General features: G+C 54.3%; 57 protein-coding genes (1 of these 57 running past the window's edge). 9 read left to right on the plus strand and 48 right to left on the minus strand.

Translation table 11 applies throughout. The features are described from left to right. Window positions 1–80: 80 nt before the first annotated feature. The 3 genes from DWV16_RS11025 to DWV16_RS11035 are packed head-to-tail and all read right to left on the minus strand — an operon-like array spanning window position 81 to window position 2,926. The gene (locus DWV16_RS11025) at window positions 81–1,031 is read right to left on the minus strand and encodes a PfkB family carbohydrate kinase (RefSeq protein WP_118479259.1); all 951 of its coding nucleotides are present in this window, start codon (window positions 1,029–1,031) and stop codon (window positions 81–83) included. An 18-nt stretch (window positions 1,032–1,049) separates the two neighbouring features. Next, the gene (locus DWV16_RS11030) at window positions 1,050–1,964 is read right to left on the minus strand and encodes a 6-phosphogluconolactonase (RefSeq protein WP_118479261.1); all 915 of its coding nucleotides are present in this window, start codon (window positions 1,962–1,964) and stop codon (window positions 1,050–1,052) included. A 41-nt stretch (window positions 1,965–2,005) separates the two neighbouring features. Then, window positions 2,006–2,926, minus strand: coding sequence for a 6-phosphogluconolactonase (locus tag DWV16_RS11035; RefSeq protein ID WP_066454307.1), 921 nt, complete (start codon window positions 2,924–2,926; stop codon window positions 2,006–2,008). 242 nt (window positions 2,927–3,168) lie between these two features. Here DWV16_RS11035 and DWV16_RS11040 point away from each other — a divergent pair, with 242 nt between their 5' ends. The 3 genes from DWV16_RS11040 to DWV16_RS11050 all read left to right on the plus strand — a co-directional run bounded on the left by DWV16_RS11040 (window position 3,169) and on the right by DWV16_RS11050 (window position 5,806). Further along, window positions 3,169–4,065 carry a DMT family transporter gene (locus DWV16_RS11040; RefSeq protein WP_118479263.1) on the plus strand — a complete coding sequence of 299 codons (897 nt, stop codon included), beginning with the start codon at window positions 3,169–3,171 and terminating at the stop codon, window positions 4,063–4,065. Further along, window positions 4,066–4,947 carry an L-ribulose-5-phosphate 3-epimerase gene (locus DWV16_RS11045; protein WP_066454297.1) on the plus strand — a complete coding sequence of 294 codons (882 nt, stop codon included), beginning with the start codon at window positions 4,066–4,068 and terminating at the stop codon, window positions 4,945–4,947. It begins immediately after the preceding gene. A gap of 100 nt (window positions 4,948–5,047) precedes the next feature. After that, entirely contained in the window at window positions 5,048–5,806 is a 759-nt protein-coding gene (locus DWV16_RS11050; RefSeq protein WP_255420065.1) for a DeoR/GlpR family DNA-binding transcription regulator, read from the plus strand. A 184-nt stretch (window positions 5,807–5,990) separates the two neighbouring features. Here DWV16_RS11050 and garR read toward each other — a convergent pair whose 3' ends face one another. From garR to DWV16_RS11085, 7 genes are all read right to left on the minus strand, one after another. Next, window positions 5,991–6,875 carry a 2-hydroxy-3-oxopropionate reductase gene (gene garR / locus DWV16_RS11055; RefSeq protein WP_118479267.1) on the minus strand — a complete coding sequence of 295 codons (885 nt, stop codon included), beginning with the start codon at window positions 6,873–6,875 and terminating at the stop codon, window positions 5,991–5,993. Between the two features lie 77 nt (window positions 6,876–6,952). Then, on the minus strand, window positions 6,953–7,930 hold the full coding sequence (locus DWV16_RS11060; RefSeq protein WP_118479269.1) for an NAD(P)-dependent oxidoreductase: 978 nt from the start codon (window positions 7,928–7,930) through the stop codon (window positions 6,953–6,955). 31 nt (window positions 7,931–7,961) lie between these two features. Continuing rightward, window positions 7,962–8,756, minus strand: a complete 795-nt coding sequence (locus tag DWV16_RS11065; protein ID WP_118479270.1) for an HpcH/HpaI aldolase/citrate lyase family protein — start codon at window positions 8,754–8,756, stop codon at window positions 7,962–7,964. 139 nt (window positions 8,757–8,895) lie between these two features. Then, the gene (locus tag DWV16_RS11070) at window positions 8,896–10,251 is read right to left on the minus strand and encodes a M20/M25/M40 family metallo-hydrolase (protein ID WP_118479272.1); all 1,356 of its coding nucleotides are present in this window, start codon (window positions 10,249–10,251) and stop codon (window positions 8,896–8,898) included. Between the two features lie 72 nt (window positions 10,252–10,323). Then, entirely contained in the window at window positions 10,324–11,385 is a 1,062-nt protein-coding gene (locus DWV16_RS11075) for a DctP family TRAP transporter solute-binding subunit (RefSeq protein WP_118479274.1), read from the minus strand. A 66-nt stretch (window positions 11,386–11,451) separates the two neighbouring features. Next, a complete protein-coding gene (locus DWV16_RS11080) occupies window positions 11,452–12,732 on the minus strand; it encodes a TRAP transporter large permease (protein ID WP_118479276.1) in 1,281 nt (426 codons plus the stop codon). Continuing rightward, a complete protein-coding gene (locus DWV16_RS11085) occupies window positions 12,729–13,220 on the minus strand; it encodes a TRAP transporter small permease (protein ID WP_158572852.1) in 492 nt (163 codons plus the stop codon). The genes DWV16_RS11080 and DWV16_RS11085 overlap by 4 nt, the downstream gene beginning before the upstream one ends. 332 nt (window positions 13,221–13,552) lie before the next feature. On the opposite strand from DWV16_RS11085, the gene DWV16_RS11090 reads away from it, so the two are divergent. Beyond that, on the plus strand, window positions 13,553–14,527 hold the full coding sequence (locus DWV16_RS11090) for a LysR family transcriptional regulator (protein WP_243007321.1): 975 nt from the start codon (window positions 13,553–13,555) through the stop codon (window positions 14,525–14,527). A 109-nt stretch (window positions 14,528–14,636) separates the two neighbouring features. Here DWV16_RS11090 and DWV16_RS11095 read toward each other — a convergent pair whose 3' ends face one another. The 10 genes from DWV16_RS11095 to DWV16_RS11140 form a co-directional block, all read right to left on the minus strand. Continuing rightward, the gene (locus tag DWV16_RS11095) at window positions 14,637–15,416 is read right to left on the minus strand and encodes a 3-ketoacyl-ACP reductase (RefSeq protein WP_242863556.1); all 780 of its coding nucleotides are present in this window, start codon (window positions 15,414–15,416) and stop codon (window positions 14,637–14,639) included. 17 nt (window positions 15,417–15,433) lie between these two features. Beyond that, window positions 15,434–16,756 carry a flavin oxidoreductase/NADH oxidase gene (locus tag DWV16_RS11100; protein ID WP_118479282.1) on the minus strand — a complete coding sequence of 441 codons (1,323 nt, stop codon included), beginning with the start codon at window positions 16,754–16,756 and terminating at the stop codon, window positions 15,434–15,436. Window positions 16,757–16,767: 11 nt separating this feature from the next. Next, complete coding sequence (locus DWV16_RS11105) at window positions 16,768–18,774, minus strand: FAD-binding protein (RefSeq protein WP_118479284.1); 2,007 nt, start codon at window positions 18,772–18,774, stop codon at window positions 16,768–16,770. Window positions 18,775–18,815: 41 nt separating this feature from the next. Further along, entirely contained in the window at window positions 18,816–20,081 is a 1,266-nt protein-coding gene (locus DWV16_RS11110; RefSeq protein WP_066454279.1) for a TRAP transporter large permease, read from the minus strand. 6 nt (window positions 20,082–20,087) lie between these two features. After that, window positions 20,088–20,561 carry a TRAP transporter small permease gene (locus DWV16_RS11115; protein WP_118479286.1) on the minus strand — a complete coding sequence of 158 codons (474 nt, stop codon included), beginning with the start codon at window positions 20,559–20,561 and terminating at the stop codon, window positions 20,088–20,090. 100 nt (window positions 20,562–20,661) lie between these two features. Further along, window positions 20,662–21,732, minus strand: coding sequence for a TRAP transporter substrate-binding protein (locus DWV16_RS11120; protein WP_066454275.1), 1,071 nt, complete (start codon window positions 21,730–21,732; stop codon window positions 20,662–20,664). A gap of 62 nt (window positions 21,733–21,794) precedes the next feature. Next, complete coding sequence (locus tag DWV16_RS11125; RefSeq protein WP_118479288.1) at window positions 21,795–22,694, minus strand: shikimate dehydrogenase; 900 nt, start codon at window positions 22,692–22,694, stop codon at window positions 21,795–21,797. 254 nt (window positions 22,695–22,948) lie between these two features. Next, window positions 22,949–23,998, minus strand: a complete 1,050-nt coding sequence (locus DWV16_RS11130; protein ID WP_066454263.1) for a LacI family DNA-binding transcriptional regulator — start codon at window positions 23,996–23,998, stop codon at window positions 22,949–22,951. 142 nt (window positions 23,999–24,140) lie between these two features. After that, window positions 24,141–24,518: a dimethylsulfonioproprionate lyase family protein gene (locus DWV16_RS11135; RefSeq protein WP_066454261.1), complete on the minus strand. Its 378-nt coding sequence runs from the start codon at window positions 24,516–24,518 to the stop codon at window positions 24,141–24,143. A gap of 47 nt (window positions 24,519–24,565) precedes the next feature. Beyond that, window positions 24,566–25,321, minus strand: a complete 756-nt coding sequence (locus tag DWV16_RS11140) for an SDR family oxidoreductase (protein ID WP_066454258.1) — start codon at window positions 25,319–25,321, stop codon at window positions 24,566–24,568. 216 nt (window positions 25,322–25,537) lie between these two features. Here DWV16_RS11140 and DWV16_RS11145 point away from each other — a divergent pair, with 216 nt between their 5' ends. Together DWV16_RS11145 and DWV16_RS11150 are read left to right on the plus strand one after the other, a co-directional pair. Further along, the gene (locus DWV16_RS11145; protein WP_118479290.1) at window positions 25,538–26,110 is read left to right on the plus strand and encodes a YcxB family protein; all 573 of its coding nucleotides are present in this window, start codon (window positions 25,538–25,540) and stop codon (window positions 26,108–26,110) included. Window positions 26,111–26,145: 35 nt separating this feature from the next. Further along, window positions 26,146–27,510 carry an MATE family efflux transporter gene (locus DWV16_RS11150; protein ID WP_118479292.1) on the plus strand — a complete coding sequence of 455 codons (1,365 nt, stop codon included), beginning with the start codon at window positions 26,146–26,148 and terminating at the stop codon, window positions 27,508–27,510. A 61-nt stretch (window positions 27,511–27,571) separates the two neighbouring features. On the opposite strand, the gene DWV16_RS11155 is transcribed toward DWV16_RS11150, so the two are convergent. The 12 genes from DWV16_RS11155 to DWV16_RS11210 form a co-directional block, all read right to left on the minus strand. After that, the gene (locus DWV16_RS11155; protein ID WP_066454249.1) at window positions 27,572–28,489 is read right to left on the minus strand and encodes a dihydrodipicolinate synthase family protein; all 918 of its coding nucleotides are present in this window, start codon (window positions 28,487–28,489) and stop codon (window positions 27,572–27,574) included. A gap of 16 nt (window positions 28,490–28,505) precedes the next feature. Next, a complete protein-coding gene (locus DWV16_RS11160) occupies window positions 28,506–29,789 on the minus strand; it encodes a TRAP transporter large permease (RefSeq protein ID WP_066454246.1) in 1,284 nt (427 codons plus the stop codon). Beyond that, window positions 29,786–30,301 carry a TRAP transporter small permease gene (locus DWV16_RS11165; protein WP_158572853.1) on the minus strand — a complete coding sequence of 172 codons (516 nt, stop codon included), beginning with the start codon at window positions 30,299–30,301 and terminating at the stop codon, window positions 29,786–29,788. Before DWV16_RS11165 ends, DWV16_RS11160 begins: the two co-directional genes overlap by 4 nt. Window positions 30,302–30,376: 75 nt before the next feature. Then, entirely contained in the window at window positions 30,377–31,477 is a 1,101-nt protein-coding gene (locus tag DWV16_RS11170; protein WP_079988050.1) for a DctP family TRAP transporter solute-binding subunit, read from the minus strand. Window positions 31,478–31,495: 18 nt separating this feature from the next. Continuing rightward, window positions 31,496–32,725, minus strand: coding sequence for an enhanced intracellular survival protein Eis (eis, locus tag DWV16_RS11175; protein WP_066454235.1), 1,230 nt, complete (start codon window positions 32,723–32,725; stop codon window positions 31,496–31,498). 12 nt (window positions 32,726–32,737) lie between these two features. After that, the gene (locus DWV16_RS11180) at window positions 32,738–33,394 is read right to left on the minus strand and encodes a ribulose-phosphate 3-epimerase (protein ID WP_158572854.1); all 657 of its coding nucleotides are present in this window, start codon (window positions 33,392–33,394) and stop codon (window positions 32,738–32,740) included. Then, window positions 33,391–34,932, minus strand: coding sequence for a xylulokinase (xylB, locus tag DWV16_RS11185; RefSeq protein ID WP_118479298.1), 1,542 nt, complete (start codon window positions 34,930–34,932; stop codon window positions 33,391–33,393). Before xylB ends, DWV16_RS11180 begins: the two co-directional genes overlap by 4 nt. Window positions 34,933–34,935: 3 nt before the next feature. Beyond that, window positions 34,936–36,180, minus strand: a complete 1,245-nt coding sequence (locus DWV16_RS11190) for a Gfo/Idh/MocA family protein (protein WP_118479300.1) — start codon at window positions 36,178–36,180, stop codon at window positions 34,936–34,938. 11 nt (window positions 36,181–36,191) lie between these two features. Further along, entirely contained in the window at window positions 36,192–37,007 is an 816-nt protein-coding gene (locus DWV16_RS11195; protein ID WP_118479302.1) for a BtpA/SgcQ family protein, read from the minus strand. 30 nt (window positions 37,008–37,037) lie between these two features. Next, window positions 37,038–38,123, minus strand: a complete 1,086-nt coding sequence (locus DWV16_RS11200) for a M42 family metallopeptidase (protein ID WP_118479304.1) — start codon at window positions 38,121–38,123, stop codon at window positions 37,038–37,040. An 18-nt stretch (window positions 38,124–38,141) separates the two neighbouring features. Further along, window positions 38,142–39,173, minus strand: coding sequence for a zinc-dependent alcohol dehydrogenase family protein (locus DWV16_RS11205; RefSeq protein ID WP_118479306.1), 1,032 nt, complete (start codon window positions 39,171–39,173; stop codon window positions 38,142–38,144). 80 nt (window positions 39,174–39,253) lie between these two features. Further along, window positions 39,254–40,258, minus strand: coding sequence for a LacI family DNA-binding transcriptional regulator (locus DWV16_RS11210; RefSeq protein WP_066454215.1), 1,005 nt, complete (start codon window positions 40,256–40,258; stop codon window positions 39,254–39,256). Between the two features lie 511 nt (window positions 40,259–40,769). Here DWV16_RS11210 and DWV16_RS11215 point away from each other — a divergent pair. Continuing rightward, window positions 40,770–41,645, plus strand: a complete 876-nt coding sequence (locus DWV16_RS11215) for a sugar phosphate isomerase/epimerase (protein ID WP_147349456.1) — start codon at window positions 40,770–40,772, stop codon at window positions 41,643–41,645. 69 nt (window positions 41,646–41,714) lie between these two features. On the opposite strand, the gene DWV16_RS11220 is transcribed toward DWV16_RS11215, so the two are convergent. From DWV16_RS11220 to DWV16_RS11245, 6 genes are read right to left on the minus strand one after another with little or no spacing between them, the layout of a single operon-like run. Next, window positions 41,715–42,446 carry an aspartate/glutamate racemase family protein gene (locus DWV16_RS11220; RefSeq protein ID WP_118479312.1) on the minus strand — a complete coding sequence of 244 codons (732 nt, stop codon included), beginning with the start codon at window positions 42,444–42,446 and terminating at the stop codon, window positions 41,715–41,717. Between the two features lie 47 nt (window positions 42,447–42,493). Then, a complete protein-coding gene (gene proC / locus DWV16_RS11225) occupies window positions 42,494–43,294 on the minus strand; it encodes a pyrroline-5-carboxylate reductase (RefSeq protein ID WP_118479314.1) in 801 nt (266 codons plus the stop codon). Window positions 43,295–43,333: 39 nt separating this feature from the next. Next, a complete protein-coding gene (locus DWV16_RS11230) occupies window positions 43,334–44,488 on the minus strand; it encodes a hypothetical protein (protein ID WP_118479316.1) in 1,155 nt (384 codons plus the stop codon). A gap of 38 nt (window positions 44,489–44,526) precedes the next feature. Continuing rightward, window positions 44,527–46,032: an FGGY-family carbohydrate kinase gene (locus DWV16_RS11235; protein WP_118479318.1), complete on the minus strand. Its 1,506-nt coding sequence runs from the start codon at window positions 46,030–46,032 to the stop codon at window positions 44,527–44,529. Window positions 46,033–46,047: 15 nt separating this feature from the next. Continuing rightward, window positions 46,048–46,866 carry a class I fructose-bisphosphate aldolase gene (locus DWV16_RS11240; protein WP_066454201.1) on the minus strand — a complete coding sequence of 273 codons (819 nt, stop codon included), beginning with the start codon at window positions 46,864–46,866 and terminating at the stop codon, window positions 46,048–46,050. 33 nt (window positions 46,867–46,899) lie between these two features. Then, window positions 46,900–47,790 (minus strand): sugar phosphate isomerase/epimerase, encoded by an 891-nt coding sequence (locus DWV16_RS11245; RefSeq protein ID WP_066454198.1) that lies wholly within the window; start codon window positions 47,788–47,790, stop codon window positions 46,900–46,902. A gap of 214 nt (window positions 47,791–48,004) precedes the next feature. Here DWV16_RS11245 and DWV16_RS11250 point away from each other — a divergent pair, with 214 nt between their 5' ends. Both DWV16_RS11250 and DWV16_RS11255 read left to right on the plus strand, forming a co-directional pair. Further along, window positions 48,005–48,775, plus strand: a complete 771-nt coding sequence (locus DWV16_RS11250) for a DeoR/GlpR family DNA-binding transcription regulator (RefSeq protein ID WP_118479322.1) — start codon at window positions 48,005–48,007, stop codon at window positions 48,773–48,775. Between the two features lie 135 nt (window positions 48,776–48,910). Next, entirely contained in the window at window positions 48,911–49,786 is an 876-nt protein-coding gene (locus tag DWV16_RS11255; protein WP_118479324.1) for a sugar phosphate isomerase/epimerase, read from the plus strand. Window positions 49,787–49,939: 153 nt separating this feature from the next. Here the strand turns inward: DWV16_RS11255 and DWV16_RS11265 are convergent, their stop codons facing one another. From DWV16_RS11265 to DWV16_RS11315, 10 genes are all read right to left on the minus strand, one after another. Continuing rightward, complete coding sequence (locus DWV16_RS11265; protein WP_002605633.1) at window positions 49,940–51,550, minus strand: recombinase family protein; 1,611 nt, start codon at window positions 51,548–51,550, stop codon at window positions 49,940–49,942. Between the two features lie 100 nt (window positions 51,551–51,650). Further along, entirely contained in the window at window positions 51,651–51,833 is a 183-nt protein-coding gene (locus DWV16_RS11270) for a transposon-encoded TnpW family protein (RefSeq protein ID WP_002605634.1), read from the minus strand. Then, a complete protein-coding gene (locus DWV16_RS11275; RefSeq protein WP_002605635.1) occupies window positions 51,830–52,687 on the minus strand; it encodes an ATP-binding protein in 858 nt (285 codons plus the stop codon). Before DWV16_RS11275 ends, DWV16_RS11270 begins: the two co-directional genes overlap by 4 nt. Then, window positions 52,684–53,442 carry a phage replisome organizer N-terminal domain-containing protein gene (locus DWV16_RS11280; RefSeq protein WP_002605636.1) on the minus strand — a complete coding sequence of 253 codons (759 nt, stop codon included), beginning with the start codon at window positions 53,440–53,442 and terminating at the stop codon, window positions 52,684–52,686. Before DWV16_RS11280 ends, DWV16_RS11275 begins: the two co-directional genes overlap by 4 nt. Further along, on the minus strand, window positions 53,432–53,623 hold the full coding sequence (locus DWV16_RS11285; RefSeq protein WP_006058351.1) for a hypothetical protein: 192 nt from the start codon (window positions 53,621–53,623) through the stop codon (window positions 53,432–53,434). The genes DWV16_RS11280 and DWV16_RS11285 overlap by 11 nt, the downstream gene beginning before the upstream one ends. A gap of 186 nt (window positions 53,624–53,809) precedes the next feature. After that, window positions 53,810–55,432 (minus strand): relaxase/mobilization nuclease domain-containing protein, encoded by a 1,623-nt coding sequence (locus tag DWV16_RS11295; RefSeq protein WP_002602093.1) that lies wholly within the window; start codon window positions 55,430–55,432, stop codon window positions 53,810–53,812. Continuing rightward, entirely contained in the window at window positions 55,404–55,802 is a 399-nt protein-coding gene (locus DWV16_RS11300) for a plasmid mobilization relaxosome protein MobC (RefSeq protein ID WP_002602094.1), read from the minus strand. The genes DWV16_RS11295 and DWV16_RS11300 overlap by 29 nt, the downstream gene beginning before the upstream one ends. A 533-nt stretch (window positions 55,803–56,335) precedes the next feature. Then, on the minus strand, window positions 56,336–56,539 hold the full coding sequence (locus DWV16_RS11305; RefSeq protein ID WP_002602095.1) for a helix-turn-helix domain-containing protein: 204 nt from the start codon (window positions 56,537–56,539) through the stop codon (window positions 56,336–56,338). After that, complete coding sequence (locus DWV16_RS11310; protein ID WP_002602096.1) at window positions 56,529–56,975, minus strand: RNA polymerase sigma factor; 447 nt, start codon at window positions 56,973–56,975, stop codon at window positions 56,529–56,531. The genes DWV16_RS11305 and DWV16_RS11310 overlap by 11 nt, the downstream gene beginning before the upstream one ends. A 204-nt stretch (window positions 56,976–57,179) precedes the next feature. Next, a protein-coding gene (locus tag DWV16_RS11315; RefSeq protein WP_002602097.1) for a class I SAM-dependent methyltransferase crosses the window boundary here: on the minus strand, window positions 57,180–57,671 show its 3' portion. 276 nt of this gene lie beyond the right edge of the window; 492 of the gene's 768 nt are visible here — the last part of the coding sequence; the start codon falls outside the window, past its right edge; it ends in the stop codon at window positions 57,180–57,182.

Raw genomic sequence — 57,671 nt, forward strand, 5'->3', positions numbered from 1 at the left:
CAACATTTTCTTTCGTCAAGCCCGCTTTGGAGCTTGACTTTTTATTTGCAGGCTTTATTTTTAACCGTAAGGTTAAGGGACTAGTCAAGGCTTTCGCCGCGCTGTTTGTAGAACGCTTCGAGTTCCGCCACGGTAGAGTAGCCCTTCAGCGTACCATCCACCAGGACAACCCGTGCCGCGTATTTGTTCGCCCATCTGCAGGCGTCCTCAAGATTTTTACCCCAATAAAGATTTGTAACCATTGCAGAGAGGAATCCATCGCCGGCGCCGCTGGTGTCGATGATGGGCGAAACGGGGATCTGTTCGCCGCAGAAGAAGTGATCCTCCGCCAGGCCGGCATAGCCGTTGCCGCCGAGGGTGATGATAATATTGGGGGACTTGTACTTCTTTTGCAGGTCAAGGCAGGCCTGTTTTGCGTCGAGAGGCCCCTCTTCAGGCATTCCCAGAAGTTTCTTGGCTTCAATATCGTTTACCACGAAGTAGTCGACGTAAGGCAGTTCCCCCATGGTAAGCCGGGGCAGAGGGCTGGGGTTGAGGACGACCTTCATCCCCAGTTCCTTTGCCTTTTTTGCCGCAGGCAGAACAAGTTCTTCCTTGATTTCAAAACCGGTTATAAAGAATGCGGCGGGAGAAAGTTTCTCCAAGGCGCTGTCAACCTCTTCCCTGGTCAGCCATTTGCTGCTGCTCTCGCCGGTGACAATGAGGTTGCGCCCGGTTTCGCGCTCGTTGATCCCCAGCCCCTGACCGGTCTTTGCCTCGGGGGACTGGATCAGGCATTCGCAGTTGACGCCGCTTTCGCGCAGCCAGTTGGCGTCGCGGTCGCCCGCTTCGTCACAACCGAGCTTGCCGATGATAGCGGTCGGGATGCCCAGCCGCTGGATGGCAACCGCAACGTTGCCGCCTTTCGCCAGGTCTTCGCCCACTTCGAACCCGTATCCCATGACCGACTCGCCCACCGAGGGAAGGTGGTCGACCCAGATGTTGATCCCGCCGCCAATATTGTTCAGAACGATTGCGCCGTTTTTATTCATGCTCTTTCCTCCAAAGATTTATCTCTGGTTTTCGACGGACAGAGGGACTTCGTCCAAGCTCAGCGGATGCGTTGCGGTAAACTGATCGGTAAGCACCACGACTTCCGGGATGTACTTGGGCAGCAGCGTGCAGGGATACTCGAGCGTTGCGTCGCTGAACATCAGGACCCTGAGAACCGTCTGTTTCCACTCGCCGGTTGGGATCATGCAGACCGCGCGCTTTGCGGTGAGCATCGATTTCATACCGATGGTGACCGCCTGATGCGGGATCATGTCGTAGCAGCCGCCGAAAACGCGCTGGCTGGCCTCAACAATTTTTTCATTGCTGATGTGGACGACCTTGGTCTTCATGTTGATGTACATTTCCTCGGTTACACGCTGATAAGGGTTCGATGGGGATTCGCAGAACGCGACCAGGCCCTTGTAGCCGATACCCGCCCACAGCGTGTCAACACCGCCCAGCTCTTCGATCTTGTTATCCACATAATCGAGATCCTGGAGCATGGGCCAGATGCGCTGTTCTTCCGGCACATTGAGCTCGGGATCGATCTTGCCGTAGAAACGGACCTTCATCCGTCCCTGCGGGCTGTTGTAGTTATTGCCTTCCGGATAGACCCGGGAGTTCCAGTCAATGCCGTAGTCCATGTGGAATATGTAGAGGTTTTTGAGGCTGATCCTTTCTTTATTGACTCTGTCGATAAAGGTTTTGAACTGGTCTTCCGGCCCGGAACCGAGGATCCACTTGGTGATCTTGCCTTCCGCATTGTTTTTAGCAACTTCGTCGGCCATCATGTTGCCGGCCATTTCCATGGTCGCCCTGCGGTTTTCAAAGATTTTCAGATCCACCTTGCTGTCGGGGTGGTTTACCAGCTCTTCCTGCGGGATAGAGCACCATTTAAGCATATCTTCATGAGAAATTTTATAAACTTCCATGGCTGATTCTCCTTTAATATTAGTGTGAAAGCGAAGCCGATTCAGTGCTTCTCAGTGTTCTCCGCGGAGAGGACGATTTCGCCCTTGGACATGGGGTGCGTCGCGGTGAAGCGGTCGGCCAGAATGATGACCTCGGGAACATGCTTCGGGAACAGGGTTACGGGATACTCTAAGGTGGGCTCGCTGAACATCAGGACCCTGAGAACTGTCTGTTTCCACTCGCCGGTGCAGATCATCGCGACGCAGCGCTTCGCGGAGAGCATCGACTTAAATCCAATGGTGACCGCCTGGAACGGAGCCCGGTCATAACAGCCGCCGAAGCTGCGCTGGCTGGTTGCGATAGTGGTGTCGTAGTTGAGCTCAACGATCCTGGTTTTCATGTTTTCATAGTCCTCCAGCGTGATGCGCTGGTAGGAATCGTGCGGGGATTCGCAGAACGCCACCAGTCCTTTGTAACCAACGCCCGCCCAGACGGTGTCAACGCCGCCGATGGCTTCGATCATCCGATCCATCTCGTCCAGATCCTCGATGCGGGGCCAGATCCTTTGGCTCTCGGGAACATTCAGTTCAGGATCAATTTTATTGTAGAAACGATAGAGCATCCTGCCGTGCGCGCTTTCGTAGTAATTACCCAGCGGGTAAACCCGGGAGTTATAGTCAAGGACGTAGTCCATGTGGAAAATCGTGAGGTTCTTGAGGCTGATTCTTTCCTTGTTGACCCGGTCAATAAAGGTATCAAACTGATCCGCAGGGCCGGATGGCAGGACCCAGCTGGTGGGTTTGCCGGCTGCGTTATTTTTGATGACTTCGTCGGCCATCATGTTGCCGGCCAGGCGCATGGCCTCCTGTCTTGTATCCTTAATCGTAAGCTTGACTTTGCTATCCGGATGATTTTCAAGCTGATCGACCGGGATGGAACACCATTTGAAAAGCTCCTCTTTCTCAATGACGTACTCTTTCATTTTTATCTTTTCCTTTCGTTTTATTTCTTTTATAAAACAATTAGATTTGTGATTGCCCTTATTTTACCTCTGTTATTCATAAAAAGTCAACTTAATATTTTCTTTTTCTCTCTTTTTTATAAAGCAAATTATTTATTCTTGTGCGTTATCTCCAATTGTTGTTTTCTTTTGTTGACATTTAGTTTCCTGTCTGCTATCGTATTTATTACATTGCTTTCGTTGCGTCGTTCGGGAGGTGCTTTATGAACAAACAGTTCTCCGCGGATCTATTATTGCTGCTCTACGCGGTCATTATGGGGGTTACCAGTGTTGTTCTGAAAATTGCCACCCAGGAACTTGCCGTCTTCAATTTTATCGCCCTGCGCTTTCTGCTGGCTTTCCTTGTGTCCTTTATCATTTTTCGAAAAAGGTGCGGGGGCATCTTTTCAAAAGATGCCAGAAAGCACGTCCTCATCGTGGGTGTTGTCACCTACCTCGCCCATGTGACCTGCACGGGCGGCATCTCGATGACCCCGGTCAGTGTCGCGGGCTTTCTGACAAGCTTGCAGACCATCGCGATCCCCATCATCGCCTTTCTTTTCATGCACCGCCGCTTTGAACGCAAGACGCTTCTCTGCATCACCGGCGCCTTTATCAGCATCTGCCTGATCACCATCGGCAATCATATGGAATATGGCACCGGCATGTGGATCTGTTTGGCAAGTTCCGCCCTGGCGGGACTTCAGATCCTGCTCGTCGAAAGATATCTTGCAATGGGGGATGATCCCGTCGCATTGACCGTCGGCCCCCTCGCCGTCATGGCCCTGTGCGGTATCCTAACCGCTCTGCCCATTTCCGGTATCCGCCTGCCAAGCACTGCCTCCGGCTGGCTTTGCATCGTGTGGACGGGCATTATAAGCACTGCCTTTGCGACCTACATCCAGGCCTATGCACAGCGCTATACCAGCGCTGTGCATACCGGCATCATTTTTGCCAGCATTCCCGTCTTTACCCTGATCGGCGGGAAGCTCGTGTTTCATGAGTACTTTTCCTCCCGCGCCTGGATCGGGACCGCACTGCTGCTCTTTTGTATTGTCGTCATGGAATGCAACGCCGGCAGGCAGGCCGACGCGCGGATGCAGGTGGAAAAACGCGTATGAATGGAGGGATTTTCTGTGCTGGGCGGACATCTTTTGGGGCTTTATGAAAAGGCGATGCCGGACAGGATCGCGCTCTGGGAAAAATTTTCCTTGGCAAAGGAATTGGGATTTGATTATGTTGAAATATCGGTCGATGAAACGGATGAACGAATCGCAAGGCTTTATATGACCGATAAAGAACAGGACACGCTTTTGGACAGGATAACCTCCGCCGGTCTGCGCCCGCAGTCCCTATGCCTCAGTGCCCATCGGCGCTTTCCTTTCGGCAGCGCCGATGAAACGGTCCGTCAAAGGGCTTATGATATCATGGAACGCGCCATCCGCTTCGCTCACAGGCTAGGCATCCGCGTCATTCAGCTGGCGGGCTACGATGTGTATTATGAGCCTTCCACCCCGGAAAGCCTGGCAGCTTTTCTCCAGGGGCTCAGAGATGCCTGTGCCATGGCCGCAAGGTATCAGGTCATGCTCGCCATGGAGATCATGGACACCAAGCTCATGAGCAGTATCGGCCGCTATATGGAGTACAAAAAGCAACTCCCCTCCCCTTGGTTTACGGTTTATCCCGATGTGGGCAACCTCTCGGCGTGGCAGGAAAACGATGTGTTTTATGAGCTCAGTCTCGGGAAACACGAAATGGTCGCCATACACATCAAAGAAACGCAAAAAGAAAGTGAAAAAGGACCCGGCTGCTTCAAGCGCGTTCCCTTTGGCACAGGCTGTGTAAATTTTCAGGGAATTTTCGCTTATCTGGAAGGTTTGGGGTACAGTGGACCCTATACCATGGAGATGTGGCACAGGGAGGGCGGCGATGCAAAAATGCAGATAAAAGAAGCCAAAGCTTTCATTGAAAGGCAGTTTTACGGCGCTGTGCGGAATCCATGAGATCCCAAAGCAACCTTTTTGTTTTTTACTTGCTTTTTTTACCAAAGTGAATATAATGAAATAATATGAAAGAAATCGTATTTAGGGGGCAAATTCTTTGTTGCAGCATGACAGACTTATAAAAATACAAGCGTACCTTAAAGAAAATCAGGCCGCTTCTACCAAGAGTCTGGCTGAATATTTGGGGGTCAGCATTGTTACCATCCGAAAGGATCTTGACATGATGGAGGATGCAGGTATTGTTACCCGCACGCATGGCGGCGCCATCCTGGTTGACGCTTCGGCAAACTCCAAGCCTTCTCAGCCTCCGCTGTTGATTCCCGACAGGATTGATATCGTCACTGATCTTGCAAAAGATTACGTCTGCCCCGGCGATTTCATCTATTTGGGCTCTGGCCGCACCTGCATCTCCTTTGCGGAAAAAATCAAGGAAGTAAAAGGCATTTCCGTAATCACCAACAATGTCTCCGCACTGAGCATCCTCAAGCCTCATGTGGAGAACATCGTGCTTCTCGGCGGGGAAATTGTCATGACCCCGGACGGCCTCTTTTCAGCCTATGACGCCAATTTCAGCAAGCTGGTCAGCGGCTTGTTTGTCAATAAGGCTTTTTCCGGCGGCGTTGGCATTGACAGCGAGATCGGTTTGACCGTTAACAATATGCTAAGCGCCCACGTCACCCGCACCATCCCGCAGCTGTCTGAAGAATGGTATGTCATGATGGACTCGAGCAAATTCGGCATCCGCGCTTTTTATCAGGCTGCGGAACTGGACAAGATCTCCCACCTGGTTACGGACGTCACCAATGAGACCGAGCTTCAAAAATTCAGGGATAAAGGCCTGCACATCATCAGCCCCTGACGATCTCGCGGTCGAGTCACTAGATGTATTGGATGGGTGGATATCCACTACAATTACAAGAGCGAAGCCTCTGCCGAGGTTTCGTTCTTTTTGTTTGTTCCAAAAACAAGTCCCAATCGCGATGATCATAAAAAACGGGACGTCAGGCTGGATCTCCTGGCGTCCCATTTTTTAGTTTTCTCGGTTACATTCCAATTTTCTCACCGGAAACCTTGGCATAATATCTGGAGAGCGCGCTGTGATCCTCCTGTCCGTAGCCGTCCGCGCGCAGGGTTTGCAGCATCTCCATGACCTGAGCCGTCAATGGCAGCGGTGAACCCACGCCATGACCGGTTTCCAACGCATTATTCAGATCCTTGATGTGTAGATCGACCTTGAAGCCCGGTCTATAGTTGCCTTCAATCATCATCGGGACCTTGGCGTTCATCACTGTGGAACCAGCAAGACCGCCCCTGATTGCCTCAAATACCAGCTGTGGATCAACTCCAGCTTTTTTCGCCAGAGTGAACGCTTCGGCGCAGGCTGCGATATTGCAGGCAACCACCACCTGGTTAGCCAGCTTGGTGGTGTTGCCCGCGCCAATGCCGCCGCAATAAACCACCGAAGCGCCCATCGTGAGCAGAAGTTCCTTCACCGACTCAAATACCGTCCGGTCGCCGCCAACCATAATCGAAAGCGTCCCGTCAATCGCTTTCGGCTCGCCACCGGAAACTGGCGCGTCGAGCATTTTGACCTCTTTTTCCGCACACGCTTTGGCGATTTCCTGCGAAGCGAGCGGCGCGATCGACGACATATCAATCAGAATCGTCCCTCTCTTGGCGCTTTCGAGCACGCCGTTTTTTCCGCAAACAGCTGCTTTAACGTGTGGGGAGTTCGGCAGCATAGTGATAATGATTCTGCAGCATTCAGCGACCATCTTCGATGAAACGGCAACCTTTGCGCCAGCGGTCGTTACATTCTCCAGATTCGCTGTAACTACATCATATGCGAATACCTCGTACCCGGCTTTCAGCAAGTTTTTTACCATAGGCTTTCCCATGATTCCCAGCCCAATAAAACCAATTTTCAATCTGATCACTCCTGTTCATGAAAAAGGGGGTGCCCGCATTCCTTTCCGGCATGCGGGCGAATTCTTAATGTACAGGGTTATTTTTGCAGTACTTCTCGATTCACGACATTGTATGGAATCCCCCCACGCAAGACCCCGGCAATCCCATTTAGGCACTCCAGCCCCATCTGGACGCGGACTTCATAGGCCATTGAGCCAATATGCGGCGTCATCACGAGATTTTCCAGCTGCGCCAGTTCCGGGATGGGATACGGCTCGTTCTCATAAACATCGATTCCAGCTCCCGCGATAACATGGCTCTTTAAAGCTGCGATCAGTGCCTGTTCATCAACCAGCTTACCGCGCGCGGCATTGATGAAATAGGCATCCGGCTTCATCAGCGCGAAGGTTTTCTCATTCATCATGTGATGGAACTGATTCGAATACGGGCAATGCAGTGTCACCACATCGGACGTTTTCAGAAGATCTTCCAGCGAAACAAATTTGGCTTCATATTCCGCTTCGATCTGCGCGGATGCGCGCACCACATCGAAGTATTGAATGTTCATGCCGAACGTTTTCATTTTTTGAGCGACGCATTTGCCGATCCTACCAAAACCGATCACACCGAGAGTTTTTCCATTCGGGGAAACCGTTCCCTTCGGAAAGAAGGAATCAGTCGTCCAGGTGAGAGTCTTGCGCAGCTCTCTATCAAGGCGGGTGATATTCCGCATCGCGCTGAGCATCAGTCCGATGGCAATTTCGCTGGTCGCATGGGTCAGCGAAGTTGGAGTGTTGACCACCGCATAGCCCTGTTCGGTACAATAAGCCCAGTCAATGCTGTCATAACCCACGCTGATTGTACCCGCCGCTTGGAAAGCCGGTCCGGCTTTTTCAAGCAGCGGGCGGCGCGCGTCGCAATTGACCACTACCAGCGCAGAAGCATCCACGATCTGTTCTTCCAGTTCCCTCGTGGAAAAGGCCGCTTTATCCGCAGGCATTACGATTTCGAATTCCTTTTGGAGCGGGCTTACACATTCATCCGGTATCCTATGGGTAAGCAGGATCTTTTTCATGATTTGACCTCCCTTTCAGTCAGCTTTCAGGTTATCGCCCGAGCAGGTTACGAACGGACTTTCCATCGGTATTGAAGAAGCGAATATGGGTTCCCACCTCGTCGCCCAGACAGAAATGCCGGATACCCAGGTCATAATAATACTGTGCTTCGGCGGCGGTATTGATCTCACAGCGCGGTTGCACTCCATGCTTAAAGGCCGCCTCGATCATCCGGCGTTCAGCAGCCTTCGCATCCTCGCGGTTTTCGCCCGGGTCCCAGCCCATGCTCAGGCAGTAGTCGAACGGCCCGAACTGCACCATATCCACACCCGGCACTGAAAGAATCTCATCAATCTGTTCCAGCGACTGTTTTTTCTCGATCATGACCAGGATGACCGTTTCATTGAGCATCTTGCGATAATCCGCCATTCCGAGTCCGCCGGTCCCATCCATATCGAAACGTCCGCCGGGATGTCCGAAGCATCCGCCACCCGGCTCACTTGGACGGATGAAGTGGATCGATTCCCGCACCTGCTCCGCCGATGTATGGTCGCACAGCAGAATACCATCATAACCTGCCGCCAACGCCTTCTGCATGGTATAGGAACGGTTTTGATAGTCGAGCTTGATGATGGAACCTGCGCTATGCCTTTCGGCGGCCAAGACCATATTTTCCAAGTCGCGCACAATGAACGGGCCGCATTCAGCCAGAAATTCGATATAGTCGAAGACGCCGCTGGAGGCAGCAAGCTCGGTGATATACGGCCAGGTGCTGTTGATGCGTGTTGCCAAGGTAGGCTTATTCGTTTTTAAGAGTTCCCTCAATTTGTTTTCTTTGCGCTGCATATGGATATCTCCTTTCCTTTTGCCTGTTTTTATTTTCAAATAGATATATTATTTTTATTATAATTATTAAAAATATATATCTATTTTCTTATATATTAAGAAATGAAAATCCTCGCCATACCGTTTACATAGCGATTTTTTATCTTTCCGCCAGCTTTCCAATGAGCGCTGCAGAGGCGGCAATCCCTTTCCAGAAACTGTCCAGAAGAATGTTTTCGTCCGATGAGTGATTGTTCTGATCGGCATTCGCATATGGGATTCCAATCGTCGGCACGCCAAGAGTTGTGAGAAAAACGTCATTCGGTCCGGCACCTCCGACTCCCGGAAAAATGATTGGCTCGACACCGAATCCGTCCAGCACTGCCTGCCGGGCAGCCTTTACATACGCGCTGTCCAAGGACATGCGCGCAGGAATGAAGGCACCCCCAATCATTTGCAGCGAGGCATCCGCAAAACCTTTCTCATCCAGATGTCGCCGCAACTTTGAGAAGATATCCGCCGGCTCCTGCTTCGGTACGAGTGAAACATCCAGTCGTGCCGTCACCGACCGGGGAATGATGTTGCGAAATCCCGGGCCGGTATAGCCACCCTGTATCCCACAAAGGTTTACCGCCGGTTCAAAGATCAGCCGTTCATAATAATCGCTCCCGTCCCCCTTTCCAAGAAACCGGGCGATCCCATAACTTTCTTTCAACGCAGCTGAGTTCACCGGAATCTTACGGGCGGCTGCACGCTGTTCAGCTGACGGCGGACGAACAGCGTCATAAAAGCCCTTAATTGCAATTCTTCCTCCGGGCATATGCACCGAAGCAAGTAAATCCACCATCCGCCAAGCTGGATTTGGCAAACAAGGGGCGCGCATCGCATGCGTCTCCTGTTTGCAGCCTTGCAGTGTGATTTCAGCATAAAAGCTGCCTTTGACCCCCAGAATCAGGATTGGCAGGCCGCTGTCATGATACCCGCCGTCCGAATAATAACAAACGTCGCAGCGAAGCAGTTCGCAGTTTTCCGCTACAAAGCTTCGCAAACTCGGGCTGCCGATCTCCTCCTCGCCTTCAAAGAGGTACTTTACATTGACCGGCAGATTTCCTTTTACAGCAGCATATGCTTCCCGGCCTTTGATATGGGCGAAGAGTTGCGCTTTGTTGTCCGCTGCGCCCCGGCCGTAAATTCTGCCATCCCGGATTTCCGGAGAAAAAGGATTACTGGCCCACTTTTCGAGATCTGAGGCGGACTGGACGTCATAGTGTCCATAGATGAGCATGGTCGGCAGCCGTTCGTCCGTGATACATTCGGCGTAAACCACTGGAAATCCACTGGTCGGTAGAATCTGCACCCGCTTTGCGCCGCTTCGCCGCAGGATCCCACAGAGGTGTTGGGCGGCCTGTCTCATATTTTCCCCACTGCAACTCACCCCCGCGCAGCGGATAAAGTCGAACAGTTCCGCAAGGTAAGCCTCTTTTCGCCGCTCAATAAAGGAAAAAATTTCTTTCATCTCTGTCTCCTTATCGTATGTCCGGCACACCGCTTGGGACGGCGTGCCGGATTGCCGTTTTATGATGCCGGATTACGAGATTCCCCAAGCTGAGCAGATTTCCGAACCGAATTTCTCAATGAACTTCTGTCGGACGGGGGTGACCACATCTACGAATGCCTGTCGCTGCTCGTCGGTCAATTCCGAGATCGTCACGCCCGCATCGATGAATTTCTGCTTCTGTTCCACTTCGAGCGATTCCTGATATTCCCGTCCATATTGCGCCGCCTCCGCTGCTTTTTCCATCAGGAGCTTCTGGGTGGGCTCGCTAAATTCATCCCACGCGGCCTGATTCGCCATAAAAGCAAACAGATCATAGCTCCATCCACACTCAGTGATATACTTTTGCACATCGGAAAGGCTATTGGAGTCAAAGTTAAAATAGGCGTTCTCCTGTCCGTCAATCGTCCCCTGCTGGAGCGCGGTGAACACCTCGCTCCAGTTCATTGCAACCGGATCAGAACCAAATGCCTTGAAGGTTTCCATCGGGACTTCACCGTTTGGAATACGGATTTTCATGCCTCTGAGATCCTCCGGGGCCCTAATTTCCTTCTTGTTGTTTGTGATATGCCGCAGACCGTTGTGCAGACCTGCCATCCATACCACGCCTTTCTCCGCGAGTAATTTGGCGTAAGCTTCTCCACCGGTACCGTTCAGCACCTTGTTGACCTCTTCATATCCGTTATAGGAGAACGGGATCCAGTGGGTCAAAAAGCGCACGTCGACATTGCTGATGACCGATCCGGAGAAAACCGCCATCTCGTAGCTGCCGCCAGAAACAAGCAACTCCATGCCCTTAGCCTGGTCGCCACCTGAAAGTTGACAGTTTGAATAGACCTTTGCGGTAATCTTCCCGCCGCTTGCTTCCTCCACAAGCTCCGCGAACCGGTTTGCTGCCAAGGTTGCGATATCCAGATCCGCTGAAGAAGTGCTGATTTTGAGGTTCAGTTTCTCATATTGGTCGTCTTCCGTAGGAGCCGCCGCCCCACCGGATGCCGCCGGTGCAGTGTTGGAAGTCCCCGGGCTGGATGCACATCCGGCGAGCGCCCCCATGCAAAGTGCAGTCGCCAACAGGATGGAACACAGTTTTTTCATCGTGATAGTCCTCCTTTATCTATATTTTGGATATGTAGATGCCAGTTTCCCGGCCGTTTAAGGGGATCAATTTGAAAGGAAGCCCGGTAGGAACAGGGATATCTGCGGGATGTAGGTGATGATCAGCAGCGCACAGAACGAGGCGATCAAAAACGGGATCGCTGCTTTGGAAACCCGTTCGATCGGTTCGCCGCTGATGCCGCAGGAGACATACAGGCAGACCCCCACCGGCGGCGTGACCATGCCGATCGCAAGGTTCATAACCATCAGCACCCCGAGCGCGATCGGGTCATATCCCAGGCTGAGCGCCACCGGATAAAAAATCGGCGCGAAGATATAGAAAGAGGAGTTCCCGTCGATGAAGCATCCGGATATGAGCAGGATGATATTGACAATGATCAGGAAAATGATCAGGTTGCCGCCCGAAATCTGGATGATGAATTCGCTGGCGGCCGCCGCGATCCCTTCGATCGTGATCACCCAAGCGAATAAACCGGCGGTCGCGGTGATGAACATGACCACCGCCGTCTGGCTGACTGAATCCAGGAAAATTTGATACAAATCCTTTAGTTTGACCGAACGGTAGATGAAAATGCCCACCAGCAGCCCATAAACCGCTGAAACCGCGGCAGCCTCAGTCGGCGTAAAGATGCCGCCGTAGATGCCGCCGAGGATGATCACCGGCATGAGCAACCCCCAGAAAGCATCTTTAAAAGCCAGCCAGCGTTCATGTCGGCTCGCTTTTGGTAGCTGAACCAGGTCGGAATGCCGACTGGAGTAAAACGAGGCAAGAATCAAGAAGAAACCCATGATCAGTCCCGGGATGATACCCGCCATAAAGAGTTTTCCGATAGAAACGCCCGTGATGGATCCATAGACCACGAAGGTGATGGACGGCGGGATGATTACGCCGATCGAACCGGCCGTGGACATCAGTGCTGACGAGGACGCCGGATCGTAGCCTGCACGAATCATAGCCGGAATGATGATCATACCGAGTGCGGCGACAGTCGCAGGTCCAGAACCGGAAATCGCTGCAAAGAAGCAGGCAACGATGACGCATACAATCCCGAGTCCACCCTTTTTATGGCCTACAAAGGACTGCGCAAACCGGATCAATTTTGTGGAAATGCCGGACTTGTCCATGATGTTGCCCGCGAGGATAAAAAATGGAATCGCCAAGAGGATAAATTTGCTGCAGGAGGCATAAATAGTCGCCGGCATCATATCGAAACCCAGATCAAGCTGCAGCAATGCTGCAAGCGCTCCGGCCCCAAGGCAGACTGCAATTGGTACGCCCATGATGAGCAGCAAGGCAAATGGGATCAAAAGGCATGCTACTGTCATGCAGTTTCACCATCCTTTTTTTGGCCATCTTCCAATTTGAGCGAAAGATAAGCCGCCTGTGCAAATCGGATCACCAGGACCGCCGCTCCGATTGGGATGAAACTCCCATAGATCCACTGCGGCCACTGCATTGCAATTGTGAGCTGTTTAAGCTGATATTCGGTGATCACCATAAAAATCCCCTGATATCCCAATATCGCACAAAATACAGCGCAGACTAAATTGCCAGCGCACAGGACACACCGGCGCACTTTATTTGGCACCATCCCAATGAAAAGTCCTAAACCTAAATGTGCACCGCGTTTGGCAGCGATTGCGGAACCCAACATACTTAAAAGTACAAACATAGCTGTCGTAAATTCTTCTGTGAAGGAGAGCGATGCAGAAAAAACATACCGTGCGATTACATTGGAAAAGGTAATCAGAAGCATCAGGCCCATCAGCACAACCGAAATGTGCTCATCAAAATTTAAATTATATTTTTTCATGGAATGTCCTCCCATCCTCATTTTGATTCAAATGGTTTTGCGGACCGCTGATTTTCTGTATCATTAGAACTGCATCTCAGAAAAAACACCTCCAATTCCTCCATCTTGCCGTTTGAAACATCCCAACCTTTCATATCATTGCGATCCACTCATCCATCATAATGGATTTTCTTGGAATGCGGAACTTTATTTTGGACATATTCAATAATTTTATCTCTTAATTTACTTTCTTTATATTGATTATATCATTCTTTTGAATTATAATCTAATATATATATTAATATAACTATTATAATAAGGTGATTATAATTAGGAGGATCAATTTGAACAGCATGGATTATGTACTTGCGGTCTACAATGAAAAGAGCTTTTCAAAGGCAGCGAAAAAACTTTTCATTTCCCAGCCCGCACTGAGCGCCACAATCCGCAAGGTGGAAGACGAAATTGGTTATCCGTTGTTCGACCGCAGCATCCTTCCAATCAGGCCAACACCGGTCGGGCGTAAATACATCCAAATGATCAATGAGATCAACGCCGTAAAAAATAATTTCTATTTCTATCTCGAAAACATGGAAAACCTAGCAACCGGTATCCTTGTGATCGGTGCCACCCATTTTTTCTCCGCATGCTTTCTGCCGAAATTTATTACCGCTTTTATGCGGGATTTTCCCGGTGTTGCGGTCGAGTTGGTGGAATCGAATTCCACCGAGCTCGAGCAGAAACTTTTGAACGGGGATATCGATCTGCAGATCGACAGCCGCTCCTTCAATGCCGATCTGTTTTCCAGCATCCCGGTGCGCAAGGAAAACATCATTCTTGCTTCACCAAAGAACCATCCGATCAATCAGCTCCTCGAACCATTCCAGCTCACTTATGAGGACATTTCCTATGACAGGCATATGGACCCGGAGTTTCCATCCGTCGACCTGCACCTGTTTCAAAGCGAGCCTCTGCTTCTTTTCAAACCGGGCAACGACCTGAACAACCGTGCTACCGCTATCTGCCGGGAATACGATTTCCAACCAGTGGTAAAGATGTATTTGAATCAGCTTCCGACGATCCATTCTCTTACCAGTGAAGGGCTCGGCTTTTCATTTGTGACTGACACCTTGGTAAAATTCAACAGTGCCTTCCACAATGTCGTTTATTATAAGTTGGAAAGCAAACACGCTATCCGTGATATCAACGCAGCCTATAAAAGGAACCGGTTCCATATCCGTGCCATCGACCAGTTTATCACACAGCTGCGTTCCCAGATTCCGGAATGCTCTGAGGAGAAAAAGTCGCTTAAGGTAGCGCAGGGATAGCCGGCCCATAATATCTAATTGTTTTTTATTTCTGTATATAAAAATCCGCCCGTCCATTTAAAAATGGACGGGCGGATTTTTTGCTTTTAGAGGATGCCTGCCGGACAACTCACAGACGGCGAATGGAGAAACCTCCGTCCGCATTCAGCACCTGGCCGGTGGCAAAGTCCAACCGGCCGCTGCAGGCGGCGACAACACAGTTGGCGACATCCTTCGGCTGGCCGAAGCGCCGGATCGGCGTAACGCCTTCCGAGATAAGTTTTTCGTATTTTTCAGCCACTTTCGCGGTCATGTCGGTCATGATAATCCCCGGGCGGACCTCAAAGACCGGAATACCGTAATCGGCCAGACGGTCTGCAAACAGCTGGGTGGTCATCGAGATTGCTGCTTTGGAGATACAGTATTCGGCACGGTTGGTCGAGGAAGTATAGGCGGAAATCGAAGAAATATTGATGATACGCGGGGAATATTCCGCGATGTCTCCCGCTTCCTTGAAGGCAATCATCTTGTTGGCCGCAAGCTGGCACATAAAGAAGGTTGAACGGGCGTTGGTATTCACCACATAGTCGTAGCTTTCCTCGGTGGTTTCCAGCAAATCCAACCGGCTCTTGGGCGCGACACCCGCACAGTTCACCAGGATATCGAGTCGGCCGAACTTTTGACAGACCGCACCGAGCAGGGCCTCGCGGGAGGGCGCGTCTGAAATATCGCATTGCATATATTCACAGCTGTCCTGCAGGCCCAGCGCTTTCATCTCTTCCAGCGCATCCTGCGCGTCGGCGGAAAACGCGGACATGACCACATAACAGCCGGCCAGGCCCAGCTCTTTCGCAATGCCGAGGCCGATCCCCCTGCGGGCGCCGGTGACAACAGCAACTTTTTTCATCATTTTGACATTATCCCCTTTTATGTATTCATACTGCGCAAGATGTCCAGATAGGGGTGCGGCATACGCACCACACATCCGGTCAGCTTGCCGGCGCGGATCAGAACCCCGCATTTGCCGCAGGTCACACAGACCTTTTTGGGATCGATCGTCCCGGTCGCCGCAATTTCATTGGGGAACTCCGGATCGGCAAAGGACAGCCGTCCAAACAGCACTTCATCGCAGCAGCCGTCCAGAATCGCTCCCGCTGCCAAGTTCGGTGAATAAGCACGCAGATAGCTGGGCGCCGACGCCGAAACCATCAGATCCGGCAACGCTTCTTTCACCGCTTTGCATCCCTCGTACATCCGCGCGATACCCTCAAACGGATGCTCCGGCGGCGGATAGTTGCCCAGATCATACGGGCGGGTGACGTGGGTGTCCTCATAAGGGTTTCCCATCGTGATATTGGCAAATTGCAGACCGCATTCCTCATGCAGGATTTTCATCAGCCGGACGCCTTCCGTATAGTCCGGCGCAAGTCCGCCTTCCGGCCGTACGCCAAACCCATAGGGATAAGCGTAACCGTCATAGATGCCAACCCGCGCCACCACCTGGAAATCGTCGGTCTCCGCCTGCTTTGCGTTTTTAAACGCGTTGATAAAGAGACGGAACCGGTTTTCAAAACTGCCGCCATACGGGCCCGGCCGGGTATAGGCTGACGCGAGTTCCGCGAGCAGGTAGCCGTGGCAGCTCTTGATGTCGGCCGCGTCGAACCCTGCTTCCCGGCAGAGTACCGCCGCCTGACCGAATTTCTCCTCCAGGCCCTTCAGGTAATCATCGCTCGCGATGCAGCTGTCGTCCGCGGGACGGCGCTGTTCATAAATCGGGTGCCGGTAAGCGATGATCGGCTTGGGCACGCCGTCCGGTTTGGCATAACGTCCACTGTGATTGGCCTGCATGATCAGATAGGGGGCAAAGCCGTTTGCCCGCATACCCGCCTCCTTGACCTGCGCGGTCAGCCGCTGGAAAGCCGGCAGCGTCTCCCGACTGAGCAAAAGCTGATGCGGGCTGGACCGGCCCTCTGGCACAATCGCGACCGCTTCCAGCCAGATGACGCCCGCGCCGCCTTTCGCAAGGCGGATATAACGTTCAAAAGTCTTTTCGGAAGGCGAACCGTCCGGATTGGAATCCGCTCCTTCCATTGGCGCGATGCCCAGACGGTTACGGATCTCCACCTTGCCGAAGTTAAACGGCGTATTCAGAACCGCGGTGTCCGCGCTCAGCGGAAAAGAAACTCCCACCCGCTGCTGTTCCGCCCTGATTTCATCCAGTGAATGATAGTGAAATTTTGTATGCTCCATGGTATTCCTCTCTATCCCTTTGCACCGACCACACGGTCGTTCAGATAATCGTTGTAGGTGACCTCAAACCAACAGTTGTCCTCCGGAAGCGGCCTGCGGGGGATATTCTCCACCACGACCCGGCCGTCCGGCTCCAGCGTCACTTCCTGGACGGATCCGGCATGGCGGCCATCATCCAGAACCGACGCAACGCCATTCGCGCGGCAGTCGTCATAGCTGATATCGCCGCGGTCGACCAGATAGGAACCGCGGCTTCCGCCGCCGTCCGAAATGTATGCCTTCATGCCGCTGAGGTAGACAATCTGCGTGACCAGGATATCCCGGTTGATCAACGCGTCAACCACGCGGCCGGTGCTGTCCGCAAGCGTCTGGCGGGTGAAGTCCCTGAGATAGCCCCTGCACCGTTCGATCTGTTGTTCGATTTCCTGGCTGCGGCGCAGGAACGCCGCGCAGACATCCATCTCACGCTGGTATTTCTCCCGAACCTGTTTGGGCGGCAATTTTTCCTCTCCGGGCTTGGCCAGTTCGTCGCAGAAAGACAAAATACGGGAAACCTCCACTTCAGCAGCAGCTTGCAGCGCCTCTGGGGAAAGCGGCGACTCGGCCGCCCGCGCAGCGATATACTGCGCGGCGCGCAGCGAACCCACCTGCCCCGCGTTGAGCGCGCTGCCGCCCGGCCGGTAAACGCCGAAGTTGCCGCAGGCCTCCCCCACCGGGAACAGATGCTTCACATTCGACTGCCACCACATATCCGCCTGCAGGCCGCCGTTATTGTGCTGCGCACAGACGGCGATCTCCAAAAGGTCCCTTGTGAGGTCGATCCCATGATCGGCATAGAGCTGATAGGCCGGCCGGTTCATCGCCAGCAGACGTTCAATCGGTGTGCCGAACAGCACGCCCGATTTTTCCAGGTATTGATAAGCTTCCTGAGAAAGCAGCGAGAAGTCGAACGTCCCGTCTTTTCCCGCGCAGGAGGGGTTCTTTGTAAAGTCGAGGAACACTCTGCGCCCCTTGCGGTTGATTTCGTGATAAACAGCGATGTCCACAAGGGACGAGCCGCCCTTTTGTACCTTGCGCGGGTCAAACGGCCACTGGTATCCCTTGAGGAACACCGCGTTCAGCATCGCCTGCGGGTCCTCGAAATAGTCCAGCAGAAACTCCCGCGCGTCCGACCCATCGGGCGCGGTTGAGAGGTAGCGCGGGATGACCTGCTGGTAGGTGCCCGAAAGATTCCACCTAAAATCGGTGGACGCGATGCCGTACTGCCATTCGCCCACATTGCTGCCCTTCGCCCCGCACAAAAACGCCGCGCCGTGGGCGCAGGTCTGGCTCTGTGGGAAAACGCTGCGGTAGTAAAGCCCGCTCGGGCCGCCGGTCGCGTAGACAACGTTGGTACAGCCGAACAGGGTGAGCCCTTCCTTGGCGGACGGGCTGCGTTTATTGATGGCAAGCGCGCCGACAACGCTGGTTTCGCCGTTTTCTTCCCGGGTCAGCAGGCTGACAATCCGCAAAGCGTCAAAAACCGCAATCCCCTTCTGCCGGACCGAGCGTTCGAGATGCTCGGTCATGTACCGGGAAGTCAGCGGCCCGCAGGAGGTCGCGCGCTGGGAGGGGTCATGGTCGGTCTTATAACCCACATACTGGCCGTAACGGTCATGTGGGAACGGCACTCCCAAATTGACCAGTTTGTAAAAGCATCTGGCCGAAAGGGCGGCTTCCACCAGAGCGGTGTCGCCATGGACCGACTGTCCCCCATACAGCACCTTTGCCATATCATAAACCGAATCCGGAGTCCCGGAGGCCAGGGAAAGCTTGTAGTAGGTCTGTTTATCCGAACCCGTATTGCGCGAGGTGCCCATATTGACCCCTTCGGTCACGATCGCAACGTCTTTCTGGCCGAAATCGTAAAGACTGTCGGCGGCGTTGAAAGCCGCTGCCCCCGAACCGATTACAATGGTATTGTAAAAATGGACGGGGATTTCCACGCCCGATATGGCGATTTTCGTATTCTCTTGCATGGGGGGAACGCTCTCCTCTCTGATTTCTGGGCCGCCCAACTTTACATATTGACCAGCAGCATGCTCAGCGGCGGGAAGAAGGTAATTACCAGCAGCGCCACAATCATAACCGCCCACAACGGCAGCATCGGCCTGATCATATCTGTCAGCGAAGTCTCCGAAATGCGGGAGGAAACAAACAGGGTGATGCCGACCGGAGGCGTGCTCATACCGATTGCCAGGTTGACGGTGACGATAATGCCGAAGTGCACCGGGTCAACGCCGAACTGGGTCACCAGCGGGAGCAGGATCGGGACAGCGAGGATAATTGCAGGCGTGGAATCGAGGAATGTGCCGAGGATCAGGAAGATGACGTTGATCGCAAGCAGCATCACAATTTTGCTCGAAATAACCGAGCTCATCGACGCGGCAACTTTCGCGGCAACATTCTGGCTGGTCATCAGCCATGCGAGGATGTTGGTGGTCGCAACGCAGAACATGATACCCGAAGAGGTCATCGCGCTCTTGACGAAAATGTCAGTGAGATCGGACAGGTGCAGTTCCCGGTAGATGAAAAAGCCGACGATCAGTGCATAGACCACTGACACACAGGCCGCTTCGGTCGCGGTGAAATAGCCCGAGAAGATGCCTCCGATGATGATGAAGATCATGAAGAGCGCCCATACCGCGTCCCTGAGCGCGATAAAAAATTCCTTGACCGTTGCGCGCCGCCCAGCCGGATAGCCTTTCTTATGCGCAATGACATAGACGCAGGCCATCATGGCGATGCCGAGGAAGCAGCCGGGCAGGTAGCCGGCCAGGAACATCGAACCGACCGAAACATTGGCGGTGGTCGCATAGATGACCATGACGACGCTTGGCGGGATGATGATGCCGAGCGGGCCGGAAACCGCGGTGATCGCACCGGAGAATTCCTTGTCGTAGCCCTGTTCGCGCATCGAAGGGATGCAGATGCCTCCGATCGCCGCGCTCGCGGCCGAACCGGAACCGGAGATCGCGCCAAAAAGCATGCAGCTGAGGATGTCCACCATGCCCAACCCGCCGCGGATATGGCCGACGATGCTGTTTGCAAAGGTGATCAGCTTTCTTGAGATGCCGCCCTTTTCCATCAGGTTGCCCGCCAGGATGAAGAACGGGATTGCCAAAAGCGAAAAGGTATCGAGCATGGTATACATGCGCTGCGGCACAACCGTCAGCGGGACGTTGCCCACAAAAAGCAATCCCCAGGTCGCCGCCAGGCCGATCGCATACGCAATCGGGATTCCGAGAACCAACATGATGATCAAAATAATAAATACCATTGCCATATTGCGTCAGGCCTCCTTTCTTGCTTTGGCGTCTTTCCAGATCGATTCGATCAGGTGCAGGATCACCAGCACGCCGTTGATTGGGAAAATCGTGTAGATATAGCTCATTTGGATCCCCAGCGCGGGCGAGATACGGTTGGTATTGGACATCATCAGTTTCACACCGAAATAGATCAGAATGACGCTGAAAAGGGCCACCAGCGCAAAACCCAGATATTTGAGAATCTTCTGCACAACCGGGGAGCATTTGGTCACAAAGAAATCCACACAGAAGTGTCCGTTGTCGGCGGAAACCAGGATCGCGCCGATAAAGGTACACCAGATGAAAAGGAATTTGCACAATTCCTCCGACCAGCCCAATGGGTTATGTAAAAATACACGGAAGGTAACCTGCAGAAAAGCGACCGCGGTGAAAGCCACCATCGAGATAACCGCCAGGGCCGTTTCCACTTTCCGCAAGCCGGAAAAGAAAGTTTTCATACTTGCCTCCAAAGCGTGTTATTGTATTTGCGCCCAGTGGAGTTCCCACTGGGCGCATGTTTGACCATACAACAAACAGGAAAGCCGGAATCTTCTGAACTTATGCCAGAGCCTGGATCTTATCGATGTTCTCCTGGCCGACAACGTCACGGAAGTTGTCCCAAACTTTCTGCGCGGCAGCGATCCACTCGGCCTTGTCGACCTCGGTGACAGTCACGCCGGCGTCTTTCAGCGCGGTCATGGCGTCCTCTTCCTGGGAGAACCACAGTTCGCGCTCGTACTGCATCATATCCTTACCAGCCTGGATGATCGCATCCTGGTATTCCTGCGGCAGGGATTCGAGGTAGCTTTTGCTCATGACAACGATATCCGGAGTCATGATGTGCTCGGTCATGGTCAGGTACGGAGCCGCCTCAAAGTGTTTCTGCTGATAGTAGAAGATCGGAGCGTTCTCAGCGCCGTCAACAACGCCGGTCTGCAGAGCGGTGTACAGCTCGCCAACGCTCATCGGGGTGCCCGCGCAGCCAAACGAATCGCACAGGCCCATGAAGATCGGGGACTCCGGAACGCGGATCTTCCAGCCCTTGATGTCGCTCAGGGCGTTGATCGGTTTGTTGGTGTAGAAGCTGCGGGAGCCGGCATAGAAGTAAGCGATGCCGATCATATCCTGGGTGCCCAGAACGTCTTTCGCATAGTACTCGCCGATTTCGCCGTCGATGACTTTGAAGAACTGATCCGTGTTCTGGAACATGTAAGGCAGGTCGAAGATCTGGATCTCAGGGCAGTAAACCGACAGGCCGGTGGTCATCGATTTTGCGATCTGGACGGTGCCAAGGCTCAGTCCTTCCACCAGGTCGGACTGGTTGCCCAGCGAGGAGTTGACATACACTTCCACCTTGACCTTGCCGCCCGTCAGTTCCGCGACACGGTCTGCAAACCAGTAGTAGGACTGGGAATGCGGGTGGTCTTCAGCCAGAACATCGCCCAGCTTCAGGACATATTCAGCTTCACCGGAATCTGCGGGAGCAGCGGAGGAATCCGCCGGAGCAGTGGAAGCCGCGGGTGTGGACGCTGCAGGGGCCGCGGAGGACGCGGGAGCGGAAGAACCGCCGCAAGCTGCAAACGAGAGGACCATTGCAAGCGCCAGAGTAAGAGCAAGTAGTTTTTTCATATCTTTTCTCCTTTTCTTTTGCTGTTTTTTATTTTTATGAGGGAATCCTCATAAATGACAAATCAATGTGCGGATTCCTGGATGAAACGCAGCCCATCCTGCCGCATCTGCTCAGGCTCCACGTCCATACCGGTCCAAATCTTGAACGAACAGACGCCCTGATGCGAAAGCAGATCCAGCCCGTCCACAATCGGATGCCCGAGCTGCTCGGCTTTTTCCAGAAATTTGGTCTTGAGCGGGGTATAGATCGCGTCGAAAAAAATCGCGTCCGGGTCCGCATATTCGTACGGGAACTGCAAATACAGATCGCCGTCGCAGTTAAGGCCGTTCGGCGTGGCGTTCGCCACCACGTCGGCGCCGGCAAGCGCCTCTTTCCACCCGGCCGGGTCCCAGTCCATAAGACGCACCGTGCTGTGCGGCGCTTTCTTCTGCAGGCGCCCGGCAAAAGCCCGGAAGCTGTCCACATAGGCGGTTTCTTCCATGCGGTTGACCGCAATGATCTCCTTTACCCCCTGCAGCGCCGCCTGTGCGGCAGCCGCTTTGGCAAAGCCGCCCATCCCAAGGATAAATACCCGGTTGATTGGCCGGTTTTTGACATTGCGGGAAGCAACCGCCGTCCAGAATCCGCGGCTGTCGGTGTTGTAGCCGATCAGCCTGCCATTCTCATTCTGCACACAGTTGATCGCGCCGGTGATTTCGGCCTCGTCCTTGACCTCATCCATATGGGAAAAGACCATTTCCTTGAGCGGCATTGTGAAAACATATCCCTTCAGGTCCATGAACCGGAGCGAACGCATCATTTCATCGACGTGTTCGGGATCGCAGCGGACCGCCAGGAAAACCTTATCCATCCCGAAACGCCGGAAGGCGTTATTGTGGATGACCGGGGACATCGAATGGGAAATGGGGTCTCCGAGGATTGCATAAAGGTCGGTTTTGGCATTGACAATGAATGGTTCCATGGATATATCACCTCCTATGAAAACGTTTTCAAGTGCGGCAAAAAAATATTGTTTTTCCCGTATACGCCTTTCACACACCAAGGCGCCTCAAGAAAACGTTTTCATGACTCGCAAAAAATAATGATCTTTTGTTTTCAGGCATTTTGAAGAATGTATGTTGTCATCCGGTCCCAAAACAGTTCCTTCTTTGCCGGCCCCAAACCGGCCACACTACTCCTTCACCTATTAAAAGATCGTCCGGCACATACCACGCGCTAAAACGCGCATGGTATGTGCAATTCCTTATTCTCTTCTCTGCCGTCCGCAGCGCGAACCGACTGCCGCTCCACCACCCGTACGGGAAAAACCTGCTGCGGCTGATCGGGCGGCTCACGCTTTTCAATGATCGCGATCAGCTGCCTGGTCGCGGCACGCGCCATCTCATAGAGTTTCTGTTCCACCGTGGTCAGGTAATAATTCTCCGCAAACGGGACATTATCGAATCCGATGACCGAAACATCCCGCGGGATGGAACAGCCCAACCGGTTCAGGGTGATCATCACGTCGAATGCGAGCGGGTCGCTCGATGCGAAGATCGCTTCCGGAATCCGGTTATATTTTTTGTAGTAGGACAGGATGCATTCGGAACCGTTCTCCCGCCCGTCCTTAACGCCTTCCAGACAGATGGACGGATTGAATGGGACCCCATATTCCGCAAGGGCCTTTTTGTAACCCGCAAGCCGCTGCCCATACAGCGCCAGGTTTTGACGCCCGCACACGACGGCAATCTCACGAAATCCCCGATCCAACAGATATTTGGCGGCGAGATATCCCCCCTCCAAATTGTCCGAAACAACCGAATCCCGTGGATCTCCGGTTTCACGCATCAGGCAGACCACCGGGACGCCTTCCCGGCGAAGCTTATAGATCTCGGCGCTTTCGCCGCCGGCCAGCGCTGTGGAAAAAAGGAATCCGTCCACAAAGTCCCCTTTGAGCTTTTCAACGTACCCCTTTTCCTTCGCTTGCTCCTCCTGCGTATTGCAGAACAGCACGAAATAACCGTATTTCTGCGCTTCATTTTCCACAGTGATCGCAAGGGATGGGTAAATCATATTGACCAGATTTGGGATGACAAAAGCGATCGTATTGGTACGGCCGCTTTTCAAAGCTTTCGCAATTGCGCTCGCCTTGTACCCGGTCACCTGTACGGCATCCATCACGCGTTGTCTGGTTTCTTCCTCCACCGGGGCGGTATTGTTCATCACGCGCGAAACCGTGCTGATCGATACATTTGCCAGACGCGCAACATCTCGAATCGTCGACATAGGATGCCCTTCTGCATTTCAAAATTTTAGGAAAACGTTTTCATCGACATAATAATAACAAAATGTTTTCCTGTTTTCAATAGTCAAATTCCCCAAAATATCGTCAAAAATTTCAGCGGAATCGAAAAATTCAAGTCCAATTTTACTTTAATTCGCCGGACTGTTCCTGCGCCCAATGGTCAACCACCACGCTCGGCGCATAGACGAACATCATGTGCAGATCCTCCTCACCGGTGTTGGCGAGGGCATGAGAAAGCATCGGCGGGATGAAGGTATAGTCGCCCGCTTTGACCTTGCGCACTTCCCCATCAACAGTCAGTTCCCCTTCGCCTTTCAGGATAGTGTAAGACTCCACCGTTTCGTGCTCATGCGCCGGAACCGTGCCGCCCGGATATACCACGACATACCCCTGGCAGAACTTGTCTCCTTTGATCGCGCCATTCTGCCCGATCATCACACGCGTCCTGCGGCCCGCCGGCATTTCCATTCCCTCAATTTCAAATATGTTGCAGAGTTCCATATCCGTACCTCTCTTTTTCTAAAATTTTTATCATCCCAAAGGACGGGTCACCGCGCGGAATAGCCGCCGTCCACCGGGATCATCACACCTGTGATATAATCGGAAGCCGCGCTTGCCAGAAAGACCGCGACCCCTTCAAAATCCTCCGGGCGCCCCCAGCGCCCGATCGGCAGGCGTTCATCCATTGGGGCGCGCCGCACAGGGTCGCTCCAGATCGCGCGGGTGAGTTCGGTTTCAACATAACCGGGTGCGATCGCATTGACACAAATGCCCTTGCCGGACAGTTCGTTTGAAAGCGCGCGGGTGAGTCCCAGGATCGCATGTTTCGAACAGGTATAGCCGCTCACTTCAACGCCGCCGAAACTGGTAAACAGCGAGGCGGTGTTGATAATCTTGCCTCTGCATCCGCGCGCAATGAAATGCCGCGCGGCTTTCTGTGCCAGATCGTACGGCGCCTTTAAATTGACCGCCAGCACCTTGTCGAGCACCTCCTGAGGATAGGTCAGGATGCTTTCCCGGTGCTGCATGCCGGCATTGTTGCAGAGGATATCGATCTTCCCGGCCGCCGCGACAGCGGATTCCCAAGCCTTGCCTACCCCCTCCTGCGTCGATAGATCGGCCTCGACACAGTGACATGCCCGCCCGAGCGCATGGATTTTTTCGGCGGTTTCGGAGAGATCCGCCCGGTCGACCGCGACAATATCCGCGCCCGCCTTAGCGAGCCCGGATGCGAGTCCGGCTCCAATGCCGCCCGCACAGCCGGTGACCAGTGCAATTTTTCCTTCCAATGAGAATAAGTCCATCAGCTTTGCTCCTTTCGTCGATGATGAAAACGTTTTCAGAAAGCAGCAAAAAATGTACGGCGTCTTCTGCGCCGCTTTTCATTTGATGTGATTCATTTTAACCGCTCCGAGCGCGGTTGTAAAGATCAAAAATACACAAAATTTCGCGCGCTCTTTACACACGGACAAAAATTTTCTATACTATATGGGAAATCCATTTTGACGGGAGAGGTCGTTTTGGCGGAATCTTACCATGCCGAAATCCAATATAACGAACAGGCGATCCGCACGCTTGCCAACATCCAGTACCGCGTGTTCGGCGCCAAAGTCCGCACCGCCGTCATCGCGGCGTGTTGTGTTTTTCTCGCCCTTGGCGTGCTTGGAAACCTGAGCACCTCCTGGCGCATCTTTTTTTTGATGCTCGGCTGCATCCCCATCCCCAGCATCAACCTACCTGCTAAGATGGTCGCTGAACGGGTGATCCGGCAGTTTGGCGGAAATTTTCCATTGATGTCCTACGATTTCGGGGAGGCTGGAATTCATGTCGGAACCGGGCAGGGCCGGCAGGACCTGCTCTACAGCGACGTCTACCGGCTGATGGAGGACAGCGATTACCTGTTTGTGCTGATGCGGGACAAGTCCGCTTACCTTTTGGAACAAAGCGGCGATTTTGAGCAAATCAAATCCCGGCTGACACAGCGGACCGGACTCGGATGGGTTGTCAAACGAAAGGCCACCCAGGTTTCGCTGCGCACCCTGTCCCGGGACTACCAGGCCACCCGCCGCCATTCCAAATATGACCGGCATTGACAGTGTTCCGCCATCTGGGAGGTTTTGAGGCCGCAATGAAAAAAGATTATCTGATTACGGAAAGTCCAATGAAAGCGCTGCTGGTTTTCTCGATCCCGATGATCATCGGGAACCTGTTTCAGCAGTTTTACACGATGGCCGATTCAATTGTCGTCGGCCAGTTTGTCAGCGAGGAGGCGCTCGCCGCGGTCGGCGCGTCATACGCGCTTACAAACGTCTTTATCTCTGTGGCAATCGGCGGAGGTGTGGGAGCCTCGGTGATCGCCAGCCAGTATTTTGGGGCCCGCCGCTATACCCAGATGAAACGTGCGATCTTCACTTCCCTGCTCTCTTTTTTCGCGCTCAGCATGCTGCTGGGCGCGTTCGGACTTTTTGCGGGGCACGCGCTGATGCGGCTGCTCAACACCCCGGAAAACATCATCGGCCTGGCGGTCACCTATCTGAACATCTACTTTTTGGGGCTGCCGTTTTTGTTCCTTTACAATGTCGTTTCCGCCACCTTCAACGCGCTTGGGCGCTCCCGTATCCCGCTCTATCTGCTGATCTTTTCCTCCCTTTTTAACATCGTGCTGGATATTTACATGGTGCGCAGCCTCCGGCTTGGCGTGGCGGGCGTTGCCTGGGCGACCCTCATCGCGCAGGGGATCTCCGCCGTGCTCGCCTTCGCGCTCCTGCTGCGGGAGCTCTCCCGCTATCCCACCGAGGGCACCGGACTTTTCGACGGCGCCGCTTTCTGCGATATGGCAAAGGTTGCGCTGCCGTCAATCCTGCAGCAATCCACCGTTTCGATCGGCATGCTGCTGGTGCAGTCGGTGGTGAATTCCTTCGGCTCCGAGGTACTTGCGGGCTTCACCGCCGCTATGCGCGTGGAAAGCATCTGCGTGGTGCCGATGGCCGCCATGGGCAATGCGATCTCCTCCTTCACCGCGCAGAACATTGGCGCATCGGAATATGGCCGGGTGCGCCGGGGGTATCATGCGGGCTATGGGATTGTCTTTTCCTTCGCGCTCATAATCTGCATCGTGCTCGAACTTTTCAACCGGCCCATCATCGCCGCTTTCCTCGGCGCGGACGGAACCCTGCCCGCTTTGCAGACCGGTACCGGCTATCTGCGGTTCATGGGATGGTTTTTCGTGATGATCGGGCTCAAGATGATCACCGACGGGCTTTTGCGCGGCGCTGGGGATATGCGGATGTTCACCGTTGCAAACCTGGTCAACCTCTCGATCCGTGTTTTTATTGCAGTGGCGTTTGCACCGCGTTTCGGGATCGCAATGGTGTGGGTTGCGGTGCCGGTTGGCTGGAGCGCCAACTATGTCCTCTCGTTTTTGCAGTACCGCACTGGCAAGTGGGAACGTTCGCGTTTTGTAAAAGGCGCGGAAAACCTGCCGGAAGAATAGCCTTTGTTTACGGACTCTATAAACGCCCTGTGGAAAACTTCCACGGGGCGTTTTTTCACGCTTACAGGATCTCGGATTTGACCCGTTCGGTGAGTCGCAAAAGCTGATCGAATTCCATCTGCAGGTTGGGGGTGAATTCGGCGGCGCTGCGCGCGCGGGAATGAAGCCCCATGGAAACACCGAGTGCATTCAGGTAGTATTTCGCACAGACCGGATAGACCCGAGACTCCATCACCGAAAAGACGCCCAGGATATCCTGCAGGCGCTGCGCCTTCTCCGGCTGCTTCTGAAAGTTCTTGCAGAGCCATCCGTAAAGTTCGGGATGGAAGTTGGCCATCACCCCGGAATAACCTGCGCAACCCATGCGCAGGCTTTCCAGCAGTGTCGCGGAAACTGCGTTATAAATTTTAAGGCCGGTCCCTTCCGTCGCCTTAAGTTTTTTCCGGATCAGTTCCAAATCGCAGCAGGTGTCCTTCAAAAAGGCGAACCGGCCGGTCTCTGCAAGCTCCCTGAGCGTTTCGGGCCGCATCACCCGCTTGTATGGGTACGGGCATTCATAGATGCCGAATTGCGTACCCGGCAGGGCGTCGATCACCGTATGGATGTTCTGGAGCAGCGTCTCCTCGCCCTCCGTCTCACTGGCAAACCGGTTGGAGATGAAAACATAGGCGTCGATCCCAGCGGCGATGAATGCTTCTGCTTCCCGAATTTGGGTGGGCAGATCGGGAGCTGTATGCCCTGACGCCACCACCGAAATGTGTTTGGGCGTATTCTTCACGATAAATTTTAAAAGCTCCAGCCGTTCCCCAAACGACAGAAAAAAGATCTCACTCGACTGGCAAACAGCGAAGATCCCTTCTACCTCCTGTCTGTCGTACCATTCGATCAGGCGTAGCACCGCGCCGTAATCGATCCTGTTATCCTCTGTGAAAGGCGTCACCATCGTCGGATAGACGCCGTCCGGTATCTGCATTTTCATAAGAACACACCTCTCCCTATCCCATCAGGCTGGGCACAAACAGCACCAACTGCGGGACGAATGTCAACAGCATCAGCACAACCAACAGAACCCCAACCATTGGCAGCACCTCGCGCACCACCGCGCTGAGGGACGTTTTGGCAATGTTCGCGGTGACAAACAGCAAAAATCCAAACGGAGGCGTGGAGAGGCCGATCATCATGTTCAGGCAGATGAGCACGCCGAAATGTACCATATCGATCCCCAACACCCGCACAATCGGAATCACCATCGGCAGGAATACATACTGGAGCACCGCTGTATCCAGGAACATCCCAAGCACCAGAAACAGCGCGTTGATGATGAGCAGCAGAACAATCTTGTTGTCGGTGATGCCCAGCATGAAATCCGAAACCATGTCCGGAATTTTCTCTTTGGCCACAATATAGGAGAACACCGCCGCCGCGGCTGTGAGAATCGTGATCGAGCCGGTGGAGAAAGCCGTGTCTTTCACCGTCTGCTGAAATTCCTTCCAGCCCAGAATCCGGTAAACAAAAACCGAAATGATGAGCGCATAAAGCGCGGCGATCGCACCCGCTTCGGTCGGGGTCATGACCCCGGTATAGATGCCCGCCAGCAGAATAACCGGCGTCAGGAGCGCCGGCAGCGCCCGCAGGGTGAAACGCCAAAATTCCCGCGGGGAGAACTTGATGCCTTCCGGGTATTTTCTTTTTTGGGAAACATAAGCAATATAGAGGGACAGGGCCACCGCAATCAGGATCGCGGGGACCACGCCGCCCAGGAAAAGCGCGCCCACTGAGGTGCCGGAAAGCATTGCATAGATGACGAACGGGATACTCGGCGGGAAGATTGGGCCAATGGTCGCGGTAGCCGCCGTGATGGCGCAGCTGAACGGCAGGTCATAGCCGTCCTTTTCCATCGCTTTGATCTCCATGAGCCCCATGCCGGCCGCATCCGCGATCGCGGAACCGGTCATGCCGGAAAAAATCAGCGAGATCAGCACGTTTACATATGCCAGCGCACCTCGTTTTTTGCCGACCGCCGCTTTTGAGAAGTCGAACATGGCGTCAGTAACCTTGCCGGAATTCATGACGTTGGCGGTGAAGATGAAAAGCGGGATGGCCATGAGCACATAGCCGGTGTACATGGTTCCCATGACCTGCCCAACTACAATTCCGAGATCGGCGCTTGTATACAGTAGATAAAACGCGCCCGCCGCAACCATACCGTAAGTGACGGGAATATTGAGCGCGAAGGTCAGAACCATCATAATGATCGGGATCCAGGTGGAAAAGCTCATGCGGCATCCTCCTTCTTCGGCAGCCTGTACAGGCCGAACAGCGTGCGGATGGCCAGCACGATGTCCCGAATGATATAGATGATACTAAAAAGCAGAAAAATCAGAAACGGTGCATATGCCACGCCAAACGAAAGTTTGAGCACCGGCGTGGTCTTAATATCCATGAAAGAGATATATTCCACCGCATACGGGATCAGCAGAAAAAATGCCACGATTATAATCAGGTTGCCCGCCAGGGACATCAGCGCCTGGCCCTTGCTGCCCAGGCGGTCATAGATCAGATTGAAGGAGACATGATCCCGGGTTTTGCTGCTGTAGCAGGCGCCGAAAACAGCTGTCCACATGAACCCGATGACGGTAAACTCATAGGTCCACTCAAACTGGTAATTGAACAGGTAACGGCAGATGATCTGGATGCAAAAGGACACAAACATGATCAGGAAGGTCACACACGGAAGATAGATCCCTATCACTTTCTCGATCACTTCCCAGATGCGGCGAAGTATTTTCAATCGGATTCCTCCTCTGTCGGCAGGGCCGGGTTTTGCGCGGGCCGGGGACATCCCCGGCCCGCCGTCTTACAGGATTTATTCGCCCATCGCTTTGATCTGCTCGAACAGGTCCATATCCCAGTCCTTCACCATCTCCGAATCGTTCAGATAAAAGTCGTTGACCTGTTTTTTGAATGCCTCCACATCGGGGGTCATCACTTCGACGCCCAGCTCCTTATATTTTTCCAGAAGGACTTCTTCGTCCTGCAGCGCCAGCTCGTCGTTTGCGTCCAGACCCTTTTTAAACGCATCCAGCACGTTCTTCTGCAGCTCCGGCGTGAGGCTCTGCCAGATTTCTTCATTGATGCACGGCCAGACCGCGCCGATCATATGGTTGGTCAGCGAGATCGACTTGATGACCTCGTAAAACTTGCCCTCTTCCAAGCCGGAGATCGGGTTTTCGAGGCCGTCGACCGTGCCGGACTGGAGCGCGGTGTAAAGCTCGGAAAAGGCAATCGGGACCGGGTTGCTGCCCAGCGCCTTACCAAGAAAGAGCCAGGATTCCGAGTTCGGCATACGCAGTTTGACCCCTTTGAGGTCGTCCGGGCTCATGATCGCGCGGCCATCGCGCATGCCGACCACGCGCGCGCCGATGTAATAGGCGTACAGTGGGCGCACGCCGACTTCTTTCGCGGTCTGTTCAAAGAGCTGCTGCCCAATTTCGCCGTTTAGCACTTTATCCATATGGTCCTTGTCCTTGAACATGTAGCCAGCGGCAATCATATTCATTGAAGGCATATAGGTAGCCAGCCAGGTCGCGTCGGTATAGCACATCGAAGCATTGCCTTTGATGGTTGCGGGCAGCTCGTCATCCTGGCTGAAAAGTGATCCGGAATCGTGGACTTCGAGCTCGATCTGACCGTTCGAAAGCTTTTCAAGCTCCGGTTTGATCACATCGTAAAGCACCTTGGTGTAGGAAACATCCGGCAGCGAGGCGGTGGTGAACACCAGCGTGATCTTTTCCGCGGGCGCGGCCTGTTCAGACTGCGCCTGGCTCTGAGACGGCGCGGCCGCGGCGGGTGCCGCAGAGGACGCCGGGGCGGACGAGGAGCCGCAGCCGGCCATCAGGCCGGCAAGCAGGGCCAACGCGGCAAGGGATGCGGTCAGTTTAATGCGGATGTTGTTCTTTTTCATCATGTTCTCTCCCTCTTTCCTTTAAAAATAAGTGATTGTTTTGGGTCTTCTTGGATACGCAAACAGTTTACTTACTTCCATAATCTGATCCGCCCGATCGATCTCCGCAAGCCCCAGCGCGTGAAGCTCCGCAAAGTCCGCCGCGCCGGTGACCATTGCCGTGAACACGTCCCCCGGCATCCGGAGCATCGCGTCCCAGGGGCCTTCCTCCGAAATGCGGGCGGTCCCGTCCTCCACTTTCAGCCCCAACTCCTCGGAGCCGTCCGGTCCCAAAAGCGTAAGCCACAGGCGCAGGTTCGCCCCGTTAAAGTTGACCGCTCCAATCTGCGCAAACAGATTTTTGGCGTCGAGAACCTTATACATTGAGTCGGCCGCCGCCACATACATCTCATGCGTTTCGTTCTGGAATGCACCGTTGAGCCCGTTCGCCGGGTCCAGCAGGGACAGGTACAGATTTTCTTCCGGTGTGTTCAGAATAACCCGCGTGATCTGGTCGGACTGCGCGTGAAAAAAGGAACAGAGTTCCAAAAACGCTTCCCGGCTGTTCCAAACCCATTCGGAAACCACCATGTTGTCCATATGGACACAGTTTGGGTCCACCTTCTCATAGCGGTAGGCGGCATAACCTTCCACCACGCCGTCCCGTTCATAAGCGGCGATAAGAGTATCCTCCAGCAGCGCGTCGATGTCAACGCTCCGCTTCATGAGCATCCCGTTCGTATTGGCAAAATACGCCGCGAAACAGTCGGTCAGCTTTTTCCGGTCATCCTGCCCCAGCATCCGCACATGTTTGGGCGGGCCGGCGTACGGGAACATGTCCGGCAGGATCCGGTACTGATACATCCGGGTGGCGCAACAGAAACCACGCTTGTGATAAAACCGGATGCTGTAGGGATAGAGCACCAGCACCGGGATCTGCCGTTCCCGGAAATACCGCTCGCAGAAAGCGAGCATTTCGCCGGCCACCCCCTGGCGTTTATGGAAAATGTCCACGGCAATGAAACCGACCCCGCCAACCTGGATCTGGCAGCCGCGCAGATTCATCCGAAAGTCGTAGAGCTCCAGAAAGCCCACCATTTCTTCCGCTTCAAAGCAGCCGTAAAATTCGCCCGATGTCCGCTCGGAAAGCGCCCGGCGCAGGTATTTTTCCCGTTTTGCCTTTTTATCCCCATAGGGCGGATAGGAAAGGTTCGCAATCCGCCAAATCTCCGGCAGATCTTTCATTTCGAGCTTTCGGATGTTTCTGCTCATAGGACTCCTCCTTCATTTCTTGTTCTGATACAAAACCATTGCGGCAAGTTCCCGTGCTCTCTCTCCGGGATTTTCCGCCGAGAATACCGCCCTGCCCAGCACTGCAGCGGACGCACCCGCCCGGGCGGCCTGCACGATTGTCTCCGGGCCAACGCCGCCGTCCACCCAGATGGGAAGCGCTGTCAGACGGGAAAGAGCCCGGATCTTTTCAAGCGTCCGTGCCCGAAAAATCTGCCCTTCCCCATCCGGCTCCGCCGTCATGACAAGTAGGTAATCGGCCCCGGACAAAAATGGCATCACCGCTTCGGCGCCAGAGGAAAAACCCAGCGCCAGGCCCGCGCGCATGCCTAGTTTATGGATGGCGCTCAGCGTCTGAAGCGGATAGGGCAACGCCTCCAGATGAACCGCCACATTTTTGACGCCGCAGCCCGCGAGCTCCTCAAGATATGCTCCCGGATCGGCCACCATCAGGTGCGCGTCCAGTTCTTTCTCCGTATAGGACGCAATCTGCCGGACCGTCTTCATCCCAAAGGTGATGTTCGGCACAAAGTTCCCATCCTCGATATCGAGATGCAGGTACGGCCAGTCCCCCAATCGCTGGATTTCCCCGGCAATCCGCATTTGGTCCGCCGATGCGATCGATGGCAGGATCCGGAAATCCCCGTTCATGTCCATCGCCCCACCTTGCCCGCCTGGCTGGAAAACAGGTCCTGCAGCGCGGGATAAAGCGCCCGGTAAGTTTCATAGTAGTCGGCGTAGAGCGGCACGTTTCTGCGTTCCGGTTCCACCATTCGGACCACCCGAACAATCTTGTCGGCAGCCTGCGGTACGCTGTCAAATAAACCCGCGCCCACCCCCGCCAGGATTGCCGCGCCGACCGCCGGCGCTTCCGCCACATTCGTTACGGCAATGTGCGCATCGAAAATGTCCGCCTGCAGCTGCAGCCACAGCGGGCTCGCCGCGCCGCCGCCCGCCGCGCGCACCTCATCAACCGGGACATGATATTCCCGCAGGATTTCCACCGTGTCGCGCAGGCTGTAGGCCACGCCTTCCAGCACCGACCGGCAGATTTCCGAAATTCCATGCCGGGCGGAAAGCCCGAAAAACACCCCGCGCGCCGCCGGGTCCGGATGGGGCGTGCGCTCGCCGCTTAAGTACGGCAGGAACAGAAGCCCTTCGCTTCCCGGACGGGCCTGCACGGCCAATTCGTCCATCACACGGTAGGCTGGCTGTCCGCTTGTATTCAAAGTTACATGTTTTTTGTCAAAAAAACAATCCCGCAACCATTTGTAAGCGCCGCCCGCGGCCAGCGTACATCCGTAGACGCACCACGCATCCGGCACGCTGTGGCAGTAGGAAAGCGCCGCCCGCGGCTTCTGGTCGGTGATACAGCAACTGCTGTAGGAAAAGACACATCCGGAGGTGCCGATCGTGGAGGAGAGCACCCCTTCCCGCACAACACCGAGCCCGACCGCCCCGCACATCTGATCTCCGCCGCCCGCAACCACCGGGATACCCGGCAAAAGCCCCAATCTTTCCGCCGCGTCCGCCCGCAGGCTCCCAATCACGGCCGTGGATTCAGAAGCCGTTTTGGGAACAAAGCTGCGCGGGAGCGAAAGCTGATCGAAAAGCTCCCAGTCCCAGGCGCGGCGCGCGGTATCGAAAAGCATGGAACCGGTCGCATCGGTCACATCGATGTCATGGACGCCTGTCAACTTAAATTTGAGGTAATCCTTCGGGAAAAGCACCTTGTCGATCTTCGCATAAGTTGCCGGACGGTGTTTACGCAGCCAGAGCAGTTTTGGGGCCCAGTAACTGACCAGCGGATAGTTGGCCGTCCGGCGCAGCAACTCCTCCCTGCCAATTATCGTTTCCACCCACGCAAGCTCCTCCTGCGCGCGCTGGTCCATCCAGATGATGCAGTCCTCGATAACCGCTCCGGCCCGGTCAAGCAGCACGCTGCCGAGCATCTGCCCGGAGATACCGATCCCAACCACCTCCGGCCTGCCAGTCACCGACGCGGCTGCCTGCCGCACGGCGGCGCAGCAGGCTTCCCACCATTCGCCCGGGTTTTGTTCTGCAAAACCCGGGCGCGGCGTGGAAAGACACAGCTCACAGGAACCGCTGCCCGCGATCTGCCCTTCCGGCGTCAGCAGGACCGTTTTGATCCCGCTGGTGCCAAGGTCAATACCCAATAACAGTTTCATCGTTCACCGCCTCAGTTTCGCCAGATCCACCACTGTCCCCTCCCTGCGGGATGTTTCCGCCGCAAAGGCAATCAGGTGGCTTTCAATCGCGTTTTCCATACAGGTGAGTCCACCCGCGCCGTCCCGCGCAATCTGCTCCACAAAATATTCCATAATCCCATGATCGCCGCCGCCATATTTGTAACGGGATGGCTTCAGCAAAAGCTTTTCTTTGCGTCCGGTCAAAAGATCGAAAAGCTCGATCTCGTTTTTGTCCATGTCGGCCCGAATTTCACCTCTGCTTCCAGTGATCTTCAGGGTTCGGCCGTTCGCGCTGGCAAATGGCTGCAGGATGAACGAGGCGGTCACGTTGTTTTCAAACTCCATGATCACCGTCTGATTGTCCGCCACCGTATTGTCACAGCGGTAGACGCATCGTCCGTACGGACCGTTTTCCAGCTCCTTCATCCGCGCCTCGTAAGACATGTCGGTACAGATGGTGGAGGTGGGCCAGCCAGTGTCCTCGGTCAGATAGTAGTCCGGCGCGTAGTATGGACAGCCCGTGCTGTGCGGGCAGCCGTCCAGGCAGCGCTTTGGAGCGCCTTCCGGGGCGTTTTCTTCGTTGAAATGGGTGAGCCCGCCGAAAGATGCCACCTTGCTGCATTTCGCACCCGCGAACCAGCTGATCAGATCAAGGTCATGACAGCAGTGCGCCAGGATGATCGGGCAGGAAACCTGCTCGTTGCGGAAGATGCCGCGCGTGAAGGCGTGCACCTGATCCACCAATGGAATATTTTCCAGATGCACGATGCTGTTCACCCGGCCAATCCGCCCCTCATCGATCACCTGACGGATGGTCGAGAAAAATTCGGTGTACCGCAGCACAAAGCAGAGGATGAACATTCTGCCGTAACCGCGTGCCGCCTGTTCGAGCGCCACACATTCCGAAAGGGTCGTGGACATCGGCTTTTCCAGCATGATATGATAACCCTGTTCCATCGCCTTGATGGCCGGTTCGTAATGCAGCTTGTCGCTCGTGCAGATGAGCAGCGCGTCCGCGAGCTTTGGCCGCGCGAGCAGCTCCCATAGGTCTTTAAAGCGCCGCTCTTGCGGGATGCCGAACCGCTCCCCGAACTGACGGCGTTTTTCGTCGTCCATCTCGGCCACCGCCGTGAATTCCAGCTTCCACGGGTTCTCTTCGGCATAGGGCGCGTAGCAGTGGAAGCCCCGGTCCCCCGCGCCGATCAGCGCGGCCTGAACCTTTTTCATAACATTGCCCCCTAACCGCGTCTGCTCCTGATTTCGCGCACCTTATCCATGAACGGTTTCACCCGTTCCGGATCCACGAGGTTGTCAAATTTCCCATCCACTTTAAAGGTGGTGCCGACCACCGCGCCGTCCGCGATGGAAAGCTGACGTTCGATGTTTTCGAGACGGCATCCGGTGTTGCAGAAAACCGCAGTATCCGGAACCGCGTTCTTCACCCGTGAAAGGATCTGGCTGTCGGTCTCTTCACCCGCCGTGAGACCGGAAACGCAGAGCGCGTCAGGGCGGTTGTTGAAAACAGTCGAGCGGGCGACCTCGGTGATCTCACGCTCCTGGAGGTATTTGGCCGCCTCCGGCACAATATTGAACAGCAGCTTGAGGTTCGGGTTGCCAAGCTCCATCTTGTGACGCACCGTTTCGCCCACATGGGTGTTCCACAGGCCATAGTCGCTCGCGTAGACGCCTGTCATGATCTCGCGGATGAAGCTTGCGCCGGTGGCCGTCGCAAGATCGATCGAAGCGATCGGATCCCACAGGACGTTCACCCCGTAAGGGACTCTGATCTCGCTTTTGAGCTCGCCGATGATCCGCGCCATGCAGGCAACCGTTTCGGTCTTTACTTTCAGAAGGTACGGCAGGCTGAATTCGTTCGAAAACATCACCGCGTCCACGCCGCCGTCCTGCAGGTTCAAAAGATCCTGCCGCGCAAGCTCCACCACCCGTTCCATACCGCCCGCGGCATCGAAATACGGGTCGCCGGGCATCGCCCGGATATGGCACATCGCAATAATCGGTTTGTCGGTACCGAAGGTTTCTTTGATCCACTGCATCATTCTGATATCCTTTCTTTCTCTTCGTCGTTAATAACGCGGGAGCCGGAAGGTTTCATCCATCCCGCCAAGCATTTCCCGGATGAGCCGCGCAAGTTGTTCTATATCTTCGGGGTTGCAGGCCTCGACCGGCGTATGGGTATACCGTGCCGGGAAACCCAGATCGAGCGCGGCAATCCCCTCGTTTTCGAGCTGCACATAGGCGGAGTCGGTCAGAATCCCGGCTGAAGCAAACCGCTGCAGCGGAATATCCGCTTCTTTCGCCGCTCGAATTGCAAGGTCAGCCAATCCCCGGTGCGCGATCGTTCCGTTGAGGGTTCCCCGCCCATGAAAATTATAAAGTGATACCACCGGACCTCCGCCAAGCTTCACCGGGAAGCGGCCGGAAAGATCCGGCGTGTCCCCGGCCAGCGCCACGTCGAGCGCAATTGCAATATCGGGCTTCAGAACCCGCGCCGCCAGCATAGCCCCGCGCAGGTTGAATTCCTCCTGTACCGTGCCAACCAGGAAAACCTCCTGTTCCGGCCGCTGTTTGCCGAGCAGCTCGGCCAACCGCAAAAGTGCCGCGCAGCCGCCCCGGTTATCGGCCGATGTGCCAAAACAGACTCCTCCCAGCTCACTGAAGGACGGTTCATAAATGCCCGGGTTTCCGACGCCAAGCCCCATTGCAAAAACTTCTTGCGCGCTTGCGGCTCCGACATCCGCATAAAGCGACCCAATTGGATCGGCATGGTACTTTTCCTCCGCCGGGGTGACATGGTGGGATTTGCTGCCCATCACGCCCGGCACCCAACGCCCGTCATCGGTAAAAAAACGCAGGCGCAGCGCCGGAAGCACTTTTTCCGGCACGCCGCCGAGCCGTTCCAGCCGCAGGTAGCCGTCCTCCGTGATCTGCCGGATGATAAAACCGATCTGATCCATATGCGCATAGACCATGACCGACGGCAGATCCGTCCTTTTTCCCGTGAACCGCGCAATCACATTCCCGGCGCGGTCAAAAAAAACGGTGTCTGCATAAGGAGAAAATCTCTCAGCCATCCTCTGCGCTACGGCATTTTCATAGCCCGACGGGGCCGGCAGCAGCATCAGCTCTCGCAAACTGTCCATGATCTTCATTTCCGCCTCCGCTTTTCCCTATTCCGGATGTACCATGATGATCGATTTCATAAAGCCCTGCGGCTGTGTTTCGATCAGATGGATCGCCTTTTCGTAATCCTCAAGTTTAAGCAGATGCGTCACCAGATGGTCAACCCTGAGCTTCCCGCTTGAAAGCATGTGCAGCGCACGTTCGTAGGTGTAGGGGTTGATCCACGACCCGACGAGGGTCAATTCCTTTTTCAGGATCTGGAACGGCTCGATCTGTGCCTTCACGCCTTCCGCAGGGAACCCAAACTGCACGATCCTGCCCCCCTGCGCGACCATATCCATCGCCATTTCGAGCACTGACGGGTGTCCGACCGCTTCAATCACAACGTCCGCGCCCTTCCCGCCGGTGAGCGCTTTAACCGCTTCAATCGGGTCCGCTTTGCTTCCATCCACCACGTCGGTGGCGCCGTAGGCTTTGGAAACTTCCAGTTTCCAGGCGATGCGGTCCACGTGGATGAGCTTTGCCGCGCCGGTGTTGCGTGCCATCTGCAAAAGCAGCTGCCCCATTGTGCCAGCGCCAATGATCACGACATTGTCACCCTGCCGGATGCCTGCCTGCTCGATACCGTGCAGCGCACAGGAAATTGGTTCGACAAAAGCGGCAATCTCCGGCGGAAGGTTTTCCGGGACCAGGTAGAGCCCCTTCTCTTTGGCCTTCGCATATTCCGCCAGACCGCCGTCGGTGTAGACACCGTAACCCGCCATCGTTTCACAGAAAGTGGAATGCGCGGTTCGGCAGGCGCCGCAGGCGCCGCAGCTTTCATTCGGGTCCGCCACAACCCGGTCACCCGCTTTAATTCTTGTGACCTTGTCTCCGACTTTGACCGCCCTGCCGGTAAATTCATGTCCCGGCGTCACCGGCAGGCATCCGCTGTATTCCCCCTTGAACATCTTCAAATCGGTGGCACAAATGCCGCATGCCTGCACCTGGATCAGCACCTCGTCCGGTCCAATTTCCGGCATTGGTTTGTCTGCCACGGCCACGCTCCTGCGCGGCGCTTCCAATACGATCGCCTTCAAGGCCTTCACTCCTTTTTTGATCTATGATAAACCGGTTGATCAACGAAAAAAATTTTGCGCCCACAAGGACGCGAAAGATTTTATTCAAAATAGGGAGGAATAAATTTATGGATCTCCTCTTTGGAAACACCATTGATCTGATCGATCAGAACATCCACTGCCGCGCGCGCCAGCGCCTGGACATCCTGCTTGAGGATGATCAACGGTTCTTCCACCACACGGGTCGTCTGGATGTCGTTCATGGAATTATAGGGCAGCCGAAATTCGTCGAACGTCGCAATCGAGAGGTCGCGCGGCACCTTCATGCCGTATTTCCGGCAGAGTTTGAGGATTTCCGGAATCTGCCAGGATGAAATCATTACCAGCGCCGTCGGCCGGTCCTCCTGCAACGCGCGTTCCAGTGAGCGTTCGCCTTCCTCCGCCGCATATAGAAGCTGCTGCGTCAGACCGTTTTCTTCCATCGCCCGCGCATACCCCATGTAACGGTTTTTCTGGACGGTCGTTTTGGTTGCAAAATCGTATCCGACAAAGCTGATCCGCTTATGCCCCTTCTGGATGAGTTCCTGCGTCAGGATGTAAGCACCCTGCCGATTTTCAGTGGCCACCACGCTGATGCCGGTGTCCGGAATATAACGGTCCACAAACACAATTGGAAAGCCGTCGTGATGGATCTGTTCATAGAGTTCCCTGTTGGAGGTTCCGTCGCTTGAAGACGCCAGAATCCCATCGATGAGACCCGACTGGTACAGTTTGAGATAATTTGCTTCCCGCGCTGTATTTTCCGCGATGTTACACAGGATGATGTTATACCCCTGCCGAAAGGCCTCCTGTTCAATATAAAAGACCAGATCCGTATAAAAGTCGTAATTGGTGTTGGTGACAATGCAGGCGATCAGATTCATCTTCTTGGAGCTCAATGCCGAAGCCACCCGGTTTGGGACGTAGTTGTATTCTTTGATCTTATCAAGAACCTTCTTACGGACCTCGTCGCTGACCCGTACGTCCCTGTTGTTAATGATTTTGGAAATCAGGGACTTTGAAAGCTGCAGCTCATCTGCAATGTCCTGTAGTGTCACCTTCGGCACATGTATACCTCCCGCAGAGTGATCAATCGGTTTATCACCTGTTACATTTATGTTATCATTTTCTTTTTTTACATGCAATAGCATTCTTACCCAAAAATAGGAACGTTTTTTCAGCAATGTTTTTTATACCGCCTGTTCTCAAGGGATCTGCCACGGCATTTTTATAAGATAAATAATAGGAATAACTTTTTCATTTGTCAATAGCGACAATGGTAACGGTGATAGACAATATTTGTTGCCTGCTTAATTAATTTCTGCATTGTGCTGCTTATAAAAATGTAATTTCCTGAATTTGTCTATTTCGACGATGCGAGATCGGGCAGGCTAATATCAATGCGTTTCTACAGCAGGAACTGATTTTGCAAAAGATCCGAGGCACCTTTTTTAAAAACAATATAAATAAAAAATAATAAAGAAAAAAACAGAATTTCCCTTGACAAACCAATATTTATCCCTTACGATTTATTCAGGAAGTTTTTTGCGCATCAAAACCGGAAGGGACGGGACATTTATGAAATTCGGTATCTATTCGCAGTATTTTCAGCGCGGCTGGGACGGCAGCTTTGAAACTTATGAGAAGGTTATCCCCAAAATCGCAGGGCTGGGTTTCGACCTGTTGGAGATTCTCACCACCGACCTCATGGGAATGGACAAATCCCAGCAGGACCGGCTTTTGAAGCTAGGCCGGGACCACGGCGTATGTCTGACCGCCGGAGGCGGCATGGGCCAAGCTTACGACATCTCCTCGGACGACGCTTCGGTGCGGGAAAATGGCGTACGGCGCTTTTTGAGCTTCCTCCCGACCCTGCACCGAATGGGGATTCAAAAGATCTGTGGGCTCCTTTACAGTTATTGGATGTACGATTATTCCAGGCCGGTTCAGAAGTCCCAGGCCTGGTCGCGCAGCGCGGCCTGTATGCGTGAAATGGCGGACGCCGCGCGGGATTGCGATGTGACAATTATGCTCGAACCGGTCAACCGCTATGAGAATTTCCTTATCAACACCGCGTCGGAGGCCGTTCAATATGTGGAGGAGGTCGGCAGATCAAATGTAAAGATCCAGCTTGACACCTGTCACATGAACATCGAGGAGGACTCAATGGGCGGAGCGATCCGTACAGCCGGAACACACCTGGGCCACATGCACATCTGTGAAGGCAACCGCAAACTGCCTGGAACCGGCGCTTTGCCGTGGCGGGAGATGGCGCGGGCACTCAGGGAAATCGGTTATAGCGGCGATTTTGTCATGGAACCGTTCGTGCTGTGCGGCTGCGAGGTGGGGGATACGATGTACCTGTTCCACGATTTATCCGGCGGCGCGGATGATGCGCAGCTTGCAAAGGATGCGGCGGATTCCCTGCGGTTTGTAAAAACACTGTTCACCTGAATTCCTATAAAAAAGGGAGCCCCGCGTTTGGTCTTTGCCAAACGCGGGGCTCCCTTTTTCTGAATCTTTTTACAGCGCGAGCGGGAATGATTTGCGCTCCAGAGCTCCATGTACAAAATCAATAAGCGTTGTGATATCGAATACGGGCAGTCCGGTGGCCTCCTGGATCGCCTGCGAATAGGCCGGCATGTTGGTGCACTCCAACAACATTGCTCCCACCTGTGGATTCTTCCGTAACAGTTTTTGCGCGACCCGCTTATGCTCCTCTCTGCACAGATCGATATCCATCTGGGGTTTATTCTGCATCACCGAGGTATAGAACTCCCGTTCCTCCTCCATCCCAATGATCGCCACAGGGACATCCTGCGCGCCGCTCGCTTTGAAATGTGCGGGCATCAGCCCTGTGGCATCGGCGGTCATGACGCCCACGATTTTCTCTGGCGGAAGCATTCGGTAGATAAGCGGCAGCAGCGCGAGCGCCGACGGGATCACCGGAATTTTCACAGCAGTTTTGATACGCGCATGGAAGATCGACAGAAACCCGCATCCGAGCGCAATGGCGGAAACACCCTGCGCTTCCAGTTCCCTGGCCGCATTGAGGAACGGCGCCAAGTCTTCATCGGTGATGTCCTCCGCGATCTTGTTGGGCAGCGCGTCCTTCACCACCCGGTAAAGCACCGGATAATTCCAGGTGTGGGCATTGCCGACGTCGCCGGGGATACGCGGAAACTGCATATCCAGCATGATGACGCCGATTTTGAAGCCGTAGATATTCTTCTTTCCGGTTACGATGTTGCTCATAAAGACTCCTCCCAAGGCTGCCGGACGACAGTCTCACAATTCCTGTTTCAAAGTTTGCTGCATTTGTCCGCGCAGGCGAGCATCGCCTCGAAAAGGCTGCTGCGCAGTCCTTTCTCCTCCAGCACGCGCACCGCTTCGATGGTAGAGCCGCCCGGCGAGCAGACCATATCCTTCAGGTCTCCCGGATGCCGTCCGGTTTCCAGAACCATCCTGGCACTGCCGATGAGCGCCTGCGCTGCCATGCGGTAGGCCTGCGCGCGGGCGATGCCGCCGTGAACTGCCGCGTCGGCCATCGCTTCGATCATCATGTAGACATACGCCGGGGAGGAGCCACACAGCGCGGCTTCCATATCGAACAGGTTCTCCGGGATCGGTTCCGCCTGACCAAAGCTCTCAAGAACCCTGACAACCCGGTCTAGCTCCCCTTTTTCCACCAGTGTATTTTGGCAGTAGGCCGTCACACCAGCGCCCACCAGCGCCGGGGTATTCGGCATGCAGCGGACAAGCTTGACAGGCCTGCCGAAAGCTTCCTCCAAACGTTTCAGCGTCCAGCCCGGCGCGATGGTCACAACGACCTGATCCTCCCGGATGAGATCGCGGATCTCCGCGATTACCGCAGCGTAAAACTGCGGTTTGACCGAAAGCAGTACAATTTCCGAATTCTCCGCCACAGCACGGTTTTCGGTGCAGGCATCCACCGAAAACTGTTCCCGGACGGCGTTTGCCGCAGTTTCAAAGGCGTCGGAGGCGGCGACCTCCTCCGGTTTGAAGAGGCCGCTCTTCAGGATGCCGCCCAAGATCGCGCCGCCCATGTTGCCGCAGCCGATAAATCCAATCTTTTTCACAATAAACGCTCCTAATTCATTCTATCTGGTATCGCCAGCACTTTATTTGCTGGCGCTTTCCTTCATCAGTTTTGCGGAAACCAGTTCCGGAACCACATCCGGCACAACCGATTTGCGGATGAAGCGGGTATAGAGGAACGGGAATACATACAGCACCGCAAAGTAGCCGCATGCGCCGAGCACGATGTTCAGCAGCGCGTCGAACGCACCGAAACCGCTGATGATAAAGGAGACGACAACCACGCCGGCGATTATGATGTTATACTTCTTGGTCTTTTCCTCCGCGAACGCGTTGGTAAACGACCAGACCATCGGAATGGTTGTGGTGTAGATCGCGAACATCAGGATGAGGCCAAACAATGCCGCAATGATCGGGCTGAACCTCTGGCCGAGCGCAAGGTTCGGGACCTGCACGCCGTTGAGGGTGGAGGCGTTCGCGATCATGGCGAGTACGGAAACGGTCTGCACGCTGATAAAGACCAGACTGCCGATGACGCAGCTGCCGACTGTGTCCTCGGTGGTGTTCGGGTCATTGGCAGCACAGCCGTGCCAATAGGGCGCCTGGAACAGGATACACATGGTGGTATAAAGCAGGTTGCTGATGAAGGGATTCTCGCTGACCGCCAGGCCGTGGGCTTTGCTGATGAACTCCGCGCCCAGGGCAATGCCGTCCGACGGGAAAACCAGCGACAGGACCGAGATGAGCAGCACGAACGCGATAATGATCGGGCCAAGCACACCGTTGACGTTGAGCAGCTTTTTAAGGCCGAGCAGACAGGTAATAAAGACCACAATGCTCATCAGGATGCGGCCCGGGATGGTACTGTCCATATTAAAATACTGGGCGAAGTTCGCGCCGGCGCCGGCGATCATAACCGCCGCCATACCGAGCAGATAGGCGATGTTGAATACCCAGACGATCTTGCCGATCACCTTGCCGCAATAATGCTGGTAAACGTCATCCAGTGATTTGAGGCCATATTTGCGGGTATCCATAATCAGCATCACGCCGAACAGCAGTGTGATGATCTGGGTGATCCATAGTCCAATCAGGCTGGACGGTCCGTGTACGACGAAATACTGCGTCAATTCCTGGCCGCTGCCGAAGCCGGAGCCCGCGGAAAGCGCACAGTAAGCGCCGCCCAGAAACAGAACCTTGCCAATGTGGAAGTTTTTCCAGGACATACCTTTTGTCATGATCAGTGCCCTCCTCTTTTCTTTCTTCTTTCGTACTGTTAAAACGACTGCAGCTTGGAATAGGAGCCTTTGAGCGCGTGATAAGTGTTCTTATATACCTCGTAGACATGGTTATACTGCGCGACGTTTTCCGGGATCGGAGTTGTCTCAATCGCATTGCTGAGCCAGTCCCGGTAGAAGGCTTCCTCATTTTCAAAAATCCCCACGGCCATAGCGGCCACATATGCGCCCGCAAATGTTTCGTCCGCACCCGACACGTAGGATTGCGGCACACCCAGACAGTCGCTGGTCATCTGGCGCCAGAGCGGGCTCTTGGCTCCTCCTCCGCCGACAGCCAGCTTTTTGACCGGAATCATTTTCCCCTCCGCCTCCATGCCCTCAAGCGCGTGCCGCACCGACAGGCAGAAGGACTCCATGATCGCACGGTAGACATGGGGCACCTTGTGGTTGAGGTCGAGCCCGTAGAGCACGCCGCGTGCGAAAGGGTCGTTGTCCGGGGTGCGTTCGCCGTTCAGGTGCGGCAGGAAGATGAGCTTGTTCGACCCGATGGGGATTTTCTCCGCCTGCTTATCCAGATACTGCAGCGGGCTCATGCCCGCGGTTTTCGCTTCTTCGCACTCCTGCTTGGCAAAGTTTTCGCTGAACCATTCGAGCAGCACCCCGCTGACCGGGAAGATCGGCCCCATGAGCACCGGGTCGCCCTTGCGGCCAACCTGCGAGGGCTTCGTAAGGAAGCTGACCGCCGGTTCCGCGCAGGCCAGCAGCGTTCCGACCGTTCCGAAATAGAGCACCGCGTCGCCCGCGTTGCGCAGTCCGGAAGCCATCTGGGAGAGATAGAAGTCGCCGGTGCCGACCAGCACGCGGGTCGCCTTGGTAAGGCCGGTGGCGGCGGCGGCCTCGTCGGTGAGGCTGCCCGCGATCTCAAGCGGTGAGTACACCTCCGGCATCTCGCACTTGTCAAGTCCCATCGCATCGAATGCCTCGCGCACATAGCAGCGTTTCTCCCGGTCAAAGAGCGGGGTCATCCAGCAGGAGGTGTTGAAGTCGATGCAGTAATGCCCGGTCAGCCGGTAGCAGAGATAGCTGTGGGCAAAGAACACCTTACGGATGCCTGCAAACACCTCCGGTTCGTTCTCTTTCACCCAGAGAAGGTGCGGCAGCAGATAGGTGTTGACCCCCACGTGATCCCACGGCGTCAGTCCAAAATCCTCGAGCCTGCCTTTCGGTCTGCGGATGTCCGACTGGGTAATCCCCATCCGCAGGGGTTTTCCATTTTCGTCGGTGATCCCGATGGACGGCGACATGCCGCTCAGCATGACCGACTGGACTGAGGCGGGATCGATGGCGGATTCGGCCAGCACGCGGCGGATGCATTCCACCCCGTCTCCCCACCAGTTCTGTTCCATATCGTGCTCGGACCAGCCTGAAACCGTTGTCTTCATCACATGCATGACCGCATGCTGCGCCAGGACTTTCCCTGCTTCATTCACCAGGGAAGCCTTGGTATTGGTCGTGCCGACATCGACGCTAATGAATGTCCGCATTTGACTGCCCCTCCTTTATTGATTCTGCCTGTAGACCTCCATCGCCTCATCGACCGAGGCGTCACCATGGACGATGGCCACGATCGCGCGGGTCATTGCAACGATGTGTTCATCCTGCCAGATCTGCCGGCCAAAAACCGGGCCCGCCGCGCCCGCGTCCATCGCGTCGCGCATGATCTGAAGCGTATCGCGCGGCGTTGCGGCTTTGTCCCCGCCCGCGATGATGACCGGGACCGGGCAGCAGGAGGTCACCAGCTTAAAGCTCTCTTTATCCCCAGTGTAGTCGGTTTTGACCATATCCGCGCCAAATTCCGAAGCGATCCGGGATTCGGACGCGACCACCTCCGCTGAATACGGATCCGCTACATGCTCCGCCTTGCAGGCGTGCATCTCCGCGATGCTGGGAATACAGTATTTATCGGCCTGTGCCGCAACGCGGCCGATGGCCGCCAGGGTCGGGCCGTCCACCGGCAGGCCGGGGAACGAATAGGTGATCACGCCGTCCGCGCCAAGCCGCAGCGCATCCTCCACTGTGAATACCTGGTGCCATTCGGTGTAGCTCTCCCACGGCTCGGTGAAACGGCTCGCGCCGGTGTCCAGCCGCAGGATTTTGCTCACTTTCCCATTCATCAGGTATCCAAAATTCTTGATGTTTCCATAGGAGGTCATGATGGCGTCCGCGCCGCCTTCGATCACCGCTTCAATGACCCGTTTCTGATCGTGGAGCCCATTGACAAGGCCGTTCATCCGCGCGTGATCCAGCGCGATCATGACCACCTTGCCATCGGGCTTTAAAATCCTGCTCAAAGTCGGTTTGACATATTTCTGCTCCATGTTTTTTCGCTCCAATCTATGTATTGCTTCCTATTATAAGGATGAAACGCCAAACTCTTTTTTCAGAAAACGCAGTGACTCTTCCAGGTCGCTGTCGAGCCGCGCCTCGTCCGCGCCGTCCGAAAGATCGCGCCAGACGCCGATGTCGTCGCCCACCGGGCAGTTGTGCAGCACGAACGGCTCCATGACCACATCGCCCGAAAAATCGATGTCCCGCAGCCCCTGGCCGATTTCCTTCCATGGGATGTGGCCCTTGCCCGGCACCTTTCGGTTGGATTCACCGATGTGCAGGTGGCCCAGATATCTGCCTGCCGTGCGGATCGCGTCTCCGATGTGATCCTCTTCGATATTCATATGGAAGGAGTCCAGCATGACAAAGACATTTTGCTTGCCGACCTCCTTCACATATGCGGTAGCCTCTTCTGAGGTGTTGAGCAGGAAGCATTCGAACCGGTTCGCCACCTCCAGCATCAGCTGCACGCCGTGATCCGCGGCCGCGTCCGCGATCTCCCGCAGGCTCAGGATGCTGCGTTCCCGGTGAGCTTCTTTGGTGGTTCCCTTGCGCACGGCCGTCTCCGGCCAGCAGCTGTACATCATCCCTGCCAGTTTATGGACGCCCGCGCGGTCGAGACATTCAAAGGTGCGCTTTAAATATTCGATGCCCGCGCGGCGGATCTCCGGATTTTCCGAAGCGACATTGCGCTGCGGCGTGAGGCCGCTGCCCGCGGTCAGGCGGATGCCGCAGTCGGATGCCAGCGAGCGAAGGTCCGCGAGCTTTGCCGCATCGAGCGCAGCCAGGTCGACGGCGTTAACCTCCAGGACGTCAAACCCCATCCGGGAAGCTTTCCTGCATTTTTCACAGGTCACTTCAAACGGATCGTTCCACTGCCTGCCCCAATAGACGTGGTAAATACCGAACTTCATTGTGCTCCTCCTTTTTGTTGTTTTTTCTTTAATATAGACCCTAAATATTTGTTTGTCAATATAAAAACTTAAAAAATAAAGATAAATAAAGAAATTCACAAAATACAGCTTGACAAATAGGTTGTTATGACGTATTCTTAGTCTCAAGAAACTGTTTTTTCAAAAAATAAAACAGAAAATAAAATAATCTTACAAAGATCAGGAGGAGATTGCCGTGATTGCTGTAGAACGCCAGCAATGCATCATCGATGCGCTCCATCAGCGGAACGTCGTCACGGTAGGTGATTTGAGCCGGGAACTGGATGTCACAGAGGAGACCATCCGCCGCGACCTGGATAAGCTGGAAGCGCAGGAGGTCATCTGGAGGGTTCATGGCGGCGCCTATCTGCGTACCCCCACCAACGGCGGAGACGTCCCCGTGGATACCCGCAGAAATATGTGTACCGAGGAAAAAACCCGGGTGGCCAAACGCTGCATGGATTACATCAAGGACGACGACGTTTTGATGCTGGACAACAGCACTTCCGTGCTCCATCTCGCAACCGAGCTCAAGTCATCCAACAGGCGTGTAACCGTCATCACCAACTGCCTTGCCATCATAGAGGAATTGACCGGCTGTTCCCAAATCGACCTGATCCTGCTGGGCGGCACGATGAACCATTCGTCCAGGGACTTTTCTTCCACCGTTACGCAGAAGTTCCTGGATCAATTTCATGCCAAGAAAGCGTTTATCAGCTGCTCGGGAATCAGCACTGCAAGCGGGCTCACCGACTATAACGAGAATAACGCCGCCATCCGCAGGAAGATGCTTTTAAACTCCGACGTGCGCTTTTTCATGTCTGACACCACCAAAGTCGGAAAGAGCATGATCCATGTGGTGGGGGAACTCGGCCTGCTCGACTATGTCATCGTGGACCGGCCGGTTGATCAGGATTTTCAGGATGCGCTGGAGGCGCATCACGTCACCTTTGTAAGCTGCAAATAGCCATCTTTAAAACGGTATTATGAGAATCAACTGAAAAGTGACGCCTTGAGCGGGCGCCGCTTTGATAAGATGTGTCCAAAATGAAGCCCATGAAGCCCATGAAGCCCTAAAATAATAAATGAGGAGGTATCTGTCATGAAGTTCGGTATCTGTTATTCTTATTTCCAGCACAGCTGGGACGGCGGTTTTGAAACCTATCGCGACGCAATTCCCAAGGTGGCCCGGCTCGGATTCGAGACGCTCGAGGTCGGCACCACCGACCTTGCCGCCATGTCGGATGATCAGCTCGAAACCCTGCGCCGCCTGTGCGAAGAACACGGGATTGCCCTCACCGCCGGCGGCGGCATGGGAAAAGCGCATAACGCCGCTTCAGAGGACGAATCGATCCGGAAAAATGGCGTCCAGCGCCTCAAAAGCTTCCTGCCCGCCATGCAGAAAGCAGGGGTCAAAAAGATGTGCGGTGTTTATTTCGGCTACTGGATGTACGACTATTCACAACCGGTGAACAAGCCTGCGGCATGGGCACAAAGCGTAAAAAGCATGCGCGAGATGGCTGATGCCGCCGCGCAATACGGCATCGAGCTCATGCTCGAGGTCGTAACCCGCTACGAGCACTTTCTCCTCAACACCGCCGCCGAAGCAGTCCGTTATGTACAGGAGGTGGGCCGTCCAAACGTTAAGATCCTGCTGGACACCTTCCACATGAACATCGAAGAGGATTCATTGGCCGGCGCAATCCGCACCGCTGGAAAACACTTGGGGCACATGCACATTGGGGAGGCCAACCGCAAGCTTCCGGGCAAAGGACGCCTGCCGTGGCGGGAGGGCGCGGACGCGCTCAAAGAGATCGGGTACCAGGGAGATCTTGTGATGGAGCCCTTCGTCCTGAGCAACTGTGAAGTGGGCGATACACTCTATCTATTTCATGACCTTTCCGACGGGGCAAGCGACGAACAGCTCGCTGAAGATGCGGCCGACTCGCTGCGTTTTGTCAAAGGGCTTTTCGTATAAGAACATTTCGATCGACTTCAAATTTCGATATCTTCCATGCCTAGAAAAGAAGCCGGCTGCTTTTGCTGATGTGTGATAAAGAAGTAGTAGAAGTGTAAAAAATTTTGCCGTTCCTATCCGGCGTTTGCGCATTGCGCCGGATAGGTCGGGCGGTCATTCGGGCAGGTCTACCTTGCCAACGAAAGAGTAATAAATATCAATGTCCTGTCTGCGTGTGCCGTTCTCGTCATAGCTGCACTCATGCACAACGATTTTCTCCACAAACTCACGCAAAAGGGTAGGGGTAAGTTCTTCAAAGCTGGTGTACTTGCGGACAACATTCATAAACTTTTCTGCGTTTACCGTGGCTTCCTGCGCTTTGGAAAGCTCTGCCCGGATAGCGGCGGCTCTCTCTTTCAGTTCTTTCTGCTCGGCTTCATAGTCTGCCGACAGCTCCGTGAAACGCTCGTCTGAAATGCGCCCGGTCACGCTGTCCTCATACAGCCGCTTGAAGATAGCGGATAACTCGCTGATACGCTTCTCGGCGGCTTCCAGCTCCTTTTTCCTTGCGGCGTTCCTGCGCTTGCCCCCGTCCTCGTTCTGCTCGATCAGCAGCTTCATAAACCGGGCTTCGTGCTTCGCTGCATAGCTGGTGACTTTCCGCAGATTGTCGGTCACTCCGGCGGTCAACAGGTCGGTGCGGATAAAGTGCGCCGTACAGTCACGGGTACGCTTCTTGTAGCTCCCGCAGATATAACAATCCTGCTTGCGGGTGGCGTTCTGGTAACGCTGCTGGTAAAGGACGCTGCCGCAGTCGGCACAAAAGAGTATGCCGGAGAATAAGCCCACTTCATCATAGCGGTTCGGGCGTTTGCGCTGCTTGCGTAACTCCTGCACACGCTCCCACATCTGGGTGTCAATGATAGGCTCATGGTGGTTCTCGAAAATCGCCTGTTTCTCAATGGGGTTCTCTACGCTGTGCTTGGTCTTGTAGGACGGCTTCTCCGTCTTGAAGTTTACCAGACAGCCCGTGTACTCCCTGTTTTCAAGGATATGTACCACGGTATTGGTCGCCCACTTGCACTCATAGCCGGGGTGGTAGCGGCGGGTGCTTCCCGTCCGACGGTATTCCAGCGTTCCCGGCGTGGGGATCTCCTGCTCTGTGAGCATACGGGCTATCTTGGTCGGCCCGTTCCCGGCAAGGCACAAGCTGTAAATCTGCCGCACAACAGGGGCGGCTTCCCCGTCAATGATAAAATTTTCGTCCTCGTCCATAAAGTAGCCGTATACGGGTTTGCTCGTGACGGGCTTCCCGCTCATACCCTTAGACCGTTTTACTGCTTTGATTTTCTTGCTCGTATCTCTCACCAGCCATTCGTTAAAAATGTTCCGCAGAGGGGCAAAATCATTGTCGCCCTGTGCGCTGTCCACTCCGTCATTGATAGCGATAAAGCGGACGCCTTTCTGTGGGAAAATCATTTCCGTATACATTCCCACTTGCAGATAGTTTCGCCCTAACCGTGACATATCCTTGACGATAACGGTGCCGACTTTTCCGGCTTCAATGTCCGCAAGCATGGCTTGAAAACCGGGTCTTTGGAAGTTCGCCCCAGAATAACCGTCATCTGTGTACCATTGCAGATTGGAAAAGCCGTTCTGCTTCGCATAGGTTTCAAGAATACGCTTCTGGTTTGAAATAGAATTGCTCTCACCTTGCAGCTCGTCCTCGTGGGATAATCTCGGATAAAGGGCGGTAATAAGGTTTCGGGTGGTCTGTCTTAACATAGTGTCCTCCATTTCCGACAGCCAGCCCCACTATTCCGTATGACTATCATACCACACGCCGGGGCTGGCTGTACAGTCCTTTCTGCTTCTTTACGTCCCGTCAAATTGCCGATTTTTGTGTAGCAGCTTCCGCTTCCAGCACTTTCAGCATTTTATCGGCGGCGGTGGCGGTGGTGTCCTGCTTGAAATAGCCGGAAACGACAAGGACAGAATTACCTATGCGGATTTCCGTCACGCAATCCGGGCGGCGGGTGCTGCGGTCATTCTTTGGGGTGTTGGTCATAGGCGGCTCTCCTTTCTGTTCATCAGCTTTTTCAGTTGTCCCATTTTCTCCTGCGCCGTGGCTTTTCGGAAGTTGCTCCCGGTAAAGCGGACAGGAGAACACATTTCAATCAGACGGTCATAAATGCGGGCGTGGGCGGTGTCCTCCGGGTGCTGCAAGTCCTCCAGCGTGAGATTAGTCGTGACGATCAGCGGCCTGCCGCTGCGGTAACGGCTGTCAATCACGTTGTAGACCTGCTCTAAGCCGTATTCCGTTCCCCGTTCCATTCCAAAATCGTCAAGGATAAGCAGCGGGAAGCTGCAAAGTCGGGAGATATATTCATTCCTGCCCTCAAAGCTGGCGGCAAGGTCACCCAATATCAATGCAAAGTTTGTCATGCACACGGGGATTTCACGCTCCATAAGGGCATTTGCGATACAGCCCGCAAAATAGCTCTTGCCTGTGCCAACGCCGCCCCATAGCAGATAGCCAATGTTGCGCTCTTTCATGGTTTCCCAGTTCTCCACATAGAAATGGGCGTGTTCCATTTGCGGGCACTTGCCGTTGTCGTTCTCAAACGTCCAGCCCTGCATAGCCGGGTCTGTAAAGCCCCGCCGCTTCAACCGCTCGACAGTTTCAAGGTGACTGCGCTGTTTCTCTGCGGCTTCCCGTTCCTCACGCTCTGCCCGCTGGCAGTCACATTCTGCCGGGTGGCGGTCACGCCCCAGCCATGCGGCGGTTTCTTTGGGGAAATAGCCCTCTTTGGGCTTGTGGCACTTCCCGCAGTATAAAAGCCCGTCCTCGCCGGTGTAGTCCTCCGGCTCCGGCGTGGTGTCGGTCATATTCAAAATCATTTCATCAAATCCATTCGTCATAAGCTCTCGCCCTCCTTACAGGTATAATCGGGTATGCCCTTTTTCGGGGCTTTCTTGGCTGCGTCCTCCTGCGCCCACTTGAAAATCGTGGCTGCATGGCTCTTGTATTTCCTCCCGCTGGAAGCGATATGGCAGGATAGGCGGTCAATGTAATACTCCCACTTGCCGGGAAGCTCTGTTTTCAGCCCGTCAAGCTCCGTATCGGAAAGAATGACATTGTGGTATCTGCCATAGGCGGCGGGGGCGGGGTGTCCCGTTTCTAACTCTCTCTCTTTTTCTATTTCTATATCTATCTCTTTCTCTATCTCTATCTCTGGTGGACAAATGTCCGCTCGATATGGTGGACATTTGTCCGCCCCTGTCTGCGGCAGGGCTTTTTGTTCCTGCAAAGCCAGCCGCGCCCTGCGCTTGCGCTCCCCCTCGGTAGAGGACTGGCCGATTAAAAGCTCAATGTTGCTCATGTAGAGTGCGCCGCTTGGCAAAGGCTCCACAAGCCCCAGCTTCATAAAGATTTTCAAAGCTCTCTCTACGGTACCTACCTGCTGGCGGGTAATGGTCGCAATCATCTGGGCGGTGTAGGGGATATTCTCGTCAAGCTGCAATTTCCCGCCGTTTTTCAGCGATTTCAAGTACAGCTTCAAGAGAATGTTGGAATAGATAACGCCGTCCTGCATACTTTCCAGCAGAACGATTGCATCATCGTCAAAATAGCTCTCTTTCAGCTTGAGGTAGTAATATTTGCGGTTATCTGCCATAGGCTGCGTCCTCCTTTTTCCAGCGTTTGGAATAATAGCGAGGGCATAGTATGATAACCGCCCGGAAGCTCTGTTTGCAGTCACGGGTGCAGCCCCGGCATAGGTCGTTGTAAGTGATACGGTTGCGGTGGTTGAGGAAGAAAGACCATTCCAGCCGCCGCTTCTTGCTCATTCTCGGCAATGGTAAGCTCCTTTCTGCCGTTCCTATCGGTGTAGCGGGATAGGGGGCATTTTCTGTATGTTCTCGGTATCATTTTCGGGCTTTTTCTGCCCTGTAAGCCCCGTTTGGAAGTCGGGGAGTATTGCGGTAAGGGTTCATATCATACCTGTATTTTTGTAGGGTTTCGGTATCATTTCGGGGCGGTCTTTAACGCTCCTGTTCACGCTTTTTCTGCTGGCTCGGTGCGCCCCTTAAAATCTGGTCGATATTGCGTCTGACTGTCTGAAGCTCCTGCGCCCGCTGGCGTTTCTCCCGGTAGTCGTTATATCCGGCGTTCTTCTGGACGGTAAGCTGCTCAATCTCCCTTTGCAGGGCTTTGCTGGCTGGCAGCTTGGTTATTCCATGCTCCCGGAAATAACGGGCGGCTGTGTCCGCTATGATAAAATCGCTTTCGTGCTGTTCCCGGTAGGCTCTCCGGGCTTTCTCCGATTTCTGCGCTTTCAGACCGTCACGGGCGGGCTTCGTGCCGATATAGCCCAAAAGGTTGCGCTGCAATTCCTTTTTCTCCCGGATAGCGGCTTCCAGCCCTTTCAGTCCGGCAAGGCTCTCCTGCGTGGCGGTGTTGGCTGCGGAAATGGCAGCGTCCAGCTCGTCCGGGGAAGAAAAGCCATACTGCTGGTAGAGCATGAGGGTAGCCGACATCTGTTTGAGGTTGTGCATGGTCGCCCACTTCTCATAGCCCCGTCCTTTCCCCTCGGCTCGCTTGGCGGCTATGTCTACCATGCGCTGTACAGCGTCATTGTTCGGGGCGTTTTTCGCTTCTTTTTTCGTCCGTAAGCGGTCTTTGATACTGCCGGGGTATTCCGCTATGGCTGCGGGTTTTTCGGCGGCTCTGGCGGCGTTCTGCTCCAAAACGGAGAGGACAGCAGCCCGGTCAAAATCGTCCCCCAGCTTCCGGGCGGTAATTGGCTTCGTCCTGTCCGGCGTGAGGTAACTTAGCCGCCCCCGGCTCTCCTTGACGGTCACACCATGCCGGAGAAGCAGGGCGGCAAACTCATCAAAGCCGGAAGCAGCGGCAAGGGCTTCCCGGATAGTCCGGCGCAGCTTCGCCTTATCCGTTTCAAACTTGGTCTGCCGGGGCGCGATACCGTCCGCAGCAATAGGGGCGTTGGCTCTGTCAAGGGCAGCCTGTCCTTTCTTCTGCGCCCAATACTCACGCTCGGTAATGCGTTCTTTGCTGCCGTTCAAAAGGTCTATCTGGTAAAGCCCCTCGCTGTGGCACATCTCCATGACTTCGGCTTTCAGATAGTTCATAGCTGCGTCCGTACAGCGGTGCTTGCAGCCTGCTTTCCTGTCCGCTGGCCTGTCCATGTGGGGCAGCATGGGAACCTCCGCAATCCGCAGACTGTTAATGACGATATGCACATGGATATTTTCGGTGTGGCTGTGTCCGTCCGGGTGGGTGCAGACAAGGGCCTGGTGTCCGGGGAAATGCTCGGCGCAGAACTTCTCGCCCAGCTCCTGCGCCCGATCAACGGTCAAGCCGTTGTCCGGGCCGTCCCGTGGGTCAAAGCTGATGATGTAGTGGTGGCTCTTTACGTCCTCCCGTTTCTGGTTCTTGCCGTAGCGGAGATTGGAGCGCATACAGGCAACGGCAAAATCCTCCCCGCCACAATTCAGAGAGGATATGCGGTAGTCTACCCTCGGTATGAGCCGCCCGTCTGCGTCAAGGGTGGGCTTCATGGTAAACTCGTCATGCTCGAATGTGAGGTATTTTTCAGCGTCCCCGTAGTTGGCATTTTTAGAGCTGATATGTTTGAGTATCGCCAACGGCTTCACCTACTTTCTGCAAGACTTCAAACTTCAAGGCGGCAAGGTCGGCGGCGGCTCCCCGCACTTCCTTTTCCAGCCCCCGGTAGGGGCTTCCGTATTCGTTCAGGCTCCGGGCAATCTGGTTTAAGTTGCCGCCGATTTTCCCGTACTCTGCCGTGAGCTTGGAGAGGGCGGCAAGCAGCCCGTCATTGACCGGGGAAACGGTGACAATGGGGCGTATGGTCGCTTTCCGTATGGCTTGCCGGATAAACTCGGACTGGCTGATTTCATAAGCCGCCAGCCGCCCGGTGAAGTCGGCGTATTCTTCATCGGTCATGCGGGTCTTTACCACATGACGGCGGTGGGGCGTATTGTATTTCTTTCGCATGGTCTGTGACCTCCTTTCTCGCCCGACAGGGCGCATAGCAGGGTTTGGGGAAGGCACTCCCCAACAAGATTCCCGCAGGGGCAAAAATAAGCGGAGAGCGAATTTTGGCACCTCGGTAGAATCTTGCTCTGAAAAACTCCGGCGTTCCCCGGCTCCCGTCCTTTCCGCTAACAAAACGTTTCAAAAGGGCTTTGCTACCCGCTATTCCGGCTTATCTTGAAAATTTTCCTTTCACTACCTACAACACCACGCAAAGCAAAATGGACGGAGATTTTTAGAATTTCCCCTCTATTCCCTACAACACCACGCAAGCCGGAATAGGCGGACAATGGCAGTATTTTTTTCTTTGATACCCTCTACGGATAAGTAAGGGATTTTGCCAACTGCGGCGGCTATTTTCCCTTTTGTTTTTTCATACTGGGGATTTTCAAAAATGCCAAACAGGAACGAAAAAAAGCAGCAAATCTGTTGAATAGATTTACTGCTTTCTGGTTGCCGGCGAAGCGGCGGTTATTCAGTTGTAGGCGGTAGGGCTATCTCCCAAAGCGGAACTTGAAAATAGCTGTGAGAAGCGTCTGGGTGATGTAGTCCTCTGTATCTTGGTCTACCCGTCCATTCACACGGGCGGCACATTGTATGCGGCGGCGGTAATACTGCAATACAGTTCCCACCGCTTCCGGCTCCCCGCTGGCGGCTTGGACGATTGTTTCATAGGGGAGAAGCCTATTATTTCTCATATGCCATTCCCTCCATTTCCGCTTGGAGCTGCCGTAGGGCTTTTCGGATATGGTAGCCCGCTGTGCTGCGGCTGCGCCCGTACTGTCTGCCAATTTCGTGCTGTGGAATACGCTTGAAAAAGGACAGGTAAATCATTTCCCGCTCCCGTTCGTCCAGCCGTGACAGGGCTTCCGCAAGTAAACCGCTGCTGAAAATGACCGTATCGCCGCAAAGGGTAAGTATGTATTCCTCGTCCGGCTCCGGGGCTTGGAAATATTCATCTGTCGTGCCTAAAGGGTAGTGCTTTTCGTCTGTGAGGTATTCAAGGGATATTTCTCTTTTGTGCTTCCTGCTCCGTGTCCTCGCTGCGTTGATCGTTGCATTTCGGATAACGACTTTGCAAAAGGCATGGAAAGTGTACTCGATATGTTCCCGATATTCTTCTGTACAGGTCATGGAAAATCCCCCTTTCCTCCCAAAAGGGCTGTGGCTGGTTAGTAGTTGCTTTTTATGATAGTAAGGGGCGGCAGCACTTTAGGCTGTCGCTCCTTGACTGCCTAACTGCAAAACCGGGCGGGGCTGTCAACGGCGGGCGAAGCCCGTTCATCTTGACCGTTGACTGGCTCGGCCGGGTTTGCTATTTATCCGGCAAACTTGAATTTATTTTAAGCTATCACGTTTTACCTTTTTAAGCCTTACTATCATTACCATAGGAATTTCTTTATTGTTTTTGAAACATTCTTCATAAAATCCATCAATGACAAATCCAGCTCTGAAACAAAGGTTAAAAATATCTTGTATGGAACGATGATAATAAATCTGCTCCTCCGGCTGCCCTTCGATCGCTATATCATAGTAACTGTGCGGTGTCATATATTTTTCAGTCAATGTGATAAAACAAGGGTGCTGCGTTGCAAAGACAAAAATCCCGTTTTCCTCCAATAGTTCATAAACAGCCATAAAAAGCGGTTCAATATCCGTAATATCCATAATTGCCATATTAGAAACTGCTTTCGTAAAGGCTCGATTTCTTTTTAATCCTAATAAGCTTTCTCTATTGGTCGCATCCGCTACGCAAAACTCAATTTGTTTTGCATATTGTGATCGCCGTCTTTTAGCCAATTCTATCATTTTTTTGCTGTAATCAAAAGC

This window comes from Anaerotruncus sp. AF02-27 (assembly GCF_003465835.1).
Lineage (GTDB): Bacteria > Bacillota > Clostridia > Oscillospirales > Ruminococcaceae > Anaerotruncus > Anaerotruncus rubiinfantis.

Coding starts and splice junctions, on each gene's coding strand:
- DWV16_RS11030 (WP_118479261.1), bottom strand. CDS start 1,964: ATGGAAGTTTATAAAATTTCTCATGAAGATATGCTTAAATGGTGCTCT.
- DWV16_RS11200 (WP_118479304.1), bottom strand. CDS start 38,123: ATGAAGATCATGGACAGTTTGCGAGAGCTGATGCTGCTGCCGGCCCCG.
- DWV16_RS11305 (WP_002602095.1), bottom strand. CDS start 56,539: ATGAGAAATAATAGGCTTCTCCCCTATGAAACAATCGTCCAAGCCGCC.
- DWV16_RS11080 (WP_118479276.1), bottom strand. CDS start 12,732: ATGACAGTAGCATGCCTTTTGATCCCATTTGCCTTGCTGCTCATCATG.
- DWV16_RS11215 (WP_147349456.1), top strand. CDS start 40,770: ATGAAATTCGGTATCTATTCGCAGTATTTTCAGCGCGGCTGGGACGGC.
- DWV16_RS11115 (WP_118479286.1), bottom strand. CDS start 20,561: ATGAAAACTTTCTTTTCCGGCTTGCGGAAAGTGGAAACGGCCCTGGCG.
- DWV16_RS11125 (WP_118479288.1), bottom strand. CDS start 22,694: ATGGAACCATTCATTGTCAATGCCAAAACCGACCTTTATGCAATCCTC.
- DWV16_RS11090 (WP_243007321.1), top strand. CDS start 13,553: ATGGATTATGTACTTGCGGTCTACAATGAAAAGAGCTTTTCAAAGGCA.
- DWV16_RS11270 (WP_002605634.1), bottom strand. CDS start 51,833: ATGACCAACACCCCAAAGAATGACCGCAGCACCCGCCGCCCGGATTGC.
- DWV16_RS11160 (WP_066454246.1), bottom strand. CDS start 29,789: ATGAGCTTTTCCACCTGGATCCCGATCATTATGATGGTTCTGACCTTC.
- DWV16_RS11105 (WP_118479284.1), bottom strand. CDS start 18,774: ATGCAAGAGAATACGAAAATCGCCATATCGGGCGTGGAAATCCCCGTC.
- DWV16_RS11265 (WP_002605633.1), bottom strand. CDS start 51,550: ATGTTAAGACAGACCACCCGAAACCTTATTACCGCCCTTTATCCGAGA.
- DWV16_RS11230 (WP_118479316.1), bottom strand. CDS start 44,488: ATGACAAAAGGTATGTCCTGGAAAAACTTCCACATTGGCAAGGTTCTG.
- DWV16_RS11070 (WP_118479272.1), bottom strand. CDS start 10,251: ATGAAAGAAATTTTTTCCTTTATTGAGCGGCGAAAAGAGGCTTACCTT.
- DWV16_RS11065 (WP_118479270.1), bottom strand. CDS start 8,756: ATGCAGCGCAAAGAAAACAAATTGAGGGAACTCTTAAAAACGAATAAG.
- DWV16_RS11255 (WP_118479324.1), top strand. CDS start 48,911: ATGAAGTTCGGTATCTGTTATTCTTATTTCCAGCACAGCTGGGACGGC.
- DWV16_RS11280 (WP_002605636.1), bottom strand. CDS start 53,442: ATGGCAGATAACCGCAAATATTACTACCTCAAGCTGAAAGAGAGCTAT.
- DWV16_RS11235 (WP_118479318.1), bottom strand. CDS start 46,032: ATGCGGACATTCATTAGCGTCGATGTCGGCACGACCAATACCAAGGCT.
- DWV16_RS11135 (WP_066454261.1), bottom strand. CDS start 24,518: ATGGAACTCTGCAACATATTTGAAATTGAGGGAATGGAAATGCCGGCG.
- DWV16_RS11240 (WP_066454201.1), bottom strand. CDS start 46,866: ATGGAGCAGAAATATGTCAAACCGACTTTGAGCAGGATTTTAAAGCCC.
- DWV16_RS11100 (WP_118479282.1), bottom strand. CDS start 16,756: ATGGAGCATACAAAATTTCACTATCATTCACTGGATGAAATCAGGGCG.
- DWV16_RS11060 (WP_118479269.1), bottom strand. CDS start 7,930: ATGAAAAAGATCCTGCTTACCCATAGGATACCGGATGAATGTGTAAGC.
- DWV16_RS11275 (WP_002605635.1), bottom strand. CDS start 52,687: ATGACGAATGGATTTGATGAAATGATTTTGAATATGACCGACACCACG.
- DWV16_RS11190 (WP_118479300.1), bottom strand. CDS start 36,180: ATGAAAAAGGTTCAGGCCGCGCTGATCGGCGCGGGGGACCGGGGCTTC.
- DWV16_RS11025 (WP_118479259.1), bottom strand. CDS start 1,031: ATGAATAAAAACGGCGCAATCGTTCTGAACAATATTGGCGGCGGGATC.
- DWV16_RS11095 (WP_242863556.1), bottom strand. CDS start 15,416: ATGATGAAAAAAGTTGCTGTTGTCACCGGCGCCCGCAGGGGGATCGGC.
- DWV16_RS11045 (WP_066454297.1), top strand. CDS start 4,066: ATGGAGGGATTTTCTGTGCTGGGCGGACATCTTTTGGGGCTTTATGAA.
- DWV16_RS11195 (WP_118479302.1), bottom strand. CDS start 37,007: ATGCAGTGGATCAAAGAAACCTTCGGTACCGACAAACCGATTATTGCG.
- xylB (WP_118479298.1), bottom strand. CDS start 34,932: ATGAAACTGTTATTGGGTATTGACCTTGGCACCAGCGGGATCAAAACG.
- DWV16_RS11150 (WP_118479292.1), top strand. CDS start 26,146: ATGAAAAAAGATTATCTGATTACGGAAAGTCCAATGAAAGCGCTGCTG.
- DWV16_RS11130 (WP_066454263.1), bottom strand. CDS start 23,998: ATGTCGACGATTCGAGATGTTGCGCGTCTGGCAAATGTATCGATCAGC.
- DWV16_RS11170 (WP_079988050.1), bottom strand. CDS start 31,477: ATGATGAAAAAGAACAACATCCGCATTAAACTGACCGCATCCCTTGCC.
- DWV16_RS11040 (WP_118479263.1), top strand. CDS start 3,169: ATGAACAAACAGTTCTCCGCGGATCTATTATTGCTGCTCTACGCGGTC.
- eis (WP_066454235.1), bottom strand. CDS start 32,725: ATGAGCAGAAACATCCGAAAGCTCGAAATGAAAGATCTGCCGGAGATT.
- DWV16_RS11110 (WP_066454279.1), bottom strand. CDS start 20,081: ATGGCAATGGTATTTATTATTTTGATCATCATGTTGGTTCTCGGAATC.
- DWV16_RS11220 (WP_118479312.1), bottom strand. CDS start 42,446: ATGAGCAACATCGTAACCGGAAAGAAGAATATCTACGGCTTCAAAATC.
- DWV16_RS11120 (WP_066454275.1), bottom strand. CDS start 21,732: ATGAAAAAACTACTTGCTCTTACTCTGGCGCTTGCAATGGTCCTCTCG.
- DWV16_RS11140 (WP_066454258.1), bottom strand. CDS start 25,321: ATGGACTTATTCTCATTGGAAGGAAAAATTGCACTGGTCACCGGCTGT.
- DWV16_RS11075 (WP_118479274.1), bottom strand. CDS start 11,385: ATGAAAAAACTGTGTTCCATCCTGTTGGCGACTGCACTTTGCATGGGG.
- DWV16_RS11300 (WP_002602094.1), bottom strand. CDS start 55,802: ATGCGAAAGAAATACAATACGCCCCACCGCCGTCATGTGGTAAAGACC.
- DWV16_RS11180 (WP_158572854.1), bottom strand. CDS start 33,394: ATGAACGGGGATTTCCGGATCCTGCCATCGATCGCATCGGCGGACCAA.
- DWV16_RS11245 (WP_066454198.1), bottom strand. CDS start 47,790: ATGAAGTTCGGTATTTACCACGTCTATTGGGGCAGGCAGTGGAACGAT.
- DWV16_RS11155 (WP_066454249.1), bottom strand. CDS start 28,489: ATGAAAATGCAGATACCGGACGGCGTCTATCCGACGATGGTGACGCCT.
- DWV16_RS11035 (WP_066454307.1), bottom strand. CDS start 2,926: ATGAAAGAGTACGTCATTGAGAAAGAGGAGCTTTTCAAATGGTGTTCC.
- DWV16_RS11310 (WP_002602096.1), bottom strand. CDS start 56,975: ATGACCTGTACAGAAGAATATCGGGAACATATCGAGTACACTTTCCAT.
- DWV16_RS11085 (WP_158572852.1), bottom strand. CDS start 13,220: ATGAAAAAATATAATTTAAATTTTGATGAGCACATTTCGGTTGTGCTG.